Raw genomic sequence first — 56,863 nt, 5'->3', positions numbered from 1 at the left:
TTTGCGATCACGGATTTCCACGCCAGCGATCTGCTCGCTGAAGTAGCCGTTGGCAATGGCGTGGGCTGCACGCTTCTGGTCTTCCAGGGCCAGGGCGTCCTGCATTTCGCGGGTGATGCCGTTGCGCGCGGCAACGTTTTCCGCGGTGATGCCCATGTGGATGCCGTGGAACGGGTCATGCAGGATGCCGAGCATGTAGTCGATCGCTTGCACGTTACCCATGCGCGAACCCCAACGGGCGGTAGGCATCAGGTACGGGCCGCGGCTCATGGATTCGGCGCCGGCACCGATGGCGATGTCGGCATCGCCGAGCATCAGCGTCTGTGCAGCATTGATGATGGCTTGCAGGCCCGAACCGCACAGGCGGTTGACGTTGTAGGCCGGGGTTTCTTTCGGGATGCCGGCATTGATCGCGGCAACGCGGGAGATGTAGGCGTCGCGGGTGTCGGTCGGGATCACGTTGCCCATCACCAGATGGCCAACCTGGGCCGGATCGACGCCGGCCCGTTGCAGGGCGGCTTTCACGGCGGTGGTCGCGAGGTCGGCCGGCGGCACGTCCTTGAGTGAACCACCGAAGGTACCAATGGCGGTGCGGGCGGCGCTGACGACGTAGATTTCGGGGGTGTTCATGGCTGGGTTCCTTTCGGTGAATGCTTTTCGGTACTGCGATTGAGCAGGGCGTTCAAGGCGGTTTTCGCCTCGTCGGTGTTAAGTCGCTGGATGAACAGCAGGTTTTCTTCGCGCAAAGTGGCTTCAAGTTCTGCCAGGCTGGCCTGTTTCATCAACTGCCGGGATTGGCGCAAGGCCTCCTGCGGCAATGCGAGAAAGCGCTGGGCGATCTTTGTCGCCGCCGCCAGGCATTGGGCGCCGTCAGCGAAGGCTTCGTTGGCCAGGCCCCAGGCGACGGCCTCGCTCCCATCCAGGCTGTCGCCCAGCAGGAGCAAGCGCGCGGCGCGGGCGTGGCCGAGGCGGCGTGGCAACAACAGGCTGGCGCCGAACTCGGGGCACAGGCCCAGATTGACAAACGGCATGCGCAGCTTGGCATTGCGCGTGACCAATACCTGATCGCAATGCAGCAGCAAGGTGGTGCCAATGCCGATGGCCGCCCCGCATACCGCCGCAATCAACGGCTTTTGCAGGCGGGTCACCACCTTCATCAGGCGGAATGCCGGGCTGTCCAGATGCGTCGGTGGGTGCTGGAGAAAGTCCACCAGATCATTGCCGCTGGTGAAGCAGGTCGGGCCGCCGGTCAGGATGATGACGCCAGTCTGCTCGTCTTCGTCGGCGGCCAGCAAGAGGTCGGCCAGTTGCGTGTACAGGCTGTTGTTCAGTGCGTTGAGCTTGTCGGGACGGTCAAGTGTCAGCGTCAGTACGCCTTCACGTTGTTCGCGTTTGATCAAGTCAGTCATCACTTGTACCTGGGGTGGTCGGTTCAGGGTGCCACTTTAAGCGCCGGACACCCCCTGATCCATGGCAAAACGGGTCAACTGCGCTGCTGTTTTTTGCCATGCCTGCGAGCGAAAAGCGGTACACACCCATTCGGGGTATGGTGCGGCCCGGTAAATCGTCCAATAGTAAGGGCATCCGCGCATCCAGAGCCGAACTCGCTTGATACGGTGCATTTGCTATGGGCAAGACACTGCTTAAGGTGATTTCCAGTCTGTGAGGGTGTGCATCCTCGAAGTGGCGGCCGACGATGACCTCAAGCAGCGGGTGCAGTCGGCCTTCGAGCAATTGGGCTGTGATGTGCTCATCGAGCGCGAGCGGGAAGTAGCGCAGATGGTCTTGCGCGGACACTCGGTGAAGTCCATGGCCAGCCAGATGAACATCTCCCCGGAAACCGTGCGCATGCACCGCAAGAACCTGTACCGGAAACTGGAGGTGGGTTCGCAGTCGAAGTTGTTTGCGTTGTCTATCGAGTGGTTGCGCAGGCACTGACCTCTGTAGGAGCGAGCATGCTCGCGAAAAACCGGAGATCGCCACGGGGTGTCAGGCAGCCAGTGCCATCGTTCATGACCATCGTCGGAACGCCGCCCGGAGCATGCTCGCTCCTACAGGTCTTGTGTACAGCAGGGCACACGCGGACTTTTAGGAGCTGGCTTGTCGGCGATGGCGGTGGGTCAGTCGGCATCATCTTTGCCGGTTGATCGCCATCGCCAGCAAGCCGGCTCCTAAGGGACGTAGTCAGTCTTCGCGTTTTACGACCAGGGTCAGAATGTCGTAGCTCGCCACCAGCTCACCCAGCTGGTTGGTCACTTCCACATCCCACGCCACCACCCCTTGCGGGATGCCTTGCGGGCTCTTCTTGCCCTGGTCGATCTTGCGCTTGCAGGTCAGGCGCGCCTGGATGGTGTCGCCGATGCCCACCGGGTTGATGAAGCGCAGGGTATCGAGGCCGTAGTTGGCCAGCACCGGGCCGACGCCAGGGGATACGAACAGACCGGCCGCTGCCGACAGCACGAAGTAGCCGTGGGCGATGCGCTTGCCGAACTGCGATTCCTTGGCGGCGATGTCGTCGAAGTGCATGTAGAAGTGATCACCCGACAGGCAGCCGAAGTTCACCAGATCGGCCTCGGTGACGGTGCGACGGTGAGTCAGCAGCGACTCGCCGATCTGCAGGTCCTGGAAGTAGCGACGGAACGGGTGCACCTCGGTCTCGATAACCTTGGCACCACGCACGTACTCGCCGGTAACCGCCGCCAGCATAGTCGGCGAACCTTGCACTGCCGCGCGTTGCAGGTAGTGTTTCACGGCACGCAGACCGCCGAGTTCTTCACCGCCGCCGGCACGACCCGGACCGCCGTGCTTGAGTTGCGGCAGCGGCGAGCCGTGGCCAGTGGATTCGCCAGCGGATTCACGGTCCAGCACCAACAAACGACCATGCAACGCAGCCGCCACCGGAATGGCTTTGGCGGCGATTTGCGGATCTTTGGTGATCAAACTGGCCACCAGGCTGCCTTTGCCGCGTGCCGCCAGAGCCAGCGCTTCATCGAGGTCGTCGTAAGCCATCAACGTGCTGACCGGACCGAACGCTTCAATATCGTGGGCGCCGCCTTCGGCATGCGGGTCGCGGGCCTGCAACAGGGTAGGGGCGAAGAACGCGCCGTTGTCGACGTTGACACCACGCGGCTCGAAACCGTCGCGAGCGCCAAACAGCATGTCGCTGCTCTGTAACAGGCTTTCCAGGCGCTCGGCCACGTCTTTTTGCTGGTCGTGGGAAGCCAGTGCACCCATGCGTACGCCTTCCACTGACGGATCGCCAACCACCACTTTGGCCAGGCGATCACGCAGGCGCGTGGCCACGGCATCGATGTGTTTGGCCGGCACGATGGCGCGGCGGATGGCGGTGCATTTCTGCCCGGCCTTGGTGGTCATCTCCCGGGCGACTTCCTTGATGAACAGCTCGAACTCTTCATCATCCGGAGTGACGTCCGGGGCGAGGATCGCGCAGTTCAGCGAGTCGGCTTCGGCATTGAACGGCACCGAGTTGCGAATCAGGTTCGGGTTGACCCGCAACTTGGCCGCAGTGTCGGCGGAACCGGTGAAGGTCACCACGTCCTGGCCTTGCAGGCGGTCGAGCAAATCACCTGTGCCGCCGATGATCAATTGCAGGCTACCCGGTGGGAGCAGGCCGGATTCGTCCATCATGCGTACCACGGCTTCGGTCAGATAGCTGGTGGCGCTGGCTGGTTTGACAATGCATGGCATGCCGGCGAGGAAGCTCGGGGCGAACTTTTCCAGCATGCCCCAGATCGGGAAATTGAACGCATTGATGTGCACCGCCAGGCCACCGCGAGGCACCAGGATGTGGGTGCCGGCGAACGTACCCATTTTGCTCAGCTGCATGGCCGGGCCTTCGTGGACGACGTTGCCCGACGGCAGTTCACGGGAGCCGAGGCTGGCGTAGGTGAACAGCGTGCTGTTGCCGCCTTCGATGTCGATCCAGCTGTCGGCACGGGTGGCGCCACTGTGGTGGGAAATCGCGTAGAGCTGTTCCTTGCGCTCGCTCAGGTACAGGGCCAGAGCCTTGAGACGTTGAGCGCGTTGCTGGAAATCCAGAGCCATCAAGCCACTGATGCCCTGGCGACGGCCGTGCTCGATGGCTTCGGCGAAGTCCGGACGCTCCTCATGAGTACGGGCGATTTCATGGCCGTCGATGGCGCTACGCAGTACTTGAGCGCCTTGTTGGCCGATCCAGCGACCGGCGATGAAACTTTGCAGGGTGGGGGCATGCAGTGCAGGTGAAGAGGACATCACGATTGCTCCTGGTAGTGAAAGATGTGGGCGCGGCCGCAACCGCGCCTTTGCAGGATTACCAAAGCGCCAGGGTGTAACCGACGATCAATCGGTTCTCATCAATGGCGGTATTCAAATCTTTGCGTGCGGGTCTCATTATTTTTTTCCCTGCCCACTGAGCGCTCTTCATTTAGTGTTTGCTGGCACCGGAGGCACCAATGCCGGTCATCGAGCGGATGAACTGCGCCAGATAACGGCCACGCTCAAGGGCTGCACGGGGGGAGGTGTCGGTAACGGAAAACAGCCAGGCACTGAAGAACGCCAGACTCATGGAAAACAGCGCAGGGTTGGAGTACGGGAAGATCGCCTTGTCGTGATGCATCACGTTGACCCACACCGCAGGGCTCAGGACCAGCAGGACAATTGCCGAGACCAGTCCCATCAGGCTGCCGGTGACCGCGCCGCGGGTGGTCAGGCCTTTCCAGTACATCGAAAGGAACAGCACCGGGAAATTCACCGAGGCGGCGATGGCCAGCACCAGGCCGGACAGGAAGGCAATGTTCTGCGACTCGAACAGCAGGCCGAGGATGATCGCCAGCACGCCGATGCACAGGGTGGCGATCCGCGACACGCGCATTTCCTGTTGCTCGCTGGCCTTACCCTTGCGCATCACGCAGGCATACAAGTCATGGGATACCGCCGAGGCGCCGGACAGCGCGAGCCCGGCGACCACCGCCAGAATGGTGGCGAAGGCGACTGCGGAAATGAACCCCAGGAACAGATTGCCGCCCACCGCGTGGGCCAGGTGCACGGCGACCATGTTGCCGCCGCCGATGATTGCGCCGCTGGCGTCACGGAACGCCGGATCGGTACCGACCATGACGATTGCGCCGAAGCCGACGATGATCAGCAGCAAGTAGAAGTAGCCAATGAAACCGGTGGCGTAGAACACGCTTTTACGCGCTTCCTTGGCATCGCTGACGGTGAAGAAACGCATCAGGATGTGCGGCAGGCCGGCAGTGCCGAACATCATGCCCAGCCCCAGGGAGATCGCGTCGATCGGGTTGGAGAGCAAGCCGCCAGGCGCCATGATCGCGTTGCCCTTGGCATGCACGGCGGTGGCGCCGGCAAACATCGCCTCGGTGCTGAAACCGAAATGCTTGAGCACCATGAACGCCATGAAAGTGGTGCCGAACAACAGCATCACCGCCTTGATGATCTGCACCCAGGTGGTGGCGAGCATGCCGCCGAAGGTCACGTAGAACACCATCAACACGCCGACCAACATGACTGCGTAGAGGTAGTCGATGCCGAACAGCAACTCGATCAGCTTGCCGGCGCCGACCATCTGCGCCACCAGGTACATCAGGGCCACGGTCAAGGTGCCGAACGCCGAAGTCAGGCGCACCGGCGTTTGCTCAAGGCGATAGGAGACGACATCGGCGAAGGTGTATTTGCCCAGGTTGCGCAGGCGTTCGGCAATCAAGAACAGAATGATCGGCCAGCCGGCCAATACGCCCAGCGCGTAGAGCAAGCCGTCATAGCCATTGAGGAACATCATCGCGGAGATGCCGAGGAACGAGGCTGCCGAAATCATGTCGCCGGCAATCGCCAGGCCGTTCTGAAAGCCGGTCATGCCACCGCCGGCGGTGTAGAAGTCGGCGGTGGACCGGGTGCGAAGTGCCGCCCAGCGCGTCACGCCGAGGGTGAACAGCACGAACACCAGGAACATGCCGATGGCATTCCAGTTCAGTGGGCGAGTGGCGCCGTCGCCGGCCATCGCAATATCAGTGACAGTCGCCAGCGGCAGCAGGAACAACGCGAGAAGGCGGCTCATCGGGCGCACTCCTGCTTGAGTTTTTCATTGAGCGGGTCGATCACGTTGTTGGCGCGATAGACATAGAAACCGGTCAAGGCAAAGGCCAGCACCACGATCACGACGCCCACCAGCATGCCCACGGTGGTCACGCCACCGCTCAGGGATTGGCCCAGGGTAGAAGGGGAGAAAGCCACCAGCAGCACGAAGCCGTAATAGATCACCAGCATGGCCAGGCTCAAGGACCAGTACAGCTTTTGTTTGCGCCGCACCAACTGGATGAAATCCGGGTGCTGGCGGATGAGTTCTATGTCTTGGGGTGTCATGACGCGCTCTCCTTTGTTGTTTTTGTTTTGGGTGAAACAGTTTCGGGTTGGAACTGGATCAATGTGGGAGCGGGCTTGCTCGCGAAGAGGCCGTCACATTCAACATGGATGGCGCCTGATATTCCGTCTTCGCGAGCAAGCCCGCTCCCACAGGGTTTGTGTTATCCGACAAAACAGGGCATCAGAGTTGGTCGAAATCCAGCACGACCTTGTCGCTGATCGGGAACGCCTGGCACGACAGCACGTAACCGGCGGCCACTTCGTAGTCTTCCAGGGCGTGGTTGCTGTCCATTTCCACTTCGCCTTCGATGACCTTGCACTTGCAGGTCGAGCACACGCCGGCCTTGCACGAATAGGGCAGTTCCGCGCCTTGCTCGTTACCGGCGTCGAGGATGCTCTGGCTGTTGCGTGGCAGGTCGAAGGCCAGGGCACGGCCGTCGCTGATCACGGTGATCTGGCTGACTGCCGCATCCACCTGTCGCGCGGCTTCACGGGCGGCACGTTTGTGCTCGCTGCCGGCGGCAGCGAACAGTTCGAAATGAATGCGCTCGGGCTGCATGCCCTTGGCCTTGAGGCTGTCGCGCACGGTTTCGGTCATTTCCTGTGGGCCGCAGATGAAGGCGGCGTCGAGCGTTTTGACGTCGAGCCAGCGGCTGAACAGTTGCTCGCATTTCTCGGCGTTGATCCGGCCGTTGTACAGGTCGACATCCTGCTGTTCGCGGCTGAACACGAAGATCAGGTTCAGGCGTTGCAGGTAGCGGTTTTTCAGGTCTTCGAGCTGTTCGCGAAACAGCGCACCGGAGCTGGAACGGTTGCCGTACAGCAGGGTGACGCGGCTGTGGGGCTCGGTTTGCAACGTGGTCTTGATGATCGACAGAATCGGCGTGATGCCGCTGCCTGCCGCGACCGCAAGGTAATTGCCGTGGCGCGCCGGGTCGAGTTCGACGCAAAAATGCCCGGCCGGCGGCATCACTTCCAGGCTATGCCCGGCTTGCAGTTGCTCGTTGGCAAAGGCAGAGAAACGCCCGCCCGCCACACGCTTGATGGCAACGCGCAGTTCACCGTCGTTGACGCCGGTGCAGATCGAATAGGAGCGGCGCACTTCTTCGCCGTCCAACTGGGTGCGCATCACCAGGTGCTGGCCCTGGGTGAAGTGGAAACTGTCCTGCAAGTGCTGCGGAATCTCGAAGGCGATGGATACCGCGTCACGGGTCTCGGCACGCACGTCCTTGATGGTCAGGCTGTGAAATTTACTCATTGTTGTTCTCCAGCTGGGACGGCCGATTGCCGCTCAGATGCACTTGAAATAGTCGAACGGTTCCCGGCACTCGATGCAGCGATACAGCGCCTTGCACGCGGTGGAACCAAACTCGCTGAGCACTTCGGTGTGGGCGCTGCCGCATTGCGGGCAGACGACCACCGGGCTCTCGCCGAGCAGGCTGCGCTTGCTGGTACTGCCTTCGGGTGGCGCGATGCCGTAAGCGCGCAGGCGTTCGCGGCCGATGTCGCTGATCCAGTCGGTGGTCCAGGCCGGGGTCAATTTGCGCTCGAGTTGCGGCGCCTTGAATCCGGCGAGTTCCAGGGCTTGGCGGATGTCGCTCTCGATCACCTCGGTGGCCGGGCAGCCGGAGTAGGTCGGCGTGACCACCACGTGAAGGTGACCGGCCTGCCAGTCGAGATCGCGAACGATGCCCAGGTCAACGACGCTGACCACTGGCACTTCCGGGTCCATGACCTCGGACAGGATCGCCCACGCGGCAGCCAGGTCGGTTGGTTGAGCCGGCCGGGCGCCGAGGTCGCTGGCGATCAGATCACCAGGTTGCATCGGGGTACGCTCGGGGCAGGAACTGCATTTCCGCCAGCAGGATGCCCAGGTGTTCGGTGTGCAGGCCCTTGCGTGCATTCAGGTAGAAATAGCTTGGCGCAGCGGGAACGGGCAGGGTGGCGCTGGTGAAAATCCCGTTGACCTTGGCTTGCCACTGGTCGGCGACGCTGGAGATGTCCGGCGTGATACCGGCGTCGCATAGGCGTTGTTCGCTGTCGTCGGCGGCGATCAGCTCGACGGTGAAGCGCCAGACTTCGGGGATCGCCGCGAGCATGCGCTGGTGGCTTTCCTCGGTGCCGTCACCCAGACGCTCGATCCATTCGCCGGAACGACGCAGGTGATAGGTCACTTCCTTAACGGCTTTGGCGGCGATCCCGGCAATGCGTTCGTCGCTGGACTGGCTCAGGCCCTGCAGCACCGGCAGATGCCAGGCGTCATAGAGAAACTGCTTGAGCATGGTCACCGCGAAGTCGCCGTTGGGTTGCTCCACCAGCAGCAGGTTGCGATAGGCGCGCTCGTCACGGCGAAACGCCAGGTGATCGGCGTCGCGGCCGTCATCCAGCAGTTCGGCGGCGTAGTCCAGCCAGTTGCGTGCCTGGCCCACCAGGTCGAGGCCGACGTTCATCAGCGCCAGCTCTTCTTCCAGGGCCGGTGCCTTGCCGCACCATTGGCACAGGCGCTGGCCCTGGATCAGGGCGCTGTCGCCGAGGCGCAGCAGGTATTCGATCAGATCGGTCTTGTTGTTCATGGTCGACCTCACATGTGCCCGACTTCGGCCGGCAGCTCGTAGAAGCTGGCGTGGCGGTAAACCTTGTCGTCCGATGGGTCGAACAGCGGGTCTTTTTCATCGGGGGAGGAGGCGGTGATCAGGGCCGAAGGCACCACCCACAGGCTCACGCCTTCGCTGCGACGGGTGTAGAGCTCGCGCGCATTCTCGATGGCCATGGTGGTGTCGGCGGCATGTACGCTGCCGACGTGCTTGTGGTTGAGGCCGTGCTTGCTGCGCACGAAGACTTCGAAGAGGGTCCATTCGGACATGGCGGTGTCTCCAGATCAGGTGGCCGAATCAGGCGGCGTTCTTGTTTTGTTTTTTGCGGGCGTGGGCGACGGCGGCTTCACGAACCCAGGCACCGTCTTCAATCGCCTTGCGGCGGGTGTCGACGCGCTCCTGATTGCACGGGCCGTTGCCCTTGAGCACTTCGTAGAATTCGCTCCACTGGATTTCGCCGAAGTCGTAGTGGCCACGTTCGGCGTTCCACTTCAAGTCCGGGTCGGGGCAGGTGCAGCCCAAAAGCTCAAGCTGCGGGATGGTCTGGTCGATGAAGCGCTGGCGCAGTTCGTCGTTGCTCTGGCGCTTGATTTTCCAGGCCATCGATTGCGCACTGTTCGGCGAGTGTTCGTCGCTTGGGCCAAACATCATCAGCGACGGCCACCACAGGCGATTGATCGCGTCCTGGACCATGTCTTTTTGCGCCTGAGTACCGTGGCGCATCATGGTCAGCAGGATTTCGTAGCCCTGGCGCTGGTGGAAGCTCTCTTCCTTGCAGATGCGGATCATCGCCCGCGAGTACGGGCCGTAGGAGGTGCGCTGCAGCACCACCTGGTTGACGATCGCCGCCCCATCGACCAGCCAGCCTACTGCGCCCATGTCGGCCCAGTTCAGCGTCGGGTAATTGAAAATGCTCGAGTACTTGGCCTTGCCGCTGTGCAGCTTGTCGATCTCTTCATCGCGGTCAGCGCCGAGGGTTTCCATGGCGCTGTACAGGTAGAGACCGTGGCCGGCTTCGTCCTGGATCTTGGCCATCAGTTGCAGTTTGCGCTTGAGGCTTGGCGCGCGGGTGACCCAGTTGCCTTCCGGCAGCATGCCGACGATTTCCGAGTGAGCGTGCTGCGAGATCTGCCGGATGAGGGTCTGGCGATAGGCATCGGGCATCCAGTTTTTTGCTTCGATCTTGATTTCTGAATCGATTTTTTCCTGGAAGGCGCGTTCCTGTTCGGACATCTCCGACAGGTCCTTGATGCGCTTTACGCCGGTTTCTACAAGCTGTGCGTACATTCGGGTGTCTCCCGCCGTGAATCTGTTGAAGGCATGGAGAACTTTATAAGCGATACAGAAATTAATATCAAACAGTAAATATCGTGTCGTATGTGTTTTTGTATCGCTTTGGGATGGACGGTCTTTGCCAAGATCCAAAAAGCCACCCTCACCCCAGCCCTCTCCCGGAGGGAGAGGGAGCCGACGGAGGGGTTCTTTCGAGGTGCATCGACCTGAAAAAACGGGTTGGACTCAGGTTTGGAGAGGGAGGGGAGCCGAAGGTGGGTTCTTTCGAGGTGCATCGACCTAAAAAACGGGTTGGACTCAGGTTTGGAGAGGGGGGAGCCGACGGTGGGTTCTTTCGAGGTGCATCGGCCTGAAAAACGGGTTGGACTCAGGTTTGGAAAGGGAGGGGAGCCGACGGTGGGTTCTTTCGAGGTGCATCGACCTGAAAAAACGGGTTGGACTCAGGTTTGGAGAGGGGGGAGCCGACGGTGGGTTCTTTCGAGGTGCATCGACCGGAAAATTTCGAGTCGAACTCAGGTTTTGAAATCTACAAAGATCTGCTCCCTTTCCCCCTCGCCCCCTTGGGGGAGAGGGCTGGGGTGAGGGGGTTGGATCTCAGCCGCTACGCATAACTTGAACTTTCCACCCGCGCAAAAAAAGCCCCGCAAAAGCAGGGCCATAAGGGGTGCAGCAGTCATTCTTTAAACCATCACGCCTTGGGACGCTTATCCACCACGTGGCAAGCCTTGCCCTCCGACCGCTTGATCGCGTGGAACGGCTGCAAAACGATCCGCGAACTGATCCCGATATACGTCTTGATGTGCTTGCTCAACTCGCCACAAACCGCCTTCTGCTGTTCATCGCTCATGTGCTGATGTTCAGCCCGAAGCTCGACATGCACGTCGACGCTGTCCAGGTTGCCATTGCGATACAGATGAATTTCGTAGCACTCGGAAAGTTGTTTGACTTTCAGTACCTGCTCCTCGATCTGGGTCGGGAATACGTTGACCCCACGAATGATCAGCATGTCATCGCTGCGCCCGGTGATCTTGTCGATGCGCCGCATCGGTCGTGCGGTGCCCGGCAGCAGGCGCGTCAGGTCCCGGGTGCGGTAGCGGATCATCGGCAGGGCTTCTTTGCTCAGGGAGGTGAACACCAGCTCACCCATCTGACCGTCCGGCAGCACTTCGCCAGTGACCGGGTCGATGATTTCCGGGTAGAAATGGTCTTCCCAGATAGTCGGGCCATCCTTGGTTTCGGCACATTCCATGGCCACGCCCGGGCCCATGATTTCCGAAAGACCGTAGATGTCCAGGGCCGTGATGCCCATGCGCGCTTCAATGGCGCTGCGCAGTTCGGCGGTCCATGGCTCGGCGCCGAAGATGCCCAGGCGCAGGGCGAGTTTGTGCGGGTCGATGCCCTGGCGCTCGATTTCATCGGCGATGTTGAGCATGTAGGACGGCGTGACCATGATGATGTCCGGCTGGAAATCCTTGATCAGTTGCACTTGTTTCTCGGTCTGGCCGCCGGACATCGGAATCACCGTGCAGCCCAGGCGTTCGGCACCGTAATGCGCGCCGAGCCCGCCGGTGAACAGGCCGTAGCCATAGGAGATGTGTACCTTGTCGCCACGCCGGCCACCGGCTGCGCGGATCGAGCGTGCGACCACGTTGGCCCAGGTGTCTATGTCGTTCTGGGTGTAGCCGACCACGGTCGGTTTGCCGGTGGTGCCACTGGATGCGTGCAGGCGCACGATGTCGTGCATCGGCACGGCAAACATGCCGTAGGGGTAGTTGTCGCGCAGGTCGGACTTGGTGGTGAAGGGGAACTTCGCCAGGTCATCCAGGGACTTGATGTCGTCCGGGTGCACGCCCAGGGCATCGAAGCGCTGACGGTACAGCGGCACGTTGTTGTAGGCGTGGTTCAGGCTCCAGCGCAGGCGCTCCAGCTGATGCTGGCGCAACTCGTCGATGCTGGCGGTTTCCAGCGGGTCCAGCACAGGATCAAGCGTGGATCGGGCTATTGGCATGTTCATAACTTCACTCGAATTATTTTTGTGTTCCAGCCCTTTGCACAGGGGCTTTGAGTGCATGCCCCAAGGATACCTCTCGGCTCCCCGGGAATCGCGGTTCTTTAGTCGGACAAGCGCTCGATGATCAGCGCGATGCCTTGGCCGACGCCGATGCACATGGTGCACAGGGCGTAGCGACCGTTGCGTTCCTCAAGCTCATGCAGGGCGGTGGTGACCAGGCGCGCGCCACTCATGCCTAGCGGATGACCGAGGGCAATGGCGCCGCCGTTGGGGTTGACCCGTGGATCGGTGTCGCTCAGGCCCAGTTCGCGCAATACCGCCAGGCCTTGTGCGGCAAAGGCTTCGTTGAGCTCGATGACGTCCATGTCCGCCAGGCTCAGGTTGGCCACTTCCAGCACCTTGCGCGTTGCCGGTACCGGGCCGATGCCCATGATTCGCGGTTCGACGCCCGCGGTGGCCATCGCCACCACCCGACCGCGTGCGGTCAGGCCGTGACGTTTGGCGACTTCGGGGCTGGCCAGCAACAGGGCGCAGGCACCGTCATTGACTCCGGAGGCGTTGCCGGCGGTGATGCTGCCGCCTTCGCGGAACGGTGTGCCGAGTTTGGCAAGCTGTTCCAGGGTGGTATCGCCGCGCGGGTGCTCATCGTGCTCGACCACTTTGGCCGGGCCTTTGCGCTGGGGAATTTCTACTGCAACGATCTCCTTGGCCAAGCGCCCGTTGGCCTGGGCCGCAGCGGCGCGTTGCTGGCTGCGCAGGGCGAAAGCGTCCTGATCGGCCCGGGAGATGTTGAACTGTGCGGCGACGTTTTCCGCGGTTTCCGGCATGGAGTCGATGCCGTAGGCCTTTTTCATCAGTGGATTGACGAAGCGCCAGCCGATGGTGGTATCGAAGATCTCGGCCTGGCGGGAAAATGCCTGCTCGGCCTTGCCCATCACCAGCGGTGCGCGGGACATCGATTCGACGCCGCCGACCAGCATCAGGCCGACTTCGCCACTGCGAATAGCCCGGGCTGCGCTGCCGACCGCATCCAGCCCGGAACCGCACAGGCGATTGAGGGTGGTGCCGGGCACGCTGACCGGCAAGCCGGCCAGCAGTGCCGACATGCGTGCGACGTTGCGGTTGTCTTCACCGGCCTGGTTGGCGCAGCCGTAGATCACGTCGTCGACCGTGTTCCAGTCGACTTGCGGGTGGCGGCGCAGCAGTTCGCGCAGGGGCACCGCGCCGAGGTCGTCGGCGCGCACGCCGCTCAGCACTCCGGCATAGCGGCCGATCGGGGTGCGTACCGCGTCGATGATCAGGGCGTCATTCATCAGGGGTCTCCTGCGCCAGCACGGGGCCGCGCACTTTGTAGGATTTGCCGTGGAACAGGGCGATCAACTGACCCTGCTGGTTTTCAATGCGTACGTCATAGTTGCCGGTGCGCCCGGAACGGCTTTGCTCGATGCAGTCGGCGTTCAACGTATCGCCCAGTCGTGCCGGGGCGATGTAGTCGATGCTGCAGCCGATGGCCACGGTGGCTTCGTTGTAGCTGTTGCAAGCGAACGCGAACGCCGAGTCGGCGAGGGCGAACAGGTAGCCGCCGTGGCAGGTGCCATGGCCCTGGAGCATGTCGGCGCGTACGGTCATGCCCACCCGGGCGCAACCGGGACCTGCGGACAGCAGGCGCATGCCCATGGCCTGGCTGGCGGTGTCGCGCTGGAACAAGGCCTGGGCGCAGGTGCTGGCCAGGTTCATCGCTTCATGGTTAGTCATGGAATGTTCTCCCTTCAGCGACCCGGCGACGCAACAGCAGCGAAGGGCGATAGCGTTCTTCGCCGTAAACGGCTTGCAGGTTTTCCAGTACGCTGAGGATGTGCCGCAGCCCGATCGCATCCGCCCAGGCCAGCGGGCCTTGCGGGTAATTGACCCCGGCGCGCATGGCCAGATCGATGTCGGCGGCCGAAGCCACGCCTTGCAGCAGGGCATCGGCGGCTTCGTTGGCGAGCATGGCCACGGTACGCAGCACCGCGAGGGCGGGGCTGTCGCTGAGTTGGCTGACTTTGAAGCCGGCCTGGTGCAGTAGCGCGATTCCTTGTTCCAGAGCTTGTGGGTCAATGCCCTCCGCGCAACTGATGGCGATGCGTTTGGCCTGGCCGTAATCCAGTGCCAGGTCCAGCAGAATCAGATTGCGCAGCCCGTCTTCCCTGGCGCGCTGGCAAGCCATGCGTCCATCGCTCAAAGCCAGTACGGCGTCGCCGACGCGCAGCAGGCCCCGGCCATCGCGCTGGATAACTTCGATGCCCTGCTCGCGAAGGCGCGCAAGCAGACCCCGGGCAATGCCCAGATCACCTTCGACGATGCACACATCCACGGTCGCGGTGCTGGCGACCTGCGCAGGTAACGCGCGCTCGACACCTTCGGCGTAAGAATAGAAACCCTGCCCGCTCTTGCGACCCAGGCGCCCGCCGTCCACCAGTTCTTTCTGGATCAGCGAAGGCAGGAAGCGCGTGTCGTTGTAGTAGGCGTTGAACACCGAGCAGGTCACCGCGTAGTTGACGTCGTGGCCGATCAGGTCGGTCAGCTCGAACGCACCCATGGCAAATCCGCCGGCGTCGCGCATCAGTGCATCCAGGGTAGGGCAATCGGCAGCGCCTTCCTGCAGCAGGCGCAGGCTTTCGGCATAAAACGGCCGGGCCACGCGGTTGACGATGAAGCCCGGAGTAGAGCGGGTATGCACCGGTTTTTTGCCCCAGGCCCTGGCGGTGTCGTACAGGCATTCGGCCAGGACTGGATCGCTGGCCAGCCCGGAAACGATTTCCACCAGCGCCATCACCGGCGCCGGGTTGAAGAAGTGCAGGCCGAGCAGGCGCTGCGGATGGCTCAGCTGTGCAGCAATGCTGGTGATCGACAGCGACGAGGTGTTGCTGGCCAGAATGCAGTGTTCGCCGCAGATGCCTTCGAGCTGGCGGAACAGCGCGCGCTTGACCTCAAGGTTCTCGACGATGGCTTCGATGATCAAATCGCAATCGGCCAGGGCTTCGATGGCTTCCACAGCCACCAGGCGACCAATGGTTGCGCTGCGCGACTCGGCGGACAGCTTGCCGCTGTCGACCCGCTTGCCCAATTGCCGGTTGATGCCTTCGATGGCTTGTGCCGCGGCGCCGGGACGGTTGTCCAGCAGCAGCACCGGGTGCCCGGCCTGTGCCGCGACCTGAGCGATGCCGGCACCCATGGCCCCGGCGCCGATCACGGCGATACGTGCGGTAGTGTTCAGTGCGCTCATGGCTCAGCGCCCCTTGAAGCTTGGGCTGCGTTTTTCCATGAAGGCGCCGACGCCTTCGCGATAATCCTCACTGCGCCCGGCCAGGCGTTGCAGATCGCGTTCCAGCTCCAGCTGTTCGTCGAAGCTGTTGCTCATGCTGGCGTTCAGGCTGCGTTTGATCAGTGCCAGGCCGTAGGTCGGCTGAGTGGCCAGGTGGCGCGCCAGCTTCAAGGCTTCGTCGCGCAGTTCGGCGTCTTCCACGCAGCGGTAGATCAGGCCCCATTGCTCGGCCTGCTCGGCGGTCAGGCGGTTACCCAACAGCGCCAGCGCCTTGGCCCGCGCCATGCCGACCAGGCGTGGCAGGGTCCAGGTGCCACCGGAATCAGGAATCAGGCCGATTTTGCAGAAGGCCTGAATGAAACTGGCCGAGCGCGCCGCCAGCACCAGGTCGCAGGCCAATGGGATGTTGGCCCCAGCCCCGGCCGCCACGCCATTGACCGCGCAGATCACCGGCAGCGGCAGGTCGCGCAACTGGCGGATCATCGGGTTGTAGAACTTCTCGATCGACTCACCCAGATCCGGCACGGCGCTGCCCGGTGCGACGTTGCGATCGCTCAGGTCTTGCCCGGCGCAGAAGCCTCGGCCTTCACCGGTCAGCAACAAGACGCGCACGTCCGGATTCTGCCGCACCTGTTTCAGCGCCTCCTTCACTTCACCATGCATTTGCGTGTTGAAACTGTTGAGCTGGTCCGGGCGGTTGAGGCTGAGCAGGGCGACGCCGGCCTCGATGGAAAACAGGATGTGTTCGAAGTTCATGGTCTGGGCGCTCTCTTGGCGGTCATTCGAATTCGGTGGCTGATAACCGGTTTATTCGCCGGTGAAGTTCGGCCGGCGTTTTTCCTGGAACGCGCGGATGCCTTCGTCGCGGTCGCGGGTGCCCGCCAGCAAGGTGAAGGCGTGGCGCTCGAAACGCAGGCCGCTGGCGAGGTCGGTGTCCATGGCCTTGAGCAGCGCTTCCTTGGCCAGGCGCACTGCCAGCGGAGCCTTGGCGGCAATGCTGCGGGCGACCTGCACGGCACGTTCGACGGTCAATTCCGGTTGCGTCACTTCACTGACCAGGCCGGCGCGCTGGGCCTGGTGGGCGTCGATTGCGTCGCCGGTCAGGACCATTTGCATCGCCATGGACTTGCCGACAGCGCGTAGCAGGCGCTGGGTGCCCCCGGCGCCGGGCATGATCCCGAGGTTGATTTCCGGCTGGCCGAAGCGGGCGTCTTCACCGGCAATGATGATGTCGGCGTGCATGGCCAGTTCGCAGCCACCGCCGAGGGCGAAACCGTTGACGGCGGCGATCAGTGGTTTGCTGAAGCGGGTGATGCTTTGCCACGAGGCCTGGCGCGGGTCGTTGAGGACACCGACCAGATTGCATTCGGCCATTTCCTTGAGGTCGGCACCGGCGGCGAACGCCTTGCGGCTGCCGGTGACGACCACGGCGCGGGTCGCGGGGTCAGCTTGCGCGGCGTTCAGTTCGTCGGCCAGCTCACCCAGCAACTCGGTGGTCAGGGCATTCAGGGCTTGCGGACGCTGCAGGGTAATCAGGCGAACGCCGGGCTCGATCAGCTCGACAGCAAGGGTTTGAGGCATGGCGGATGCCCTCGTGGTGCAGGCTCGGCGTGGCGCCGGCTCGTTATTGGATCGGCCGCAGGGGCCGGTTATGCCCAAGTATAGCTACAACGTGATACGCAAAAGCAATATCAAAATAGGTTTAACGTGTCTTAATGGTGGTTGGTTTGATGGGAGGTGATTGTGTTTAAATCCATTTAATTTCGATCTAATCCCCGTTTTTATTGGGTTTTATGAGGATCTACCAGGCGTAATGCAGGTCGTCGGAAAGGGCTTTTCCAAGTGATACGGTTTTTTGTCTTTGTGATGTTAAAAGTGATGTGATACAAAACAAATCATTATCCGCATCGCTTTGCGAAGGAAGCTCCCATGACTTGCTACAGCCTTGATGGCCTGACCCCGGTGGTTGACCCGAGCGCTTACGTGCATCCGTCGGCTGTATTGATCGGTGATGTGATCGTCGGTCCGCATTGTTATGTCGGCCCCCTGGCGAGCCTGCGTGGGGACTTCGGACGAATCGTGCTGGAGGAGGGCGCCAACCTGCAGGACACCTGCGTGATGCACGGCTTTCCCGATAGCGACACCGTGGTCGAACGCAATGGTCATATAGGGCATGGCGCAGTGCTGCACGGCTGCCGGATCGGTGCCGACGCACTGGTCGGCATGAATGCCGTGGTGATGGACAACGCACGGATCGGCCCGCGGTCATTCGTCTCGGCGGCGGCGTTCGTCAAAGCGGGATTCGAATGCCCGGAGCAGTCGCTGGTGATGGGCGCGCCGGCCATCGTCAAGCGCAGCCTCAGCGATCAGGAAGTGGCGTGGAAACTGGCGGGTACCCGGGAGTATCAGCAACTGGCCCAGCGTTGCCTGGAACAGATGCAGGTTTGCGAGCCGCTGACCGAGCCGGAGCCCGATCGCCCACGCATCAGCGATAGCGCCCTGCGGCCCAAAGGTAATCGCGTGTGAATACAGTCCCAGTGGGAGCGGGCTTGCTCGCGAAAGCGCAGTGTCAGACGACAGATTTATAAACTGACTCACCGCCTTCGCGAGCAAGCCCGCTCCCACAAGAGGATTTTCGGTATATTCCTTTTCTTTTTCCGCTCGGTACGCCTATGTCGTCCCTGATACCCTTGAACAATCTGATCACCCGCTTCCAGGAACAGACGCCGATCCGCGCCAGTTCGCTGATTATCACCCTGTACGGGGACGCCATCGAGCCCCACGGCGGTACGGTATGGCTGGGCAGCCTGATCCAGTTGCTCGAACCTATCGGCATCAATGAACGGCTGATCCGCACCTCGATTTTCCGCCTGACCAAGGAAGGCTGGCTGACCGCCGAAAAAGTCGGCCGACGCAGTTACTACAGCCTGACCGGCACCGGCCGCCGACGTTTCGACAAGGCGTTCAAGCGGGTCTACAACACCTCCATGCCAGCCTGGGACGGCTCCTGGTGCCTGGTGATGCTGTCGCAGTTGACCCAGGAAAAGCGCAAGCAAGTGCGCGAAGAACTCGAATGGCAAGGTTTCGGTGCGATATCGCCGGGGGTGCTCGCCTGCCCGCGCATTGAGCGCACCGACGTCAATGCGACCCTGCTCGACCTGGGTGTCCAGGAAGACACCATCGTCTTCGAAACCACAGCCCAGGACGTGCTGGCTTCCAAGGCCCTGCGCCTGCAAGTGCGTGAAAGCTGGAACATCGAGGAACTGGCGACCCATTACAGCGAGTTCATCCAGTTGTTCCGGCCGCTGTGGCAAGCGCTGCGCGAGCAGGAGAACCTGCAGCCGGCCGATTGTTTCCTGGCGCGGATCCTGCTGATTCACGAGTACCGCAAGCTGCTGCTGCGTGACCCGCAATTGCCGGACGAGTTGTTACCCGGCGATTGGGAAGGTCGTGCCGCCCGCCAGTTGTGCCGCAATATTTACCGTTTGATTTATGCCAAGGCCGAGGAATGGCTCAACAGCGCCCTGGAAACGGCCGACGGCCCGTTACCGGAGGTCGGTGAAAGCTTCTATCGGCGGTTTGGCGGACTCAAATAGCACGTCATTGTTCAGGGAGTGGTGCGGTTCAGGAGACGCGGAGCATCCCGATGTCGTGTGGATTGACGTAGACAATAAAAACAAGCCTGCGTGAGGCCAGACATGATTTCAACTAATGCACAGCGCCATGACGGGTTCGATCAGTGGATCCATCAGATCAACCAGATCTGTGGCGCCTTCGACGCACAACCCCTGGGCTGCGAATTCGCCGGGCGTATCCGCGAACACCAGAGCGACGCCCTGAAACTCAGTTTCGTCGACGTGTGCCAGGCCCAGCTGTTCCGCACGCCCCGGGAAGTCGCGGTGGGCGAGGGCGGCAAGTACTTCGCGGTGTTCCAGCTAGATGGCACCGCGGGAATGGCCCAGGGCGACAGCAGGGTGTTGCTGGCGCCCGGCGACATCACGCTGATCGATGCGTCGCGGCCAAGCGACTTCACCTACAGCGAAAACTCCAGGCAGTTGTCGCTGATCCTGCCGTATCAAGTGGTCGAGCAAACCCTGCGTTTCAACCAGGTCAAGTGCGGTCATCGCATCGCCGCGAGTTCGCCCATCGCCATGTTGTCGCACCGGTTGATTCTCGATGCCACCCGCCAGCAGAACCTGACCCGACAAGAAAGCGAAGCGACCCTGGAGGCGATTGTCAGCCTGCTGCGGCCGGCGATCTGCCAGGCCGACGATGGCGAGGATGCCCATGAGCGTATCTTGCGCAAGACCCTGAGCTGCATTGACGAAAACATTCGATCCGAGGAACTGTGCCCGGAGTGGCTGGCGCGGGAAGTCGGCATGTCCACCCGTGGCCTGTACCGGATGTTCGCCAAGAAGGGCCTGGTGGTGGCGCGCTATATCAAGAACCGCCGCCTGGACCTGTGCGCCGAATCCCTGCGCTGCTCGGGCAAGGAACAGAAGTTGTCGGTGCTGGGTTATTCGTGGGGGTTTTCCGATTCGAGCTACTTTTCCACGGCATTCAAGTCGCGCTTCGGCATTGCGCCGGGGGAGTATCGCAAGCGGTATGCTTGAATCGTTTGAACACCGAATACCCCAATGATGGTCTCACCTGAACCCCGAACTCCCTGTAGGAGCGAGCATGCTCGCGATGGACTCAAGAGCACCGCGGGGAATCAGGCTCCCCGCGTTATCGTTAACGTCCATCGCGAGCATGCTCGCTCCTACAGTGGGATGGTGTTTGCCATTGGTTATTTCGGTGAATTGAGGTTCAACGTCGGCGTTTCATCGAAGAAGTTCCACGGTTTGAGCAGCACATGCACCCACTCGGTCGGCATGATGGGCCACTCTTCGGCGCGGGCAATGTGGGTGGTGCCGGTGGTCAGCCAGACCACGTCGTCGGTGTTCTCGATGGACTGGTTATCCCGGGTGAACTGCCCCAGGCCCGAGTCTTTATCCGAGCGGTTCGGGTACTTGCCCTCCGGGTACTTTTCTTCAGGGTTGTATTGCGTCACCCACAGTTGCTTGTCCATGAAACTCAGGCGGTGGTACAGCCATTCGTCGTTGCCGAAGTTGGCGCCCTTGGCCACCGGGTGCGTACCGCCGGCATACGGGATCAACTGGTAGGAAACCGGGTTGCCGACCTTGTTTTCCTTGCTGTAGTTGGTCAGCAGGCGCACGGTCGACGGGTCGAATTTCTGCGCCGCCTGTTGCTCGCTGCTGACCACGCGGGTTTCGGTCTGCATGGTACTGGTGCGCGGCCCGCCACGATCGTTCGGGGCAATCACCGGGTTCACTTCCACCAGTGAGTTGCTTTCACCATCCACGTCCATGTCCAGGCGGAAGTTGTAGATGTGCTGGTGCGTGGTGCCGACGATATTGTGGTCGAGCAGGGTGCCGTAACGGGTGTCTTCCTGGGCGGTGGCTTCGTGCATGGTTTTGGACTTCACGCCCTTGACCGCCTCGATGCCGGTGGCGCCGGCGTCGATGCCGATGGTGCCGTTCTGCTGGAAGACCCAGTCGAAGATGTAGTCGTAGTTGCCGACCGTGCTGATCCAGCGCACCACCAGTTCCCGACGCTCGGTGCTGAGGTTGGGCTGGCCCATTTCCTGGTGTTTGTATTCGGGGCCGGCATAGCGCTCGAACACCGCGATGGCGCGGGGAATTGCTGTCGGTGCGCCGGTGTAGTCGGCGATGGTGGCGTCCAGCAGCACGGCGTTTTCCGGGGCGTCCTTACCCCGGGCGATCGGCGAGGTCAGGGTGCCCATGCCGTAGTCGCCCGAGTCGAGGTAGGCCTTGAAGTACCAGCCGACATCCGGGTCGCCATAAGGCACGATCATGCCGCCCAGCGAGCCTTCGTACATGATCTTGCGTTTCTTGCCCTTGTCATCAAAGGTGACGGTGGACAGGATCGGACCGACCCGCGAGTCGAGCCGAACGTGCAAGTCCCAGTTCTGCCAGTGAATGCTGTTGCCGCTGATGGTGTAGTTCTTGCCCTCGGGCTCGATGATCTGCAGCGGCTTGACCTGCACAGCCTGGCGCCCGCGCCCGTCGTAGGGGGTCGGTTTCATCGGCACCGGGATGATCGCCTCGTCTTCGATCTTGATCAGTTTTTTCTGTTCCAGGTCGACCGTGGCTACCAGGCCTTCGATCGGATGCGCCCAATAGTTGCCGTCGTCGGTGTTGAGGTAACTGACGATTTTCAGCAGGCGCTTGTCCTGGGCCAAGCCATCCTTACCGTCGAAATAGCCAACCGTCAGCGGGGTGGCCACGACCTTTTTCACGTCGTTGATGCCGCGCTTGGCCAGGGCCTGGGCGTATTCCGGGCTGTTCTCCACGGCGGCCTGCACGGTGGCGAAGTCATCCAGCAGCACCATGCCGTGGGCGCCTTCGACCGGTTGCCATGAAGTCAGGGCCTTGCTGTCGAGATCGACCAGCGCTTCGATCACATGCTTGCCGTCCAGCACCACGATATTGGCCTGGCGCGACTGGGCGACGTTTTGCCCGGTAAAGACGAAGTTCCACACCTGATCCTTGGGCGGCGCCTTGACCGAGATTTCGGTGAAGCGAAAACCGGGCTGGTAGTGCTCCGATTTCTTGATGATGGCCACTGCGGCGTTGATCTCGTCCGCGCTCAAAGGGTTGAGCGGGTTCGGGCGGGTCTCGACGACAAAGGTCTTGTCCAGGCCGGACTGGAACACCTGGTTGATGAAGTCCTTGGACATGAACGCCGTATGCTCCTTGAACACCACCGGCACCGTCAGCTCCATGGGCTTGCCGTTGAGCATCGCCACCTTGCTGTTTGGCTTGACCTGCAGGTAGACCCCGTCCTTGGCAATGGTGAACAGATTGGCGTAGTCATCCCATTTGACCGTGGCGCCAAACGCTTCAAGGCCCGCTTGCAGCGGCACCATCTCGGCGTGGCCGCCGTGGGCCTGGGCAGTGTTCGTCCAGAATGGCAGGGCGAGGGTGATGGCCAGAGCGAGTCGGGTGAGCGGTTTTTGTTTTAAGGACGCTTTGGAGCTGAACATGGGTGAGTTCCTGGGAAAGCCGGTGACAGGCACGCCTGCACTTTGCTACAGCCCATTGAAGGCTGCATTGGGATTCCTGCCAGAATCCTTTGGCTGTGTGCCGTTATCGAGCTTTCCTGACGGAAGGCAGATTGGCAAGCGCACGGAGCACCTTGTGATCGTACTCACGCAGAACGTGGGAACGATCACAAGCGCAATTCAGACCTTCAACCCCCGACCGCCAATCGCCACCGCCACCAGCAACACCGCCATCAAGGCAAAGGCAAAGCTCAGGCTGCTGGCGTGGGCGATGAAGCCGATCAGCGCGGGCCCCGCGAGAATCCCCGCATAGCCCAGCGTGGTAATGGCCGGCACGGCGATGCTTTGCGGCATGACGGTCTGCTTGCCCACCGCGGTGTACAGCACCGGTACGATGTTCGAGCAACCGGCGCCCAGTAACGTATAACCCACCAGCGCCGCCTCCCAGCTGGGTGCGAAGGTCGCCAGAAACAGCCCGGCGGCCGCAGTCAGCCCACCGAACACAATCACTCGCGTCGGGCCCAGGCGACGCACGATTGCGTCACCGGTCAAACGCCCCACGGTCATGGTCAAGGCAAACGCCGCATAACCCAGCCCCGCGTAAGCAGTGTCGATGCCGCGCTCTTGGGTCAGAAATACCGCGCTCCAGTCCAGCGCCGCGCCTTCAGCCAGGAACACGATAAAACACATGCCGCCGATGAACAGGACGATGCCGTGGGGAACGGCAAACGCCGGCCCCGAGCTTTCGCTGCCATAGGGCAACATATGCGGCACGGCCCTGGCCAGTGCGATCAACAGCAGCACGACCACCACCAGCATCGCGCCCAGCGGAGAAACGCCCAGGCCGAGCAGACCGCTGACCCCCGCCGCGCCGACAATCCCGCCGAGGCTGAACAGGCCATGGAAGCCCGACATCATGTTTTTGCCGCTGGCGCGCTCGACGATCACCGCTTGCAGGTTCACTGTCGAATCCACTGTGCCGAGACCGGCGCCGAACATGAACAGAGCCGCGATCAACGCGGGAATCGACGATACCGTCGCCAGCAGTGGCAGGGCCGCGCAGATCAGCAAGGTGCCGCCGCTGGCCACCCGCCGACAACCAAAGCGTGACGCCAGCATCCCCGCCACGGGCATCGCCATAATCGAACCTACGCCCAGGCTCAACAGCAACAAGCCCAGGGTGCCTTCATCCAGCCCGGCCCGGGCTTTGGCATACGGCACCAGCGGCGCCCAGGCAGCGATACCGACCCCGGCGATGAAGAAGGCGATGCGAGTGGACATTTGCTCCATGCGCCCGGGCACGAATGTGCGTTGGGAATTCAGGCTGGTCATTTCAATCCTTGGTAAAAAGCACGTTCCCAAAGGACAGGAAAATACCTATGGGGTTCGATCAGAGTCCGGACGCTTTGGCGGTCAATCAGGGTGACATCCTTGCACAGCCCCGGACAGTTTCGCGATATGTTGAGGCAATCCAATACAGCTGGGGGAGGGTGTCATGGCGCAGCGGTACGATGCACGGGGCAATATCTACATAGTGGTGGCACCCGAGGAGTTGCGGGAGCAGGGTATAGCGGTGCCCGAGCAGGCCAGCCGCGCGGCGCAAAGCCGTGAGGCCTGGGCGCAGGCGGCCATAGAAGCCTGTTGCGGCAGGGCTCCCGGCACACAACCGGTCGGCAGCAAGGAGCATCGCAGCGATGGTTTGCTGGTGGGCCCGTTTCAATCGTCATCGCCCTTTGATCTGTTGATCGTCAACACCGATGGCACCCTGGCCGAGCGCAGCGGCAACGGGCTGACGATTTTTTCCCAGGCCCTCAGTGATCAAGGGCTGTTGCCGCAGAGCGAAGCCAGTCTGCTCAGGGTTCACCACGATAAGGCTGATACGCCTTCGCCGGGGCAGACTTCAGTGAGAGCTGCGCAGGTCGAGGGTGTACAAGGTTTCTGGCTCGATCTGGGCCAGCCGGGATTCGGGCCGTCGGCGGTCAGTGCCCACGGGGTTGAAGCGGTCATGTTCAATGACCGCGAACTCAGCCACGTTAAACAATTGTCGGCACTCAATAGTGCATGGTCGCGCAGTCAGTTCGCGCGGGTCGGCAATCCGCATTGCGTGACGCTGGTGGACTGCGCCGATGCCTTGCCGAGCAATGAGCAAATGCGCGAGCCAGCGCTGGGCGAAGAGCTGACGCGCATTGCCTATGCCATGCCGACCGGCGCGGGCAAACCCTGCCCGGCGGGGATCAACCTGCAATGGGCGATGCTGGAGTCTGAAGGGCACATTACCGCGCGTGTGTTCGAACGCGGCGAGGGACCGACGGCGTCCTCGGGCACCAGCGCCAGCGCGGTGGCGTGTGCGGCGTGGCGGGTCGGTTGGGTCAGTGCCGGTGAGGTCAAAGTGACGATGCCGGGCGGTACGGCGCCGATCTTGCTGGAGCAAGAGTTGGGGGAATTGAGTCGGGTCAGCCTGTTTGGCACGGCGCGCAAGAGCGATTGACAGTTGGATCGCAATCGCGAGCAGGCTCGCCAACAGGTTTTATGAACGACATAAAGCCACTGTGGGAGCGGGCTTGGTCTTTGGTGAATGCGAGGCCTGTGGCCGCCACAGATCCCTTGTAGGAGCGAGCATGCTCGCGAAAAATCCGGGAACGCCGGGGAGTGTCAGGCTTCCCGCGTCAGCGTTGGCGCCCATCGCGAGCATGCTCGCTCCTACAGGTTGCCCGTGATGAGGTCGGATCAGCCAACACTCAACTCAGCTCAGCCCACTGAACTCCACCACCGGCATCGTGCGCTTCATCAGCACCTTGCCATCGCGGATCGAATACAACGGCAACCCCTGACTGCGAATCACCTCATAATCACTGTCCGCCGACAGAATCAACAGATTCGCCGGCCGCCCCCGTTCCAGCCCATAACGCTCGCCCAGGGCCATGGCCCTGGCGCTGTTGTCAGTGACCAGGTCCAGCGCACTTTGCAGGTTGCGAAAACCGAGCATGTGGCAAATGTGCAGGCCAGCTTCGAGCACCCGCAGGATGTTGCCATTGCCCAGCGGATACCATGGGTCGACGATCGAGTCCTGGCCGAAGCACACGTTCATGCCGGCTTCGAGCAACTCGTTGACCCGGGTCACGCCCCGGCGTTTCGGGAAGTTATCGAAGCGTCCCTGCAGGTGGATGCTCTCGGTGGGGCAGGAGACAAAACTGATCCCCGAATGCCCGAGCAGGCGAAACAGCTTGGCGCAGTAGGCATTGTCGTAGGAGCCCATGGCGGTGGTGTGGCTGGCCGTGACCCGAGAACCCATGTCGCGGCTGCGGGCTTCCTCGGCCAGCACTTCGAGGAACCGTGAGTGCGGGTCGTCGGTTTCGTCACAGTGCACATCCACCAGGCAACCGCTGCGTTCGGCCAGGTCCATGAGGAACTTCACCGAACTGACGCCCTGATCGCGGGTGTACTCGAAATGCGGAATGCCGCCGATCACGTCCGCGCCCATGCGAATGGCTTCTTCCATGAGCTCGCGACCATTACGGTAAGACTCGATGCCTTCCTGGGGGAACGCGACGATTTGCATGTCGACCAGATGCCGGCTTTCCTCACGCACTTCGAGCATGGCCTTGAGTGCGGTCAGCTGCGGGTCGGTGACGTCAACGTGGGTGCGCACATGCTGGATGCCGTGGGCGGCCAGGCTCTGGATGGTTTTTTCCGCCCGGGTCTTGGTGTCTTCCAGGGTGATGGTCGCCTTGCGCTCGCCCCAGCACTCGATGCCTTCGAACAGCGTGCCGCTCATGTTCCAGCGCGGCTCGCCCGCGGTCAGGGTCGCATCGAGGTGGATGTGCGGCTCGACAAAGGGCGGCACCACCAGATTGCCGCCGGCATCCAGATCGTCCGGGCCCAGGGTCGGGGCTTCAGTCTGGCGGGCGATGCTGCTGATCAGGCCGTCTTTCAGGTGCAACTCATGCAGACCTTCCTGGTTGCGCAGACGGGCGTTGATGATGTGCATGAGCAGAGTCCTTATAGAGATTCCTGGAGAGGATATCCCTACGTTAGCTCGCTGGTGACAATCCCCGCCAGTGGCATTGATCACCGTAGCGCACTGTGGGAGCCAATATGGGAGTTGGACTACTCGCCGCGATAGATGCAGCCGCTGGTGCAGGTCTCGTGGATGCGGATTGCACTGAGTTCCGGCAGCAAAGGCTTGAGTTCAGCCCAGATGAATTTTGCCAGCACTTCGCTGGTCGGATTCTCAAGGCCAGGAATGTCATTGAGGTAGTTGTGGTCCAGGCGCTCATAGAGCGGCTTGAAGATCGCCTTGATCTCGGAAAAGTCGCGAATCCAGCCGGTGTGCGGATCGATGTCGCCGCTCAGGTGGATCGCCACTTTGAACGAGTGACCGTGCAGGCGCCCGCACTTGTGGCCGTCCGGTACGTGGGGCAGGCGGTGGGCGGATTCGAAGGTAAACTCTTTGAAGATTTCCACGGTTGGTTTCAGCTCTGTTCAGGTGGCGATCGCCGCAGCGATGTGGGCAGGCGGCGAGTTTAGCAGTTTGTCCTGACTAAAGGGTCAGCAAGCGCTCGGCAAGTCGACCGTTGGCGGCCAGCTCGAGGAACTCGTCACCCAGGCGCCGGCTTTCATCGATGGTCGCGCGCCAGTATTTCTGGCGGGCCGGGGCGTCGCCCATGAAACGCTTGAAATCTCTTCGATCCGGCAGTTTGCCGTAGGGCAGGCGGGCCAGGTATTGCTTCGACGGTGCCAGCAACAGCACGTTCTGCAAGCGCTTCGGGCAGGCGCGGCGCCACGGCAAAGTTTTGTCGAACCAGCCGGGAATCACCCGGTCGGTGAAGTGCGGATAGAGCACGATGTCGTCGCCGCTGTAAGGCAGGTCGAGGTGGTAGTCCAGCAGGCCGCCATCGCGGAAGGTTCCGGCGCCGGCCCCCGGCAGGTCACGCACACCTTCCATGACCATCGGGATCGAGCCCGAGGCCAGCAAGGCCTGGCGCAGGTTGCCGGCGTTCAGGGCAACGAAGCGCGACGGAAAGTCGTTCAGTGCGTTGACCGGTGGCGCCAGGCGCGGGTCGTGGATGATCAGGCGCTCGAAGTGCCGCGCCAGCCGTGCGCGGCCGCGCAGGTTGTCGGCGATCACCGAGGACAGTCCCAGACCCAATCGGCCGCGATGATCTTCCGCCAGCAGGCCGTGGCTCTTGACCACCATGATGTTGAGCCGGTAATCGCTGTTGCTCAGGATCGAGCCGTCGCGACCGTCGAGCAGGTCATCGAGCATGCGCTGCGAGCTCTGGCTGATCTGCGCCATGGTCACGCCTTTGGCGAAGTTCTGCTCGGTGTACAACTGGCCAAGACGGCGGATGCCCTCGGCGGCATCCGGCAGGCAGGCGCTGGCGAAACGCCAGGAACCCACCGATGCGCCGATCAGCGAGCGCTCCCGTGGTGCCGCCGGCAGCCACTCGCCAAACAGCGCCAGGTCCAGACCCTGAATCCCCAGTGCCTTGGGCCCGCCCGCAGCGCCTGGCAGGATGCCGACATCGGCGGCATCCAGGCCATTGGCGCGAATGTGCGCCATGGCCCGGGGGCCGGCCTTGAGGGTGAGGGCAGGGAACTTGATGTGGATGGCGGTCATACCGGTCTCTATGTCTGGCAAGCGGACGGATTATAAAGGGTTGTAACCGATCCCTGTAGGAGCGAGCCTGCTCGCGATGAACCCGAGAGCACCGCGGGGTGTCAGGCTTCCCGCGTCATCGTTGACGATCATCGCGAGCCTGCTCGCTCCTACAGGGGAGGGCGGCGTTGTCAGTGATGGCAATTCAGTTTCAATTAAGTTCATCCCGCTAAGGTGCCTTCATACGCAACATGCAAAAAGTTTTGGAGACACCCATGAAAACCCTGACTGCCCTGTTCACCGCCTGCCTCATCGGACTGGGTGCCAGCATTGCCCACGCCCGCGACCTGGGGCCTGACGAAGCGCTGAAACTGCGCGACGCTGGTACCATTGTGTCTTTCGAGCAGCTCAATGCCACTGCTCTGGCCCGACATCCCGGTTCTACCGTCAGCGAGACCGGCCTGGAAGAGAAGTACGGCAAGTATCTTTATCAGGTGGAGCTGCGTGATCGGCAAGGCGTCGACTGGGATCTGGAATTAGACGCGGTCAGTGGGCAGGTACTCAAGGATCATCAGGATCGGTAATGAAGGTGTTTTTACTCAAACGATGCACCGCCGGCCGGGTGGCGCTGCTGCTTCTGGCGTTTTGCTCTGTGGTGATGGCCCGCGACCTGGATCAGGATGAAGCCCTGCGCCTGCGTCAGCAGGGTGTGATCCTGCCCCTGGAGCAATTGCTGCAGCAGGCAATGGGTCGTTACCCCGGGGCGAAGTTGCTGGAAGCCGAGCTCGAAGAAAAACACGACGTCTACATTTATGAAGTCGAGCTGCTGACCCCCGAAGGGGAGGTCCGCGAGCTGGACATTGACGCCACGACCGGCCGTTTACTCAACGACAAGGAAGATTGACCGATGCGCCTGCTTCTGGTGGAAGACCACGTGCCGCTGGCTGATGAACTGATGGCCGGCCTCAATCGCCAGGGCTACGCCGTCGACTGGCTGGCAGACGGTCGCGATGCGGTGCATCAGGGCAGCACCGAACCCTATGACCTGATCATTCTCGACCTCGGCTTGCCGGGATTGCCGGGGCTGGACGTATTGGCCCAATGGCGCTCGGGTGGACTGGCCACGCCGGTGCTGATCCTCACCGCCCGGGATTCGTGGGCTGAACGCATCGAAGGCCTGAAGGCTGGCGCCGACGATTACCTGAGCAAACCCTTTCATCCCGAAGAGCTGCATTTGCGCGTTCAGGCCTTGCTGCGCCGCTCCCATGGTCAGGTCAACCAGCCGACCCTGCAGGCTGCCGGACTGCATCTGGATGAAGGTCGCCAGTGCGTGATCCGTGACGGTGCCGAGATTCAGCTGACCGCCGCGGAATTTCGTCTGCTGCGCTATTTCATGCTGCACCCCGAGCAGATCCTCTCCAAGAGCCACCTGGCCGAGCACCTCTACGACGGTGAAACCGAGCGCGATTCCAATGTGCTGGAGGTCCACGTCAACCACCTGCGACGCAAATTGGGGCGCAGCGTGATCGAAACCCGCCGTGGCCAGGGTTATCTGTTCGGTGGACAAGGCCGGTGAGGTCGATTCAACGCCGCTTGAGCCTGGGCCTGATCAGCGTGATGGTGGTGGTCGGCCTGGTCATGGCGCAAACCAGCCTGTGGCTGTTCGAAATAGGCTTGCAGCGTTACCTCGAAGATGGATTGCGCAACGACAGTGAGAGCCTGCTGCTGGCAATGGTGCGCGGGCCGCAGGGTTTGCAACTGGATGAGCGCCACCTGTCGCCGGCCTATCAGCGGCCGTTTTCCGGGCATTACTTCCGCATCGATTTTGCCGACAACCACTGGCGTTCCCGCTCGTTATGGGACCAGGAGCTGCCGCCACTGGCCCAACCCGGATTAAACAGCAACCTGCAGCTAGGTCCGGATGGCCAGCAGTTGTTGGTGTTGCGTACGGACTATCGGCGCCAAGGCCAATCGATCTCCATCAGCGTCGCCCAGGATTACACCCCGGTGCGCGAGAGTTTTCGGCGCATCCGCCAGATCGGTCTGGGCCTTGGCCTGGCCGGGTTGCTGGTGATTTTGCTGCTGCAACGGATCACCGTACGCCGCGCCTTGCGCCCGCTGGAAACTGCCCGTGAGCAGATCGCCCAGCTGCAGCAGGGGCAACGTTCGCAACTCGACGACCGGGTGCCGGTGGAACTGGAGCCGCTGGTGGCGCAGATCAACCATCTGCTGGCCCACACCGAAGACAGTCTCAAGCGTTCGCGCAATGCGTTGGGCAACCTCGGCCATGCCCTGAAAACACCATTGGCGGTCTTGCTGAGCCTGGCATCCAGTGAGCAGCTCGACGCGCATCCGCAACTTCGAAAGACCCTCAAGGCACAGCTGGAACAGGTCCAGACGCGGCTCAATCGCGAACTCAATCGCGCGCGCCTGTCCGGCGACGCGCTGCCTGGTGCGCTGTTTGATTGCGATGGGGAACTGCCAGGTTTGCTGGCGACCCTGAACATGATCCACGGCGAACACCTTGAGCTGAGTTACCGCGCACCGACCGGCCTGCAATTGCCGTGGGATCGTGAAGATCTGCTGGAGTTGCTGGGTAACCTGCTGGACAACGCTTGCAAATGGGCGGACGCCGAGGTTCGCCTGAGTGTGGTCGAGACTGTGCAAGGCTTTGAACTCAGCGTGGAAGACGATGGCCCGGGGATTCCCGAAGACCGCCGCGATCAGGTGTTCAGCCGGGGGACGCGGCTGGATGAGCAGACTGACGGGCATGGCTTGGGGTTGGGAATCGTGCGTGACATCGTCGACGCCTGGGGCGGGACACTGTCGTTGCTCGAGAGCGAGTGGGGCGGCTTGAAGGTGCTCATCGAGTTGCCCGCCCGCAATCTGTAGGAACGAGCCTGCTCGCGATGGTCGTCAACGCTGACGCGGGGAGTCTGGTTCCCCGCGGTGTTCTTGAGTCCATCGCGAGCATGCTCGCTCCTACAGGGGATCTGTGGCAGCCACAGGGCTCGCATTCACTGTAGGAGCGAGCCTGCTCGCGATGGTCGTCAACGCTGACGCGGGAAGCCTGACACCCCCCGGCGTTCTCGGGTTTTTCGCGAGCATGCTCGCTCCTACAGGGGGGCTGTGGCAGCCACAGGCTGAGACCAACGGGCCTATGTATTATTAATCTCCCGATCCTTGGTTTCCGGCAGGAAGAACGTGCCAAGTATCGCCGTCATCACCGCGATGACGATCGGGTACCACAGCCCGTAGTAGATATCCCCCGTGGCCGCCACCATGGCGAACGCTACCGTTGGCAGGAAACCACCGAACCAGCCATTGCCGATGTGGTAGGGCAGGGACATCGAGGTGTAGCGGATGCGCGTCGGGAACAGCTCCACCAGCCAGGCGGCAATCGGGCCGTAAACCATGGTCACGTAGATCACCAGGATGGTCAGCAACAGCAACACCATCGGGTAGTTGGTCTTGGCCGGGTCAGCTTTTTCCGGGTAGCCGGCTTCCTTGAGCGCACCACCAAGGGTCGCGGTGAAGGCGTCGTTGCGGGTCTTGAAGTCGGCGGCGGGCAGGCTGCTGCCTTCGAAACTCTGGATCACTTTATCGCCGATGCGCACCTGGGCAATGGTGCCCGGTTCGGCCTTCTCGTTCTTGTAGGGGATAGCCCGCTTGGCCAGCAGGGTCTTGGCCAGGTCGCAGGAACTGGTGAATCTGGCCTTGCCCACCGGGTCGAACTGGAACGAACACTGGTCGGGGTCGGCAATGACCGTGACCGGGTTCTTCTCCTGGGCAACAAATACGTCGGGGTTACCGTACTGGGTCAAGGCATGGAAGATCGGGAAGTAGGTCAGTGCCGCGAGGATGCAGCCGGCCATGATGATGCCCTTGCGGCCTATACGGTCGGACAGGCTGCCGAAAATCACGAAGAACGGCGTGCCGATCAGCAGTGAGCCGGCAATCAGCAGGTTGGCGGTCTGCGGGTCGATCTTCAAAGTCTGCAGCAGGAAGAACAGCGCATAGAACTGCCCGGTGTACCAGACCACGGCCTGTCCGGCGGTACCGCCGAGCAGGGACATGATGACGATCTTGAGGTTGTCCCAGCGGGCGAAGGACTCGGTCAGCGGCGCCTTGGAAGCCTTGCCTTCAGCCTTCATCTTCAGGAACACCGGCGACTCGCTGAGTTGCAGGCGGATATAAACCGAGATGATCAGCAGCAGGATCGACAGCAGGAACGGAATACGCCAGCCCCAGGCTTCGAAGGCTTCAGTGCCAAGCAAGGTGCGACAGGCGAGGATCACCAGCAGTGACATAAACAGGCCGAGGGTCGCCGTGGTCTGTATCCATGAAGTGAAGAAGCCGCGCCTGCCTTTGGGGGCGTGCTCCGCGACGTAGGTCGCCGCACCGCCGTACTCGCCACCCAGGGCCAGGCCTTGCAACAGGCGCAGGGTAATCAGGATGACCGGTGCTGCAACGCCTATGGTCGCATAACCTGGCAACAGGCCGACCACGGCTGTGGAAATACCCATGATCACGATGGTGATGAGGAAGGTGTGCTTGCGCCCGATCATGTCGCCCAAGCGGCCGAACACAATGGCGCCGAAGGGGCGTACGGCAAAGCCTGCGGCAAAAGCGAGCAGGGCGAAGATGAAGGCGGTGGTTTCGTTGACGCCGGCAAAGAAGTGCTTGGCAATGATCGCAGCGAGTGAGCCATACAGGTAGAAGTCGTACCATTCGAAAACGGTACCCAGTGACGAGGCAAAAATGACTTTGCGCTCCTCCTTGGTGATCCCGTGCCCGGACGCGTTGCCCGAGGTTGCATTGTCGATTGCCGCCATGAGTGTTCTCCGTTTTTCTTGTTGTAGGCCGGAGTACCTTCACTGAATATCTTCGCACCCTGGCCCTGGCCCTGGGGCTGATGTCGTCGGATTACGGGGCTTGCATTCCAGGTTGACGCCAGAAAACGCTGCAAGATTCCATGAAGCATAATCGGCTTGTGGCATATATCCACTTGCCATCATTTTGTTGAGCCGTGCGCAGAAAAAAATGTGGGAGCGGGCTTGCTCGCGAAAGCGCAGTGTCAGGTAGTAGATTTCTCACTGACACTGCGCTTTCGCGAGCAAGCCCGCTCCCACAGGGGCATTCTGCCGGGTTCAAACGCGGAACTGATCCATCAGGCTCTGCTGCTGGTTAGCCAGGCTGTTGAGTGACTGGCTGACCCGCGCGGACTCATTGGCCTGGCCCGACAGTGATTCGGTCACATCGCGGATGGTCGCCACGTTGCTGTTGATTTCCTCGGCCACCGCGCTCTGCTCCTCGGCGGCGCTGGCGATCTGCATGTTCATGTCATTGATCACGGTGACTGCATCGCCGATCTGGCGCAGCGCGGTCACCGCCTGGCTGACCTGCTCGACGCTGCCCTGGGCCTGACGATGGCTGTTGTTCATCGAGCCGACCACATCCTGAGTGCCGCTTTGCAGTTGCTCGATTACCAGGCGGGTTTCTTCCACGGACTCCTGGGTGCGTCGTGCCAGATTGCGTACTTCATCGGCCACTACGGCAAAACCGCGCCCGGCTTCACCGGCTCGAGCGGCTTCAATCGCCGCGTTGAGGGCCAGCAGATTGGTCTGTTCGGCGATAGCGCGGATCACTTCCAGCACCGAACCGATCTTCTCACTGTTGGCCGCCAACCCCTCAACCTGGGCCATCGCCGTGCTCAAGTCGGCGGCCAGGGTGTCGATGCTGGCGGTGGTGCGGTCAATCACGGTCAGGCCCTGGCGGGTCGCCTGATCGGCATCCCGTGCGGCATGGGCCGCTTGCGCCGCGCTGCGGGCGACGTCCTGGGCGGTAGCGCTCATTTCGTGGGACGCGGTGGCCACCTGATCGACCTGGCGGTACTGCTGCTCCATGCCGGCGCTGGTCTGGGTAGCGATGGCGGCCGACTGGTCAGCGGTGCTGCGCGCGTCCTGCACCGAGCGCTTGACCTCGGCAATGACCGGCTGCAGCTTGTCGAGGAAACGGTTGAACCAGCCGGCCAGTTGGCCCAGTTCATCCTGCTTGTCGTAGGCCAGACGACGGGTCAGGTCACCTTCGCCGCTGGCGATGTCTTCGAGCATGTGCGCCACGCCGAGGATCGGCCGGGTGACGCTGCGGGCCATTAGCCACACCAGCAGCAAACCGATCAAGGCCGCCAGGGCGCCAAGGCCGAGTTCGACCAGGGTGCCGGCGGTGTTGCTTTCATCCAGTTGCTGTTTCAGGGCTTCGGCGCGGCTGACCAGGACTTTCTCCGGCACGTCGAGCAACACGCCCCATGACTTGCCACCGGGAATCGGCTGGAACGGCGCCAGCACTTTCAACTGCTGCTGACTGTGCAGGCTGGTGGTCTTGCTGCTGGAAGCGAGCAGGCTCAGCAACTGTGCGCCACTGACCTTGTCCACGGCCTCCAGGCGCTGGCTGAGCTTGCTGGTGTCCGGGCTGTAGCCGGCGAGCAAACCGGCGGGGCTGATGATGCTGACGCTGGTCTGGCCGTCATAGAGTTTTTTGCTTGCGCTCTGGCTGAGGCTTTGCAGGCTGTCGAGGTTGATGTCCACCGACAGCGAGGCGATGACCTTGCCATTGACCATCAGCGGAAAAACGATGCTGGTCATCAGCACGTTCTGGCCGTCGATCTGATAGAAGTAGGGTTCAATCACGCAGGGCTTGAGCGTGGTGCGCGGGCAGGTGAACCAGGCATTGGCCGGCTCGCCGCTGGGGCCGGTTCTGGTGTCGGCCAGTTCATTTTCCGGCAACGCCATGGAGGTCACCTTGCCCGGCGTCGGTTGCGACCAGTACAGCGCAAAACGGCCTTTGTCGTTGCTGCCCAGCTCCGCCTGGCCGCTGAACAGTTCATCCTTGCCGTCCAGCGCGTTGGCTTCGAATACCAGGGACAGGCCCAGCAATTCAGGGTTGGCCTGCAGGGCCGCCTTGACTTGGCGGGTCAGGTCTTCGCGCAGGTCGAAGGCGTCGAGAAAGCGCTTCTCGGCCTGCTCGCGCAGAAACAGCACTTGGCGCGAAAAACCGTGACCATATTGATAGGCGTCCATGAACTGTTGGCGAATCCCCAGCGCCTGGTTTTCACTCTGGGATTCGATCCGGGCTTGAGCCGCTTCAGTCAGCATCTCCATGCTCGAGGCTTTAACCAGCTCGGAGCTGTGCTCCATGCGATAGAGTGAAAGACCGACCAGAAGGGTCACGATACCCGCCAGGCACAGGCCGGCGAGCAGGGTGATTTTCCATTGAATGGAAAGGTGTCTGAGTGACATGGCGGCGTCCTTTATTCGATAAATATCTAAGACTTTGCCCTTTAACGGCCTCAAAACAGCTTTCTTGAGCTACAAGCTGCAAGCTGCCAGTGAAAAACACACACGCTTGCACCTTCGCACTTGCAGCTTGTCGCTGCTTCATTCAAAGTGCGCGCCCTCTAATAAAACCCATTACTTTTTCCGCTGGCGGCTCATGCAGACTGCCGGACGGACTCTTTCCGTTTGTCTCGAGGTAGTGAAATGAATGCAGTGATTGCCGCGGTCGGCATCATGCTGATCCTCAGCCTGTCCCGCGTGCACGTGGTGATCGCGCTGATCGTGGGCGCATTGGTGGGCGGGCTGACCGGCGGCCTGGGCATCGACGCGACGCTCAAGGCGTTCAACAGCGGCCTGGGTGGCGGTGCGACCGTGGCATTGTCCTATGCGCTGCTCGGCGCCTTCGCCGTGGCCATCGCCAAGTCCGGCCTGGCCCATGCCCTGGCGGACAAGGCCCTGGCGATGGTTGAGCGGCAGCACGCCAGCGGTGGCCGACAGATCAAGTGGCTATTGATCGGGCTGTTAGGTGCGGTGGCCATCGCCTCGCAGAACATTCTGCCGATTCATATCGCCTTTATTCCGTTGCTGGTCCCGCCGCTGTTGTACGTGTTGACCAAGCTGCAACTGGATCGTCGCCTGATCGCCTGTGTGATGACCTTCGGTCTGATCACGCCGTACATGTTCCTGCCAGTGGGCTTCGGCAACATCTTCCTCAATGAGATTCTGCTGGCCAATGTCGCCCGCAGCGGTGTGGACATCAGCGGGATCAACGTGACCCATGCCATGGGAATCCCGGCGTTAGGCATGGTGGCAGGCTTGCTGATCGCGTTTGTCAGCTACCGCAAGAAGCGCGTCTACGACCTGGAAAAGATCGAGCAGGTCGAGCAGGTGGCGGTGCAATACAACCCGCTGAGCCTGATGGTGGCTGGGGTGGCGATTGCCGCCGCGTTCGTCATTCAGTTGCTGCTGGACTCGATGATCATCGGTGCGCTGACCGGCTTCCTGATTTTCTCGGTATCGGGCATCGTCAAATGGCGCGACACCGATGATCTGTTCACCGAAGGCATGAAGATGATGGCGATGATCGGCTTCATCATGATTGCCGCCTCGGGGTTTGCCGAAGTAATGAAGGCTACTGGCGAGGTGCAGACCCTGGTCGAATCGTCCGCCTCGTGGATCGATCACAGCAAAGGCGTCGGCGCCTTGCTGATGTTGCTGGTGGGGCTGCTGGTGACCATGGGCATCGGCTCGTCATTCTCCACCGTGCCGATTCTGGCAGCGATCTTCGTGCCGCTGTGCGTGCAATTGGGCTTCAGCCCGCTGGCGATCGTCTGCATCGTCGGCACTGCCGGTGCGCTGGGTGACGCCGGTTCGCCCGCCTCGGATTCGACCCTCGGCCCGACTTCCGGCCTGAACATCGATGGACAGCACCATCACATCTGGGACACCGTGGTCCCGACCTTCCTGCACTACAACCTGCCGTTGCTGGTGTTTGGCTGGGTGGCGGCGATGGTGCTGTAACGGGTATTGCATGGCCCTACACTGTAGGAGCGAGCATGCTCCTACAGTTTTGCCGCCGGTCAGGGTTTCACCTTGCGTCCGGCCATATGCTGCAAATACCCCACCAGCATCTGCAGATCCTGATCCGGCAGGACCTGCACGGTAAATCCGGGCATTTTCGCCTGCGGCCACTGGCGCAGACTCTGTGGATCACGGATATAGCGCTTGAGGAAGTCCGCCCCGAAGTATTCGGTCGGGCTGAACGGAATATTCAGGTCCGGCCCGAACTGCGCGTCCCCGGCACCGTTCAATCGATGGCACGCCAGGCAGTTCTTCTGAAACAACGCGAACCCCTTGTTCACCGGATCGTCGGCCTTCAATGCCGGATCAGGCAGCAGGGCAGGGAAGCGCTCGGCTACGGGCGCCATGCGCTTGATGCTGGCGACCTGATATGGCCACTGTTCCGGGCTGATATTGCCGGCCTGTGGGTCGGTCCAGACCAGATAGAAGGGCCCGGCACCAGGTTTGCCCGCTGACAGGGGTGGCCAGGGTTGGGCCGGGTCTTCAACCGCCAGCCAGGCCCGCGCACCCTGGGAGTTGAGCAATGGCGCCGCGGCCATTTCCGCAGCAAAACCGTCCAGTGCCACGGCCTGCAGATGGTCCTCGGGCGTGACGCCTTGCAAGAGCGCCGAAAGGGGCACGGCGCGATAGCTCATGTCCCGCTTGTAGGAGACGTCGTTGCGGATGTTGATGGTTTGAACCTGGGGATGCTTGAGCAACTGCTCGGTCTGCCAGGTGCGACTGTTCGCGCCCAGCTCCAGATTCAGCTGTGCGGCATACAGGGGCGTGCCGATCAGCAGGGCCCCAAGCAGTATGAGCATTTTCAATGGATCGCCGTCCGTGTCGTGAAAGTGCGAAAAAGATTGGCACAGTCACGCAAGCCCCGATAGCGGGCCAGTCACATTTTCAACGTGGCAATACAAATAACCGTGACGCCGTTTTTTCCAGCGACTAGCCGAGCACCTTGGTCAGGTTCGGCAAGATCAATAACAGCGTGGTGGCGAAAAGGATGAGTCCGGCTTGACGTACTTTTGGTTGTTTGAACATGGCTTGACCGCCTTTTTTGTTATTAGTTGATGCCTGCCCCAATTGCTCCACACGGCAGTGCGTTGCACATCCTGTAACGACGAGCGCCTCGGCAAAACCCGACGACAACTTCGTACAACTTCACCTTAGAGCCCGCGTCACGCTTGGTTTAGATCCTTTTCGTATGTTTTAAGTACTAATAGCTTTAAAAAAAGCATGAGGCATATTGCCAGCAACATGCGCGCCCGTTAGCTAGACAGCTTGGCCTCCTGAAACGGTTCATCCGCGGACCAATGACCGTCCGTCTGAGCGTGCACGTCAACGTCAGTGAGCGTTGCGGTCATTGAATCGATGCGGGCTCGGAATAAGGTGGAAGCCTGTTCTTCATCACCATCAGGTTCGAGGACGTCATGACCCAGGCTTTGATTTTCGACGCATTACGCACGCCCCGTGGCAAAGGTAAGGCCGATGGCGCGCTGCACAGCGTCAAACCGGTGAATCTGGTGGCAGGTTTGCTCACCGCACTGCAACAGCGCACTGCCCTGGACACCAGCCAGGTCGATGATGTGGTGCTCGGTTGCGTGACGCCGATCGGCGATCAAGGCAGCGACATCGCCAAGACTGCGGCTCAGGTGGCTGATTGGGACGTCAGCGTCGCCGGGGTGCAGATCAACCGGTTCTGCGCCTCGGGGCTGGAGGCGGTGAACCTCGGCGCCATGAAAGTGCGTTCCGGTTTTGAGGACCTGGTGGTGGTCGGTGGCGTCGAGTCGATGTCGCGGGTGCCGATGGGCAGCGATGGCGGTGCGTGGGCACTGGACCCGGCAACCAACCTGCACAGTCACTTCACCCCTCAGGGTGTAGGCGCCGACCTGATCGCCACCCTTGAAGGCTTCAGCCGTCAGGACGTCGATGCCTATGCGCTGCATTCCCAGCAGAAAGCGGCGCGGGCCCGGGCGGATGGCTCGTTCAACAAGTCGCTGGTGCCGGTGCAGGACCAGAACGGCATCATCCTGCTCGATCACGATGAATTCATTCGCGCCGATTCGACCCTGGAAGGCCTGGGCAAGCTCAAGCCGAGTTTCGAGATGATGGGGCAGATGGGTTTCGACGCGACCGCGCTGAGGGTCTACAGCCATGTAGAACGGATCAATCATGTCCACACTCCCGGCAACAGTTCCGGGATCGTCGATGGCGCGGCCTTGATGCTGATCGGCTCCGAGGCCAAGGGCCGGGCGCTGGGCTTGCAGCCACGGGCGCGAATCGTCGCCACGGCGGTCACCAGTACAGACCCGACCATCATGCTCACCGGCCCCGCGCCGGCTACCCGCAAGGCGCTGGTCAAGGCCGGGCTGCGGGTCGAAGACATTGACCTGTTCGAGGTCAATGAGGCGTTCGCGTCCGTGGTGTTGAAGTTTATCAAGGACATGGCCGTCGACCCGGACAAGGTCAACGTCAATGGCGGCTCCATCGCCATGGGCCACCCGCTGGGCGCCACCGGCTGCGCGATCCTCGGCACACTGCTCGATGAACTGGAAACCCGGCGCCTGCGTTACGGCCTCGCGACTCTGTGTGTCGGCGGCGGCATGGGCATTGCCACCATCATCGAACGCCTCTGAGCCCGCCATTCAAGGAAAAGTGACATGACCCAAGCCATTCGTTACGAAAAGGACCAGGATCGCATTGTTGTCCTGACCATCGACATGCCGGGCCAGAGCGCCAACACCATGAATGCCGTGTACCGCGAGGCCATGGCTGACTGCGTCGCGCAGCTGGTGGCCGACAAGGACGCCATCGCCGGCGTGATCATCACCTCGGCGAAGAAAACCTTTTTTGCCGGCGGCGACCTCAATGAACTGATCAAGGTCGGCAAGCCCGAGGCCAAGGCCTTCTACGACATGGTCCTGACCCTCAAGGGGCAGTTGCGCACCCTGGAGACCCTCGGCAAACCGGTGGTCGCGGCGATCAACGGCGCGGCCCTGGGTGGAGGCTGGGAAATCTGCCTGGCCTGTCATCACCGGGTGGTCGTGGATCATCCGTCGGTGCAGCTTGGCCTGCCGGAAGTGACTCTCGGCCTGCTGCCGGGTGGCGGCGGAGTGGTGCGCATGGTGCGCATGCTCGGCCAGGAGAAGGCCCTGCCTTATCTGCTCGAAGGCAAGAAGGTGCGGCCGCAGCAGGCGTTGCAGGCTGGGTTGATCGATGAGCTCGCCACAGACCTGGATGACTTGCTGGCCCGGGCGCGGGCGTGGATTCTCGCCAATCCGGCGGCGGTGCAGCGCTGGGATGTGAAGGGCTACCAGATTCCCGGTGGTACGCCATCGAACCCGAAAGTCGCGCAAATGCTTGCCATTGCGCCATCGATCCTGCGCAGCAAGACTCAGGGCACGATGCCTGCCCCGGAGAAAATCCTCTGTGCCGCGGTCGAGGGTGCCCAGGTGGATTTTGACACGGCGCATCTGATCGAAACCCGTTACTTCACCGAACTGACCACCGGGCAAATATCGAAAAACCTGATCGGCACCTTCTGGTTTCAGCTCAACGAAATCAATGCCGGAGGCTCGCGACCCCAGGGATTTGCACCCTATGTCACGCGCAAAGTGGGCGTGCTGGGTGCCGGGATGATGGGCGCCGGTATCGCCTTTGTCAGCGCCTCGGCAGGGGTCGAGGTGGTGCTCAAGGACATCAGTCTCGCCGCCGCCGAGAAGGGCAAGGCGCATTCGGCGGCGTTGCTGGACAAGAAAGTCGCGCGCGGCCAGATGAGCGCCGAGCAGCGCGAGGCGGTGCTGGCACGCATCCAGGCGAGCGAAAGCGATGCCGACCTGGCTGGTTGCGATCTGATCATCGAAGCTGTGTTCGAGGACCGTGAGCTCAAGGCCAAGGTCTCCCTGGCCGCGCAGCAAGTGGTCGGTGCCGACGCCGTGATCGCTTCGAACACCTCGACCTTGCCGATCAGCGGCCTGGCCACCGCCGTACCCGACCAGAGCAAGTTCATCGGCCTGCATTTCTTCAGTCCGGTGGAAAAAATGCCATTGGTGGAGATCATCAAGGGCGCCAACACCAGCGATGAAACTCTGGCTCGCGGCTTTGATTTTGTCCTGCAAATCAAGAAAACCCCGATTGTGGTCAACGACAGCCGTGGTTTCTTCACCTCGCGAGTGTTCGGCACCTTTACCAACGAAGGCATCGCCATGCTCGGCGAAGGCATCAGCGCGGCGATGATCGAGACTGAAGCGCGCAAGGCCGGCATGCCCGTGGGGCCACTGGCGATCTCTGATGAAGTGTCCCTGAGCCTGATGGACCACATTCGCCAGCAAACCGCCAAAGACCTGCAGGCGCAAGGCACGCCGCTGCAAGAGCATCCGGCGTTCGCCGTGATTGACTTGCTGCTCAATGAGTACAAGCGTGTAGGCAAGGCTGCCGGAGGGGGTTTCTACGAGTACCCGGCCGGTGGCCAGAAGCATCTGTGGCCGGAGCTGAAAACCCGCTTCGAGAAAGCCGACGGGCAGATTTCACCCAAGGATGTGCGTGATCGCCTGTTATTTGTACAAGCCATCGAAACTGTGCGTTGCCTGGAGGAGGGCGTGCTGACCTCAACGGCGGATGCCAACGTCGGCTCGATCTTCGGCATCGGCTTCGCCGCCTGGACCGGTGGCGCACTGCAATTCATCAATCAGTATGGCGTGCAGGATTTTGTCGCACGCGCCCAGTATCTGGCCGGGCAGTACGGGGATCGATTCGCACCGCCTGCGCTGTTGCTGGAGAAGGCGGCCAAGGGCACGGTGTTCTAAGGGGAGGGGACACATTGCGGGGCTTGCCTTGTCACCCTGTTTCAAGGCAGGCTCTGGGGTGTGCATTATTCCCATCACGTGTCAGGTATTTTTTATGTCGTTACGCATCTGCATTCTGGAAACCGACATCCTGCGTCCGGAGTTGGTTGACCAATATCAGGGCTACGGGCAGATGTTCAAACACCTGTTTTCGCAGCAACCGATTGCCGCCGAATTCACCGTCTACAACGTGCTGCAAGGTGAATATCCAAGTGATGATCTGACCTTCGACGCCTATCTGGTGACAGGCAGCAAGGCCGACTCCTTCGGCACCGACCCGTGGATCGAAACCCTGCGAGCTTATCTGCTGACCCGCTACGAGCGCGGCGACAAACTGCTGGGTGTGTGTTTCGGCCATCAGTTGCTGGCGCTGCTGCTCGGTGGCAAGAGCGAACGGGCGACCCAGGGCTGGGGCGTCGGCACACACAACTACAAACTGGCAGCCAAGGCGCCATGGATGAGTCCGGTGCGCGAAGAACTGACTCTGTTGATCAGTCACCAGGATCAGGTCACCTCACTGCCGGAAAATGCCACAGTGATCGCATCCAGCGATTTCTGCCCTTTTGCCGCGTACCACATCAACGATCAGGTGTTGTGCTTCCAGGGCCATCCTGAGTTCATTCACGACTATTCCCGGGCATTGCTGGAGATACGCCAGCAAGTACTGGGCGAGCCGGTCTACTCCAAAGGCATTGCCAGCCTTGAGCAGGAGCACCATGGCACTACGGTGGCCGAGTGGATGATGCGGTTTGTGGCGCATAAACCACAGTCAGAAGCTGTTTAAAGGCAAACGCCGCTCCCACATGGGAATACGGTCAACTGTAGGAGCGAGCAAGCTCGCGATGGACTCAAGAACACCACGGGGAACCAGACTCCCCACGTTATCGTTAACGACCATCGCGAGCCTGCTCGCTCCTACAGGGGTATGCGGTCAACTGTAGGAGCGAGCAGGCTCCGGGCGGCGTTCCGACGATGGACTCAAGAACACCGCGGGGAACCAGACTCCCCACGTTATCGTTAACGACCATCGCGAGCCTGCTCGCTCCTACAGGGGGGGATTGCGGCCAGGCACAATGCCTGGCAACGCCATCGAAGGGCTCGCCTGGTTCTAAAGCCAGCCGGACTTCTTGAAACTCGCCCACAACCCCACGCACCCCACCGCAATAAACCCCAGCACCCCGAAGTACCCGTAGTGCCAGGTCAGCTCCGGCATGTTCTGGAAGTTCATCCCGTAAATCCCCGCGACTGCCGTCGGAAACGCCAGAATGGCTGCCCACGCCGCGAACTTGCGTTGCACCACACTCTGACGCGACGCCTCCAGCAGCACCCCGATCTCGATCGTCTGGCTGGCAATATCCGCCAGGGTCGTCAGATCTTCCATCTGCCGGGTCACGTGAATCTGCACATCGCGAAAGTACGGACGCATGTTCTTGTCGATGAACGGGAAGTTGAGTTTTTGCAGTTCCTCACCGATTTCTACCATCGGCGCGGCGTATCGGCGCAGGCGCAGTACATCTCGACGCAGGCCGTGGAGTTTCTGGATATCGCGCTCATTCAACGCACTGCACAGGACGTTGCGCTCCAGTTCGTCGATTTCGGCATGAATCGCTTCGCCCATGGGCTGGTAGTTTTCGATCACGAAGTCGAGCAGGGCGTAGAGTACGAAATCTTCCCCGTGCTCCAGCAGCAGCGGGCGCGCCTCACAGCGCTGCCGGACATAGGCGTAGGATGCTGAGTGACCGTTGCGAGCGGTAATGATGTAGCCGTTGCCGGCAAAGATATGCGTCTCGATGAACTGGAGTTTGCCTTCGTTGCGGATTGGCGAGTACGTAACAATGAACAGCGCATCGCCGAAGGTTTCCAGCTTGGGCCGGCTGTGTTTCTCCAGGGCATCTTCAATGGCCAGTTCGTGCAGGTTGAACTGGCGTTGCAGGTTGGCCAGCTCCTGGGCGTCTGGCTCTTCGAGACCGATCCAGACAAAGTGATCAGGCTTTGCAGCCCAGGCCGCGCCTTCGTCGAGGGTGATATTGGTGACTTTTTTACCAGCGCTATAAACCGCAGCAGCAACAACTCTACCCATGATGGTGGTTCACTTCTTGGTGGCAGCTATGTAAGCAAAGATGACAGTGGCAGGCGGTAGTCAGCTTAGCCGGGTCTGGTGTTTAAGAGTCAGTAAAATCTGTGGAGTTCGCGGGTGGTGGGGGGAATGTTGATTGTGTATATAACCGTTTCTGCGCAAACGGCTACTGGGAGTGAGCCTGCTCGCGATGGCGGTAGGTCAGGCGACATTGATGGTGGAAGTGCCGGCCTTATCGCTGGCAGGCCAGCTCCCACAGCTTTTGTGTGGCCGCTCGATCCCTGTGGGAGCGAGCTTGCTTGCGATGGCGGTGGGCTAAGCCCTTTGGTTACTTTGGGCCCGCTCTATGGGCGGAACCGCCAGTAGCCGTTATCGCAGAAATGGATTTGTACTTTGAACCAGCGGATTTCTTCAGGCGGCCTGCAACTGCCGATCCATCGATTCAATACACTCACGCATCTGCTCACGACACTGGTCAATCAGCAACGGCATGTCATCCAGGCTCAACCCGGCCGTAGGAATCGCCGGCAACGAGCGAATCAGAATTTTCCCGCTATTCCAGCGGTTCAAGCGCATGTGCTTGACGTAACTGCTCACACAAACCGGCACGATCGGCACCCCGGCGGCGATTGCCATCTGAAATGCGCCTTTCTTGAACGGCAACAACTCTTCACCCAGATTGCGCGTACCTTCCGGAAAGACCCAGATCGAGGTGTCCTTGTTCTGCAGGGTATGGGTGGTGGTCAGCATCGATTGGCGCGCCTTCTGCGCATTGCCACGGTCGATCAGCACATTGCCGGCCAGCCAGAACAATTGTCCGAAAAGAGGCACCCATTTCAGGCTCTTTTTGCCGATGCACACGGTGCGGCGCGGCACCACGTTGCCGAACACGAAAAGATCGTAGTTGGACTGATGATTGGCGATGATCACGCAGCTGTCGGGTTTGTCTATCAGGGGCCCGACCTCGGCCTTCACCCGCAGGCGCAAAATGCACATGGCCGGCCACGCGTACAGGCGCGCGCACAGTCGGCTGTTGTCCGGGTTGAACGGCCGGCACAGGCCGAGAATCACCCCGAGCACACCAGCCACGATAAAGTGCAGCCCCATCAACGACATACGCAAAACAAACAGCATTTACAGGCCCCACCGGGACAAAAGGTGGCGCAGTGTACGGATGTGCACTGTTTTCGGCAATTGCCGTTATAGAGCTGGGAGATGGCCGATGTTTGTACGCATGTTTCCGACTTGTTGGTCAGCTGCGAAGTAGAGCGGTTCCAGGCTTATAAGTAGCACCTGCAAGAAAAAAGCCCGACACGACGGTCGTAATGCTGTTCACTTAAGCTGGGGCACACACATGTGGCGAGGGGGCTTGCCCCCGTTCGGCTGCGAAGCAGTCGTAAAACCATTGCACACGGTGTATTTGGTACGCCTCGGTGGCAGGTTTTGGGGCCACTTCGCGGCCCAACGCGGCGGTCCGACAAGCCCCCTCGCCAGAAGGTGTATTGCCCCGCTTAAGTGAACAGCATTACGACACGACGGTCGGGCTTTCACTGTGTCAGCTTTACGGCTTAAACCAGGTGTTCCTGATCCAGACGGATAGCGTTATCCAGGGTTTCCAGCAAGGCTTTGCGCACTTTGAGCTTGGTATTCTTGTGCGCCGTCATGTTGATTTTTTTCAGCTGACGAGCCGCTGCCAGCGCGGCACCCTGCAACTCCTCGGCCGTGACCACGACGTCAAGGAAGCCGGCATCCACTGCGCTCTTGGGAGTGAACATTTCACCGTTGATCACCGAGCGGTGGAACGCCGCCTTGCTCAGTCGATCGCGGGCCAGCTCGATCCCTGCGTGGTGCATGGTCATGCCGATCTGCACTTCATTCAATCCGATGCTGAACGCGCCTTCGACACCAATGCGATAGTCGGCTGACAACAACAAAAAGGCGCCCTTGGCCACTGCATGCCCAGGGCATGCCACGATCACCGGGAATGGATGCGACAACAGACGACGGGCCAGCGTCGAGCCAGCGGTCACCAGGCTCACGGCTTCTTTAGGGCCGGCGGTCATCACCTTCAGGTCGTAGCCGCCGGACAGAATTCCCGGCTGCCCGGTAATGATCACTACCGCACGATCAGTCACCGCCTGATCCAGCGCAGTATTGAACGCGGCAATCACGTCCGGCGAGATGGCATTGACCTTGCCGTTGCTCAGGGTCAGGGTCGCGATACCGTCTTCGAGATGGTAGGAAATCAACTCACTCATGACGCCATTCCTTTCAATAAAGATGGGCAGACGTTACCCACCGCTGCAGGCCAGGTAAAGCGCCGTGACTGACCCGCCAGTCACCCTTTCCCCGCCTATCTGAGGTAGCCCGCCGCGCCGGCCGTGCTTTGCTCTCTATATAGAGGAGGGCGTGAAGACGGAGATTGACCGGTTTGCCATGTCCCTGATTGCCCGCAAATGGCGAATTGCGTTAAGCGCATGAAAATTCTCAAAAAAATGTTTGCCATCGGAAAAGCTTTCGACTACATTAGCGCGCCTCGACAGACAGAACTTGTTTGAAGAGATACGGTGAAGTGTCCGAGTGGCTTAAGGAGCACGCCTGGAAAGTGTGTATACAGGAAACTGTATCGAGAGTTCGAATCTCTCCTTCACCGCCACATTTTGTAAACACAAACCCCTGATTTTCCTAGAGAAAGTCGGGGGTTTGTGGTTTTTGGCGTCTGAAAAAGGGCGATATGGGAATATTCATGGGAATGCGTTGGGCGTTTTGGTCCATGCTCCCCCGCTGGGAAGGACTCTGGTAGCCAGCGCACTGTTGAGTCCGAACTGAAGATCTCAGTGACTGAGTAGTTACCCACCTCGTCAGCGTCCTAGTATTTGGTTTTTATTTTTTAAGGGATTAAGAGAATGACGGCAGAAAAATATGATGCGCAAATCAAAAAAATTAGACGTGAGCTGAGTGTTTATAAGTCAGGCTCTGTTCTTCAGCATGTAATTGATCACCTTCACTGGTCGCAGACGCTAGAACGCCCCGCAAGTGGTATGCCATGGATTTGCCTGTTTTTACTGAAGCTCGCCATGCAAGAGTGCAACGGTGGAAACAGAAATATGGTAAAGGCAGAGTTTAGTAAACTTGCTAATAGATTGTTTCGTATGCAACATTTGGCGTGTCCTATAGGGCTGGGTGATATCCATTTGATGATGCGACCGATGGTCTTACAGCAGACTTGGTATCAAGGGCAGATTTTTCCTGATATCAAAGCGATGACGCGGCAGATGATTTGGTATTCTGATGAAGCAACGCCGTTCGCTGAAAAATTTTTAGAGTTGCATGGGTTGTCTCTCAAAGAATTTTATCTGATTAGTTTGTATTTGGATGTATGTGTTGCAGATGGCGCTAAAGGTATCATTGGGATTAATTTGTATGAACTAATATTTAATCTGTCTCCTACTATTTCGCTAAAAAGTATAATTCGATATTTTTTATTAGTTGCCATACGAAGCCAGGACCTTCCCGAATTTTTTCAGGATCATAAAGTTAATGGGGGACTGCATCAGCAAAGTGAGTATTTTCAAACCACCCCTCTCAGAAAAAAGCCTGTGTTATTGGATGGTGATAATCTTTTTATCTATAATTCAAAGTTATTCTCTAGGGCGGTTGGAACGCTGGTTCCGGATCTGTTTAAGAAAGTCAAAGGGTGGGGATACAAAGATTATTTTGGTCCCGCTATGGAGCATTACTTAGGCAGCTTACTCCGGGCCTCAACGCTTACCTATCATACGGAAGAGCAGCTTAATCAGTGTTGCCGAGATAATAGTGTGGTTAGGGGGAAAATGGCTGACTTCTTAGCTTCGGGCGACGTAAATATTATTTTTGAATCTAAAGCCATTGAGCCTGGTGATATAGTTTCATCCGTCTTTGATCCAGAAGTGCTAAAGAGGAGTTTGGCTGACAGCTTTATAAAAGGAATAGAGCAGTGTCAGGAAAGTGTTTACAGATTGAGGATGACTAAAGAGTATGCGGCTGCCAAATTCGCTTGCATTGTAGTTACTCATGAGGATTTTTGGTTTGCTTCGGCGGAAGATATAATTAGAGCTATTGACCCGGGACTTGAAGCGAAAGTGTTTGAAAAGTACGCTCATATTCCTGTTCCGTTTGATAATATATTGTTTGTAACCGTGGATGCAGTCGAAAATATTCTGCAGGCTGTATCTTCCGGTGATGTTCGACTAGATAGTTTTGTAATGGACTGTGCTCAAATGCTGAAGACGCCTGAAGGAAAGCGCTTTACGATGGATCATATAGTTCAAGATAAACTTGCTGGAAAAATTAGCGGCGTTCCAATACTTAACCAAAAGGCAGATGAGTGGCTGGAGTTTTTTCAAACGGAATTGGATGCTAATAAAGCTGTCTGGCAAGGATTGTCCGCGGAGTTGATTCGGAAACGGATGTTTGTTATGGAGATGTTGCACCGTCAGTTTAACCGTTAGTGCAATATCCAAATAGACTTTATTGTTATTTTTTTTACCGCGTTAATTGACTTGATTTCTCATTAATAAGTACGAATAGGTGTGGACCTTAAGTTCATCGGGTCCACTTTTCCTATACGATCTCGCCCATCGTCGTTTCAGTAACAGGTTGTAGGTTTAATGCGATTTGAAGCATGCCGACAACGTCCGGGCCATCCTCGTTGATCCACATGCCATAGTGCTGCCGGATCATGTTCGCGCTGGTGTGGCCCATCTGCTCGGCGATCCAGTCGACCGAGGCCACGCCCGTGGTCAGCAGCTGGCTGGCGTAGGTGTGGCGGCACTGGCCAGGACCGCGATAGCGAACGCCGGCCGCTTTCAAATGCGCCTTGAAGAACCTATCCCTCACGACAAAGTCGCTGACGTGTGGCAGGCCGCTCTTGGTGTTCAGGAAAACGAAGTGCAGCTTGTGCTTGCGGACTGTCTTGTTGTCACGCTCGACGATATCGACTGTGTCCACGGTCTTGAGCTGATTGATTGCGTCCAACTTGCGCAGCGCATCCCACGCGGGCTCCAACAGGCGCACCTTGCGCGTCGAGCGCCGGGTTTTCGTCACTCGATAGGCTCCACGCACTTTTGACCGACGAAAAGTCACCGTCCCTTGTTTCAGATCGACGTCCTCCCAAGCCAGCGCGATGGTTTCCGACACACGGGGGCCTGCCCAAATTATGAACTGCACCATCAGCAACTCTTGTGTGCGGTTGGTTGGCTCCCGGCTCTGCAGAGCGCGTTGCTCAATGAAAGCGCCACGCTGTTCCGCCGCAAGTATTACCAGAACGGCAGTCATGCGGGTTTCATCATGTACATGACCGACGCTGCCCAGAACGAGGACTTCGTCAACGATTTACGAACGGCGATGAAGAACAGCAAAGGCCCGGGCAACTTCCGCAACCTGTTTATGTACGCACCTGGTGGCAAGAAAGACGGCCTGCAATTGATCCCTATCAGCGAGGTCGCGGCCAAGGACGACTTCGGTGCGATCAAGAACATCAGCCGTGATGATCAGCTCGCCATGCTGCGGATTCCGCCTCAACTGATGGGTGTGGTTCCGCAAAACGCTGGGGGGTTTGGATCGATCCGCGATGCGGCTCAGGTTTGGGCTGTCAACGAGCTGGAACCGGAGCAAGCCACGCTGCTGCAGATCAATGACTGGCTGGGAGAGGAGGTGGTTAGCTTCCTGCCCTATGAGGTACCGGGGCAAGGGTGAATCATCGGTATCTGATCCAAGTCTGCTATGCGCTTAAAGCCGCATATCTGACGGTCCTGATCTACAAGGCTACAACCAAGTAACACCTCAAGGCCGGCCTGCCAACAAGTGGGGCCGGCCTTGTTGCATCTGCTTTTTTAGATTTCAACGCCGGTGTGCTCAGAAATCTTCTTCCTGATGAATCCTTTGGCTAGGTCTTTGAGGAGTTCCAGGCTGAAACCGCCAGCTGCATTGGCTCCTTGGCGTGTCTTTTTCCAAATATCATCATCTCGAACCGCGTCAACAAAGTCGTGGCCTTCCCATGTCAGGCGACGGAACATGAAGCCGTTCATGACCCCGCTACCGCCCGTGTCAATCAATCCCGCCTCTACTGCCAAGTCTAAGTGGTAGGCCACCTGGTCTTGTGTGTAGCCATCAATCAAAAGCTCCTCATACTCGTACACGTAGATCGAGTGAGCCTCGTCGTGTAGAGCTTCAAGCTTCAGTAGGAGCAGTCGGAGTAGGTCCATGTCGCGGCGCATGCGTATTTCTCCTAGGGGGGAGGACCAGATTGCCGGTTGGGCAGATGTCATGCAACCACCTTCTGCACCTGGCGCGCGCAGTCGTCCCCCCGCCACGCCTGCGGGCTAAATGTGTCGTTTTTTCTGCAACCCTGCGGACCACTCTCGGCTGCTCAGGCTGGGCGCTTGCTTGGCGTTTTGAGGAGGGCAAAAGCCTGCGGAACCCTGCACCGAGAGGGTGTTCCGTTGAAGGGGCTGGAGGCTTTTCTGTTGAGGGGGAGGGGGGAGGTCTGAGAAAGAGTAATTTCAGTAACAGTGTTGAGCTTTCAGTCTGGAGGCCACGTATTCCGTGGGCTTGAGGATTACAAAAAGGAGTAACAGTGGAGTAACTGAAAAGGTAATTAATTTGTAAGGTATTGATTTATAAGGCTTTCACTGCGACGAAGGATTACGTTTATATAGAGTAATCAGATTACTTCAATATTACTTAAAGATTACCTTTTCCGATTCAAGAAAAATCTATGTATTTCAAAGGTTTGCGGCTGAAAATCGTGCGAGGTTACTGATGTTACTCTTTTTTTTGCCCCCCTCTAGATTTTGGAAATCAGGCCCCTATACAGGTGATGCGCACGCGTATTGAGGTTTACATTGCTGCCCGTGGGAATGGCATGGGAATGCGTTCGTTCGGAAGGCATCGCTGGAACCCTTGTATTCCGGGCCTTTGGTTGCGCGATCGAGGGTGCGGGTACTTTCGAATCTCCCCTTCACCGCCACATTTAGTAAACACAAACCCCTGATTTTCCTAGAGAGAGTCGGGGGTTTGTGGTTTTTGGCGTCTGAAGAACGATGATTCGAGGGCATGCTGGCTCTCTCCTGAAAGTGCTGTCGAATGACTCCAGTCAGTAAGAGTGAGATGGCGCTGTAATGTCATCTGTATACCCACCGCACAGCAAGCGGACCCCTTACGCAACTCTCGGATGTTGCCTACAAGCTGCAACGGGAGTCACCGGATATTCTTGTAATCGTCCGAATCAGAATTTGAACCTCAGGTAACTAAACGCCCCTTCCAATGCTGGGACTGGCGTTTTTTTTCAGCGAGTGTTCTAGGGGCACTTCGCGCAGCAGCGATCACATTCGCCGTTGCTAAACCCTGCGCGGTATCATGATATAATACCATGAACAATAAGCAGCTCAGCACCCTGATAGCCGTGTTCTCAAGGCCCGTCCCGGCCACCCTGGAATGGGCTCGTATCGAGTCCTTATTCGGTGCAGCAGGGGCCAGGACCATTGAAGGTAATGGTTCGCGAGTACGTTTTGAACTCAATGGCGTGGTCGCCACCTTTCATCGGCCCCACCCTGACAAAGAAGCCAAGCCCTATCAGGTACGTGATGCTCGGGCTTTCCTTGAACAAGCAGGAGTTACTCCGTGAACGTGATGAATTACAACGGCTACGCCGCCCGAATTGAGTACAGCGATGAAGATGGCCTGTTTGTCGGACATATCGCGGGCATCAAGGATGTCGTTGGATTTCACGGCGAGTCAGTCCAAGAGCTTCGAGCTGCATTTGAAGAGGCGGTCACTGATTATCTGGAAACGTGCGCCAAGCTCGGACGTTCACCGCAAAAACCCTATTCAGGCAATATCAGCCTGCGCTTGGCGCCTGCGCTCCACGCAACAGTCGCGGTTAAAGCGCAGTTAGCTCACAAGAGCATCAATCAATGGGTGGCGGACGTTCTTGATCGAGAGGCGCATGCCTGAGGCGAAGGTCAGTAAAGGCGATAAACCAGTTTTATGTAAAAATGCTGGAACCGAATCGCAACTCGCGCAACCACGCCCGCCTTATCTTGCTCTGACCCCAACCGCCACTTTCGGGGATACAGCAGAAGCTTTCAGCGTTTTTCATCCCCAACCCTGAGACGATTCATGCCTTTTCACAGCGGGCTCACGGACTGCATGCGTTAATGCAATCGCCTGGCACAGGCAACAAAACAGCCAGGTGGCCAGCGACTGCAGACGGTTGGGGATGATGTCCGATTACGAAATTTTGAGTGATGCCGAGCGTGAAGCAATCAATGCCGTCATGCACGAAACAGATTTGCTCCATCAAACGGTCCTGATCGTCGAGGATGATCAGTTTACCCGCGAGATGCTGGCTGAAATTCTGCAGCTCAATGGTATTTCATGTCTGGCCGCCGCAAGTGTCGCCGAGGCTTTGAGTTGGCTTGCCACTGACAAGTCCATCGGGCTGGTTATCACTGACCTGCGGATGCATCCGCAAAGTGGCTTGACGCTGATACGCAATATTCGCGAATCAGACCGGGCGCAGATGCCCATTGTGATCATGTCCGGTGATGCGGGTGTTCGGGATGCCATCGATGCCATGCATTTGGATGTCGTCGATTTTTTACTCAAGCCGTTCGACCCGGAGCAATTGGTGCAACTGCTGCATGAGGAGCTTGGCATCCAGGCGTTATAGCGTTGAAGGGCGGGTTTCGCTGCTTTTATCTGCCACAACGTCGCGATTGCGGTTACACAGGACAATCAATTCGGTCCCGTTTTCGATCAGATAATGTGATTCGTCGAGTACCCGTAGGCGATAGCTGAGGCTGGAGCCTGGCTGAAAAATGAAGAGTCCGAGTCTGGGATATTCAAAAGGCAACTGTGTATCTGTCTGGCCTTTGCCTGCTTCCTTGACCTGAACCAGCAAGCGGTCACCCTCACGCTTTGCCGTGAATGTGCTGTAGCGCTGCATGACGTCTGTTATGCGCCCCTGGTCGGTGTCAACGCGTTCAATGGCCATGCGTAGATAGCTGAGTTTGTCTTTATTCAGATCCACACTTAAACGCGCTAGCACCAATTCCGACTGTTTTGCCCCACGCTGTGCGTACACGCTTTCTGCGGTACACATCAGATCGAGTCCGGCCGTGTGTTGACCCCAGCGCGCCCCCGCCCAGGCGCAGGCCGCACTGACCACAACAAAAGCCGCGCACCAGGCCCAACGCTTGTTCAGGCTAATCACGCAGATTTACTCCGATGCATTGGCTGTTGGCAGTTTTCATTTCACCTGCACACAGCAGGAAGTGGCGACCCAGATAATCGGGCAGCAGGTACAGATGCCTGCTGTCGTTGGCCATTCCCATCCAGTTGGCTACCTGTTTGCCCGTGTGCAGCACTCTCTGCAACCGTTCCGGCGGGATGGTGACGCCGCTGGGCAAGTGCACCCGGGTGTTGTCCATGGCTTGCGGCGCGGCAAAGTCGAATGGCTGGGCACGCAATGGTTGCGCATACCAGGATGCAGTCAGCTGAAATACCAGGGCCCCCCAAAGCGTGACGGCGCCCAGAATCAAGGCTATGCCGACTCTGCTTCTTCGGGGTGCCGATGGCGCTGCGGCAGGGGCATGAGTCGGGAAGGCCGCGGGTGCCATTGTTTCGGTCAAGGGCTCGTCGCAGGGCAAGGGATTGTCGCTGTCGTTCGCTGGTGGTGCCGCAGCCAGTTCGACAATCTGAACGCCCTCGGCAAGTTTGTAGCCGATACGAGGATGGGTCTGGATCAGGTCAAGGCCTGGCTGGAACCTGTCGATGGCCACCCGCAGTTGCCGCACGGCCTGCGCCAGGCTGTTATCAGTCACCTCGAGTCCATATTGCCCCCAGGCACCGGCGATAAGTTCGCGTTTGCGTACTACAGAACCATTGGACCTGAGTAACTGGGCCAGGCAACGACTGGAAATCGCGTTGAGCCGATAAGGCTCAACGGAAGCGTCGTCGGCAAGAAAAAGTAGAAAGTTGTCTTCGTCGAAGACCAGTCGGCTGTCGATCAACATCCTGCTCATGCGAGCTCCGAATTGAACATGGCGAGAGCTCTTCGCGGCGGACAGTGAGTTATTTCGGGCGTGGATTTTTGGGAACTGTACACAGTGCTTGGGATATTTGTGGTCATTATTGTTCCCGTATTCTAACTGGTGAGTATAACACGAGCGAAATTTTTCAAGAGGCTGTCGCCTTTGCGAAGCTTATGAACGTGCGCAGGCGCGTCTCGGCCCAGCGCTGAGAAGCATGCGCAAAGTACTGGCTGCAAATGTTCGGGAAGCAGGCGGGGTATGGCTCTGCAGGGTGCGGATCAGAATTTTTCAGCGCTTTTCAGCGTTGCGCCGGATGCGGCTCAGTCCAATTCAGAGCAGCTTGGTACGGGGCGTGAGTTACTGACGGCAATGACAAATTCGACTTTGCGTCGCTTGTCTCTTGTTCGTGCATTTGCGGCACCAGCGTTTGCACTGGCTGTTTGAGCCGGGCATTCGTGAGCCCCCGTAAGGAAGTTCTGTTGAGTCTCCCACCCCACAAACCCACCGTGCTGGTCGTCGACGATGTGCCGGCCAACCTGCGCCTGATAAGTGAGTTGCTGCAGGAGCATTACCAGGTGCGTGTCGCTACCAGCGGTGCGCAGGCATTGCGCATTGTCGATCGAACCATACCCGATCTGATTTTGCTGGATGTGATGATGCCAGAAATGGATGGTCATGAAGTCTGTCGTCGACTCAAGGCAGATCCCAAAACGTGTGACGTGCCGGTGTTGTTTCTCAGCGCCAGGAGCCAGGACGAGGATGAATGCCTGGGGTTTGCACTGGGTGCGAGCGACTATCTGAACAAGCCGATCAGTCCGCCGATACTGCTGGCGCGGGTGCAGACGCAGATTCGCCTGAAGGTCGCGACCGATCAGTTGCGCCTGCAAAATACTTTTCTCGATCAGCAAGTGATGGCGCGTACCCGCGAGCTGCAAGCCACCCATGACGTGACCATCCTGGCGCTCGCGTCATTGGCCGAGACCCGTGACAACGAGACGGGCAACCACCTGCGGCGAACACAGCATTATGTGCGGGCGCTGGCCGAGGAACTGCGCCATCACCCGCGCTTCAGTGCGGATCTGGACGAGCAGAGCATTGAGTTGATGTTCAAATCGGCTCCCCTGCACGACATTGGCAAGGTCGGTATTTCTGACCATATCTTGCTCAAGCCGGGGCGCTTCGAGCCGGCCGAATTCGAAATCATGAAGACTCACGCGCAGTTGGGTTATCAGGCGCTGGTCCATGCCGAAGAGTTGTTGGGCGCGCAGGTTCCCTTCCTGCGCATCGCCAAGGAAATCGCCCTGTGCCACCACGAAAAATGGGATGGCAGCGGCTATCCCCGTGGCCTGGTCGGCGACGCTATTCCCGTGAGTGCCCGCCTGATGGCGCTCGCCGACGTCTACGACGCGGTTATCAGCCGGCGCGTGTACAAATCGGAAATGAGCCACCAGACCGCGGCGGCAATCATTTATGACGGGGCCGGTCGGCATTTTGATCCGGACGTGGTTGCGGCGTTCAAGGTCCTGGAAGAACAGTTCGAACAGATTGCCCGGTGCTTTGCCGACACCGATAGCGAAGAGCCAAAGTAGGGGCCGGAGCGACTCCAGGCTTTCCCCTAAAATCATGATTGGTATGTACTGGCGTCAGGAACACAAAAAAAATGAAATCAACCAAAAGTTCGAAAGTCATCCAGTACGTACTTGTTGCAATCGCGATTACGTTCGCAGGTCTGCTCTATACCTTCATCAGCATCAAACAAGCGGCATACGATGCCCATGCAGCCAGCGAGAAGCGTTACCGGTCTTATTTACTGGCCGAAGAACTGCGCCGCAGCTCCGATGAATTGACCCGCCTGGCACGTACTTATGTGGTGACGGTGAACCCGGAGTTTGAACGCCAATACCTGAAGATCATTGATATCCGCAAAGGCGATGCGCCACGTCCCAAGGACTATCACCGCATCTACTGGGACTTTGTCGCGGCGGGCGATTGGCAGCCACGCCCCGATGAGGCGCCGGTGGCCTTGCTGACGCTGCTCAGGCGCGAAGGGTTCACCGATGAGGAGTTCGCCAAGCTCACGGACGCCCAGGCCCATTCCGATAATCTGGTGCGCCTTGAGGTTCAGGCGATGAACGCGGTCAAGGGCCGGTTTGCCAATGTCCGGGGCAGTTACACGGTGGAAGGCGAGCCTGACCTGCCGCTGGCCCGGGAACTTCTGTATAGCCCCCAGTACCATGCCTTCAAGGCACAGATCATGAAGCCGGTGGATGAGTTCTTCGGGTTGATGGACGCTCGGACTTCGCGGGAAGTGGCTCAATCCAACAGTGCCCTTGATTTTGCGCAGAACCTGTTTGTGGCAATTTTGCTGCTACTGATTGCCGAGTTTTGCCTCCTGATCTATTTCGGGCGCAGACAGATCCTCGAATTGCTGGGGGGCGCTCCTGGCGAACTTAATCGGGTGTTGAACGAGCTGGCTACCGGCAATTTGGGCGTATCGATTGCGCAAGCGCCTGCCAACAGTGCGTTGGGTCGTGTGCGGATTATGGCCGACAAGTTGAGGGATCTGATCGATTCAACGAACAAAGCCAGTGAGCAGTTGCGGCACTTTTTCATCGAGATTCAGGAAAAAAACCGCCAGCTTGAAATCGCCGACCAACACAAAAGCGACTTCGTGGCCAATATGAGTCATGAAATCCGCAC

48 protein-coding genes, 1 tRNA gene and 5 pseudogenes (2 of these 54 only partly in view) are annotated in these 56,863 nt (G+C 59.7%); 22 read left to right on the top strand and 32 right to left on the bottom strand.

Going from position 1 to position 56,863, the window contains the following annotated elements; genetic code table 11:
- Both ASE98_RS02800 and ASE98_RS02795 read right to left on the bottom strand, forming a co-directional pair.
- A protein-coding gene (locus tag ASE98_RS02800; RefSeq protein WP_060539888.1) for an acetyl-CoA C-acyltransferase family protein crosses the window boundary here: on the bottom strand, window positions 1-630 show its 5' portion. It extends 552 nt beyond the left edge of the window; the window shows 630 of its 1,182 coding nt (coding positions 1-630); the start codon lies at window positions 628-630; its stop codon lies beyond the left edge, outside the window.
- Complete coding sequence (locus ASE98_RS02795; RefSeq protein ID WP_060539887.1) at window positions 627-1,409, bottom strand: enoyl-CoA hydratase-related protein; 783 nt, start codon at window positions 1,407-1,409, stop codon at window positions 627-629. Before ASE98_RS02795 ends, ASE98_RS02800 begins: the two co-directional genes overlap by 4 nt.
- A gap of 286 nt (window positions 1,410-1,695) precedes the next feature.
- On the opposite strand from ASE98_RS02795, the pseudogene ASE98_RS02790 reads away from it, so the two are divergent.
- A pseudogene (locus tag ASE98_RS02790) lies at window positions 1,696-1,938 on the top strand (helix-turn-helix domain-containing protein); the annotation flags it as partial.
- 246 nt (window positions 1,939-2,184) lie between these two features.
- On the opposite strand, the gene paaZ reads toward ASE98_RS02790, so the two are convergent.
- From paaZ to paaF, 14 genes are all read right to left on the bottom strand, one after another.
- On the bottom strand, window positions 2,185-4,254 hold the full coding sequence (paaZ, locus tag ASE98_RS02785; protein WP_060539885.1) for a phenylacetic acid degradation bifunctional protein PaaZ: 2,070 nt from the start codon (window positions 4,252-4,254) through the stop codon (window positions 2,185-2,187).
- Between the two features lie 172 nt (window positions 4,255-4,426).
- Window positions 4,427-6,073 (bottom strand): cation acetate symporter, encoded by a 1,647-nt coding sequence (locus tag ASE98_RS02780; protein ID WP_060539884.1) that lies wholly within the window; start codon window positions 6,071-6,073, stop codon window positions 4,427-4,429.
- Complete coding sequence (locus ASE98_RS02775) at window positions 6,070-6,378, bottom strand: DUF485 domain-containing protein (protein WP_060539883.1); 309 nt, start codon at window positions 6,376-6,378, stop codon at window positions 6,070-6,072. Before ASE98_RS02775 ends, ASE98_RS02780 begins: the two co-directional genes overlap by 4 nt.
- 181 nt (window positions 6,379-6,559) lie before the next feature.
- Entirely contained in the window at window positions 6,560-7,636 is a 1,077-nt protein-coding gene (gene paaE / locus ASE98_RS02770) for a 1,2-phenylacetyl-CoA epoxidase subunit PaaE (RefSeq protein WP_060539882.1), read from the bottom strand.
- Window positions 7,637-7,669: 33 nt separating this feature from the next.
- On the bottom strand, window positions 7,670-8,203 hold the full coding sequence (paaD, locus tag ASE98_RS02765; RefSeq protein WP_060539881.1) for a 1,2-phenylacetyl-CoA epoxidase subunit PaaD: 534 nt from the start codon (window positions 8,201-8,203) through the stop codon (window positions 7,670-7,672).
- On the bottom strand, window positions 8,190-8,951 hold the full coding sequence (gene paaC, locus ASE98_RS02760; RefSeq protein ID WP_060539880.1) for a 1,2-phenylacetyl-CoA epoxidase subunit PaaC: 762 nt from the start codon (window positions 8,949-8,951) through the stop codon (window positions 8,190-8,192). Before paaC ends, paaD begins: the two co-directional genes overlap by 14 nt.
- A gap of 8 nt (window positions 8,952-8,959) precedes the next feature.
- Complete coding sequence (gene paaB, locus ASE98_RS02755; RefSeq protein WP_007943393.1) at window positions 8,960-9,241, bottom strand: 1,2-phenylacetyl-CoA epoxidase subunit PaaB; 282 nt, start codon at window positions 9,239-9,241, stop codon at window positions 8,960-8,962.
- Window positions 9,242-9,269: 28 nt separating this feature from the next.
- Window positions 9,270-10,259, bottom strand: coding sequence for a 1,2-phenylacetyl-CoA epoxidase subunit PaaA (gene paaA, locus ASE98_RS02750; protein WP_060539879.1), 990 nt, complete (start codon window positions 10,257-10,259; stop codon window positions 9,270-9,272).
- Window positions 10,260-10,953: 694 nt separating this feature from the next.
- The gene (gene paaK, locus ASE98_RS02745; protein WP_060539878.1) at window positions 10,954-12,279 is read right to left on the bottom strand and encodes a phenylacetate--CoA ligase PaaK; all 1,326 of its coding nucleotides are present in this window, start codon (window positions 12,277-12,279) and stop codon (window positions 10,954-10,956) included.
- 98 nt (window positions 12,280-12,377) lie between these two features.
- Entirely contained in the window at window positions 12,378-13,589 is a 1,212-nt protein-coding gene (gene pcaF, locus ASE98_RS02740) for a 3-oxoadipyl-CoA thiolase (RefSeq protein WP_060539877.1), read from the bottom strand.
- Window positions 13,582-14,031: a hydroxyphenylacetyl-CoA thioesterase PaaI gene (paaI, locus tag ASE98_RS02735; RefSeq protein ID WP_060539876.1), complete on the bottom strand. Its 450-nt coding sequence runs from the start codon at window positions 14,029-14,031 to the stop codon at window positions 13,582-13,584. The genes pcaF and paaI overlap by 8 nt, the downstream gene beginning before the upstream one ends.
- Window positions 14,024-15,541, bottom strand: a complete 1,518-nt coding sequence (gene paaH, locus ASE98_RS02730) for a 3-hydroxyacyl-CoA dehydrogenase PaaH (protein ID WP_060539875.1) — start codon at window positions 15,539-15,541, stop codon at window positions 14,024-14,026. Before paaH ends, paaI begins: the two co-directional genes overlap by 8 nt.
- 3 nt (window positions 15,542-15,544) lie before the next feature.
- Complete coding sequence (paaG, locus tag ASE98_RS02725) at window positions 15,545-16,336, bottom strand: 2-(1,2-epoxy-1,2-dihydrophenyl)acetyl-CoA isomerase PaaG (protein ID WP_060539874.1); 792 nt, start codon at window positions 16,334-16,336, stop codon at window positions 15,545-15,547.
- A gap of 51 nt (window positions 16,337-16,387) precedes the next feature.
- Window positions 16,388-17,161 (bottom strand): 2,3-dehydroadipyl-CoA hydratase PaaF, encoded by a 774-nt coding sequence (gene paaF / locus ASE98_RS02720; RefSeq protein WP_060539873.1) that lies wholly within the window; start codon window positions 17,159-17,161, stop codon window positions 16,388-16,390.
- Between the two features lie 348 nt (window positions 17,162-17,509).
- Between paaF and paaY the strand changes: the two genes are divergently transcribed.
- The 3 genes from paaY to feaR all read left to right on the top strand — a co-directional run bounded on the left by paaY (window position 17,510) and on the right by feaR (window position 20,193).
- Window positions 17,510-18,106: a phenylacetic acid degradation protein PaaY gene (paaY, locus tag ASE98_RS02715; RefSeq protein ID WP_060539872.1), complete on the top strand. Its 597-nt coding sequence runs from the start codon at window positions 17,510-17,512 to the stop codon at window positions 18,104-18,106.
- Window positions 18,107-18,252: 146 nt separating this feature from the next.
- Window positions 18,253-19,176, top strand: coding sequence for a phenylacetic acid degradation operon negative regulatory protein PaaX (paaX, locus tag ASE98_RS02710; RefSeq protein WP_060539871.1), 924 nt, complete (start codon window positions 18,253-18,255; stop codon window positions 19,174-19,176).
- A 102-nt stretch (window positions 19,177-19,278) separates the two neighbouring features.
- Window positions 19,279-20,193 carry a transcriptional regulator FeaR gene (feaR, locus tag ASE98_RS02705; protein WP_060539870.1) on the top strand — a complete coding sequence of 305 codons (915 nt, stop codon included), beginning with the start codon at window positions 19,279-19,281 and terminating at the stop codon, window positions 20,191-20,193.
- 176 nt (window positions 20,194-20,369) lie between these two features.
- On the opposite strand, the gene tynA is transcribed toward feaR, so the two are convergent.
- Together tynA and ASE98_RS02695 are read right to left on the bottom strand one after the other, a co-directional pair.
- A complete protein-coding gene (tynA, locus tag ASE98_RS02700; protein WP_060539869.1) occupies window positions 20,370-22,649 on the bottom strand; it encodes a primary-amine oxidase in 2,280 nt (759 codons plus the stop codon).
- Window positions 22,650-22,847: 198 nt separating this feature from the next.
- A complete protein-coding gene (locus tag ASE98_RS02695; protein ID WP_060539868.1) occupies window positions 22,848-23,999 on the bottom strand; it encodes an MFS transporter in 1,152 nt (383 codons plus the stop codon).
- 163 nt (window positions 24,000-24,162) lie between these two features.
- Here ASE98_RS02695 and ASE98_RS02690 point away from each other — a divergent pair, with 163 nt between their 5' ends.
- Window positions 24,163-25,155, top strand: coding sequence for a diaminopimelate epimerase (locus ASE98_RS02690; RefSeq protein ID WP_060539867.1), 993 nt, complete (start codon window positions 24,163-24,165; stop codon window positions 25,153-25,155).
- 255 nt (window positions 25,156-25,410) lie between these two features.
- Here ASE98_RS02690 and codA read toward each other — a convergent pair whose 3' ends face one another.
- The 3 genes from codA to ASE98_RS02675 form a co-directional block, all read right to left on the bottom strand.
- Entirely contained in the window at window positions 25,411-26,655 is a 1,245-nt protein-coding gene (gene codA / locus ASE98_RS02685; RefSeq protein WP_060539866.1) for a cytosine deaminase, read from the bottom strand.
- 119 nt (window positions 26,656-26,774) lie between these two features.
- On the bottom strand, window positions 26,775-27,131 hold the full coding sequence (gene queD / locus ASE98_RS02680) for a 6-carboxytetrahydropterin synthase QueD (protein ID WP_047527439.1): 357 nt from the start codon (window positions 27,129-27,131) through the stop codon (window positions 26,775-26,777).
- 76 nt (window positions 27,132-27,207) lie between these two features.
- Window positions 27,208-28,287, bottom strand: coding sequence for a hypothetical protein (locus tag ASE98_RS02675; protein WP_060539865.1), 1,080 nt, complete (start codon window positions 28,285-28,287; stop codon window positions 27,208-27,210).
- 254 nt (window positions 28,288-28,541) lie between these two features.
- Here ASE98_RS02675 and ASE98_RS02670 point away from each other — a divergent pair, with 254 nt between their 5' ends.
- From ASE98_RS02670 to ASE98_RS02655, 4 genes are read left to right on the top strand one after another with little or no spacing between them, the layout of a single operon-like run.
- Window positions 28,542-28,850 carry a PepSY domain-containing protein gene (locus ASE98_RS02670; RefSeq protein ID WP_060539864.1) on the top strand — a complete coding sequence of 103 codons (309 nt, stop codon included), beginning with the start codon at window positions 28,542-28,544 and terminating at the stop codon, window positions 28,848-28,850.
- On the top strand, window positions 28,850-29,170 hold the full coding sequence (locus ASE98_RS02665; protein ID WP_060539863.1) for a PepSY domain-containing protein: 321 nt from the start codon (window positions 28,850-28,852) through the stop codon (window positions 29,168-29,170). The genes ASE98_RS02670 and ASE98_RS02665 overlap by 1 nt, the downstream gene beginning before the upstream one ends.
- Window positions 29,171-29,173: 3 nt before the next feature.
- Complete coding sequence (locus ASE98_RS02660; protein ID WP_060539862.1) at window positions 29,174-29,842, top strand: response regulator transcription factor; 669 nt, start codon at window positions 29,174-29,176, stop codon at window positions 29,840-29,842.
- Window positions 29,839-31,158, top strand: a complete 1,320-nt coding sequence (locus ASE98_RS02655; RefSeq protein ID WP_060539861.1) for a sensor histidine kinase — start codon at window positions 29,839-29,841, stop codon at window positions 31,156-31,158. The genes ASE98_RS02660 and ASE98_RS02655 overlap by 4 nt, the downstream gene beginning before the upstream one ends.
- A gap of 266 nt (window positions 31,159-31,424) precedes the next feature.
- Here ASE98_RS02655 and ASE98_RS02650 read toward each other — a convergent pair whose 3' ends face one another.
- From ASE98_RS02650 to ASE98_RS27630, 3 genes and pseudogenes are all read right to left on the bottom strand, one after another.
- Window positions 31,425-33,101, bottom strand: a complete 1,677-nt coding sequence (locus tag ASE98_RS02650) for an MFS transporter (protein WP_060539860.1) — start codon at window positions 33,099-33,101, stop codon at window positions 31,425-31,427.
- A gap of 315 nt (window positions 33,102-33,416) precedes the next feature.
- Window positions 33,417-34,007 (bottom strand): annotated as a pseudogene (locus ASE98_RS27635) (methyl-accepting chemotaxis protein); the annotation flags it as partial.
- A 267-nt stretch (window positions 34,008-34,274) separates the two neighbouring features.
- Window positions 34,275-35,345 (bottom strand): annotated as a pseudogene (locus ASE98_RS27630) (HAMP domain-containing protein); the annotation flags it as partial.
- 459 nt (window positions 35,346-35,804) lie between these two features.
- Here ASE98_RS27630 and ASE98_RS02640 point away from each other — a divergent pair.
- Complete coding sequence (locus ASE98_RS02640; protein WP_060539858.1) at window positions 35,805-37,121, top strand: Na+/H+ antiporter family protein; 1,317 nt, start codon at window positions 35,805-35,807, stop codon at window positions 37,119-37,121.
- Window positions 37,122-37,180: 59 nt separating this feature from the next.
- Here ASE98_RS02640 and ASE98_RS02635 read toward each other — a convergent pair whose 3' ends face one another.
- On the bottom strand, window positions 37,181-37,981 hold the full coding sequence (locus ASE98_RS02635; RefSeq protein ID WP_060539857.1) for a c-type cytochrome: 801 nt from the start codon (window positions 37,979-37,981) through the stop codon (window positions 37,181-37,183).
- Between the two features lie 615 nt (window positions 37,982-38,596).
- On the opposite strand from ASE98_RS02635, the gene ASE98_RS02630 reads away from it, so the two are divergent.
- The 3 genes from ASE98_RS02630 (at window position 38,597) to ASE98_RS02620 (ending at window position 42,794) form a co-directional block, all read left to right on the top strand.
- Entirely contained in the window at window positions 38,597-39,802 is a 1,206-nt protein-coding gene (locus tag ASE98_RS02630) for an acetyl-CoA C-acetyltransferase (protein WP_060539856.1), read from the top strand.
- Window positions 39,803-39,826: 24 nt separating this feature from the next.
- On the top strand, window positions 39,827-41,971 hold the full coding sequence (locus tag ASE98_RS02625) for a 3-hydroxyacyl-CoA dehydrogenase NAD-binding domain-containing protein (protein WP_060539855.1): 2,145 nt from the start codon (window positions 39,827-39,829) through the stop codon (window positions 41,969-41,971).
- Between the two features lie 94 nt (window positions 41,972-42,065).
- The gene (locus tag ASE98_RS02620; RefSeq protein ID WP_060539854.1) at window positions 42,066-42,794 is read left to right on the top strand and encodes an amidotransferase; all 729 of its coding nucleotides are present in this window, start codon (window positions 42,066-42,068) and stop codon (window positions 42,792-42,794) included.
- Window positions 42,795-43,118: 324 nt separating this feature from the next.
- Here ASE98_RS02620 and ASE98_RS02615 read toward each other — a convergent pair whose 3' ends face one another.
- The 3 genes from ASE98_RS02615 to ASE98_RS02605 all read right to left on the bottom strand — a co-directional run bounded on the left by ASE98_RS02615 (window position 43,119) and on the right by ASE98_RS02605 (window position 46,345).
- Entirely contained in the window at window positions 43,119-44,090 is a 972-nt protein-coding gene (locus tag ASE98_RS02615) for a magnesium and cobalt transport protein CorA (protein ID WP_060539853.1), read from the bottom strand.
- A gap of 408 nt (window positions 44,091-44,498) precedes the next feature.
- Window positions 44,499-45,221, bottom strand: coding sequence for a lysophospholipid acyltransferase family protein (locus ASE98_RS02610; RefSeq protein WP_060539852.1), 723 nt, complete (start codon window positions 45,219-45,221; stop codon window positions 44,499-44,501).
- Between the two features lie 434 nt (window positions 45,222-45,655).
- A complete protein-coding gene (locus tag ASE98_RS02605; protein WP_060539851.1) occupies window positions 45,656-46,345 on the bottom strand; it encodes a crotonase/enoyl-CoA hydratase family protein in 690 nt (229 codons plus the stop codon).
- Window positions 46,346-46,653: 308 nt separating this feature from the next.
- Between ASE98_RS02605 and ASE98_RS02600 the strand changes: the two genes are divergently transcribed.
- Both ASE98_RS02600 and gapS1 read left to right on the top strand, forming a co-directional pair.
- Window positions 46,654-46,743: transfer RNA gene (locus tag ASE98_RS02600), tRNA-Ser, on the top strand.
- 250 nt (window positions 46,744-46,993) lie between these two features.
- The gene (gapS1, locus tag ASE98_RS02595) at window positions 46,994-48,577 is read left to right on the top strand and encodes a GapS1 family protein (RefSeq protein WP_060539850.1); all 1,584 of its coding nucleotides are present in this window, start codon (window positions 46,994-46,996) and stop codon (window positions 48,575-48,577) included.
- A gap of 112 nt (window positions 48,578-48,689) precedes the next feature.
- Here gapS1 and ASE98_RS02590 read toward each other — a convergent pair.
- Window positions 48,690-49,325 (bottom strand): annotated as a pseudogene (locus tag ASE98_RS02590) (site-specific integrase); the annotation flags it as partial.
- On the opposite strand from ASE98_RS02590, the pseudogene ASE98_RS02585 reads away from it, so the two are divergent.
- Window positions 49,323-49,823: pseudogene (locus ASE98_RS02585) on the top strand (phage portal protein); the annotation flags it as partial. The pseudogenes ASE98_RS02590 and ASE98_RS02585 sit on opposite strands and share 3 nt — an antisense overlap.
- Window positions 49,824-49,960: 137 nt before the next feature.
- Here the strand turns inward: ASE98_RS02585 and ASE98_RS02580 are convergent.
- The gene (locus ASE98_RS02580) at window positions 49,961-50,344 is read right to left on the bottom strand and encodes a DUF2513 domain-containing protein (RefSeq protein WP_060539849.1); all 384 of its coding nucleotides are present in this window, start codon (window positions 50,342-50,344) and stop codon (window positions 49,961-49,963) included.
- A gap of 1,154 nt (window positions 50,345-51,498) precedes the next feature.
- On the opposite strand from ASE98_RS02580, the gene ASE98_RS02575 reads away from it, so the two are divergent.
- The 3 genes from ASE98_RS02575 (at window position 51,499) to ASE98_RS02565 (ending at window position 52,800) form a co-directional block, all read left to right on the top strand.
- Window positions 51,499-51,753 carry a type II toxin-antitoxin system HicA family toxin gene (locus tag ASE98_RS02575; RefSeq protein WP_060539848.1) on the top strand — a complete coding sequence of 85 codons (255 nt, stop codon included), beginning with the start codon at window positions 51,499-51,501 and terminating at the stop codon, window positions 51,751-51,753.
- The gene (locus ASE98_RS02570; RefSeq protein WP_060539847.1) at window positions 51,750-52,082 is read left to right on the top strand and encodes a type II toxin-antitoxin system HicB family antitoxin; all 333 of its coding nucleotides are present in this window, start codon (window positions 51,750-51,752) and stop codon (window positions 52,080-52,082) included. The genes ASE98_RS02575 and ASE98_RS02570 overlap by 4 nt, the downstream gene beginning before the upstream one ends.
- 268 nt (window positions 52,083-52,350) lie before the next feature.
- Window positions 52,351-52,800 carry a response regulator gene (locus tag ASE98_RS02565; protein ID WP_060539916.1) on the top strand — a complete coding sequence of 150 codons (450 nt, stop codon included), beginning with the start codon at window positions 52,351-52,353 and terminating at the stop codon, window positions 52,798-52,800.
- Here ASE98_RS02565 and ASE98_RS02560 read toward each other — a convergent pair.
- Together ASE98_RS02560 and ASE98_RS02555 are read right to left on the bottom strand one after the other, a co-directional pair.
- A complete protein-coding gene (locus ASE98_RS02560; protein WP_060539846.1) occupies window positions 52,795-53,343 on the bottom strand; it encodes a hypothetical protein in 549 nt (182 codons plus the stop codon). The genes ASE98_RS02565 and ASE98_RS02560 overlap by 6 nt on opposite strands.
- The gene (locus ASE98_RS02555; protein WP_082457456.1) at window positions 53,336-54,154 is read right to left on the bottom strand and encodes a winged helix-turn-helix domain-containing protein; all 819 of its coding nucleotides are present in this window, start codon (window positions 54,152-54,154) and stop codon (window positions 53,336-53,338) included. Before ASE98_RS02555 ends, ASE98_RS02560 begins: the two co-directional genes overlap by 8 nt.
- A 267-nt stretch (window positions 54,155-54,421) precedes the next feature.
- Between ASE98_RS02555 and ASE98_RS26410 the strand changes: the two genes are divergently transcribed.
- From ASE98_RS26410 to ASE98_RS02545, 3 genes are all read left to right on the top strand, one after another.
- Window positions 54,422-54,607 (top strand): hypothetical protein, encoded by a 186-nt coding sequence (locus tag ASE98_RS26410; RefSeq protein ID WP_156465465.1) that lies wholly within the window; start codon window positions 54,422-54,424, stop codon window positions 54,605-54,607.
- Between the two features lie 35 nt (window positions 54,608-54,642).
- Complete coding sequence (locus ASE98_RS02550; protein ID WP_236707767.1) at window positions 54,643-55,752, top strand: response regulator; 1,110 nt, start codon at window positions 54,643-54,645, stop codon at window positions 55,750-55,752.
- A gap of 71 nt (window positions 55,753-55,823) precedes the next feature.
- Window positions 55,824-56,863 carry the start of a hybrid sensor histidine kinase/response regulator gene (locus ASE98_RS02545; protein ID WP_060539843.1) on the top strand. 2,206 nt of this gene lie beyond the right edge of the window, so 1,040 of the gene's 3,246 nt are visible here — the first part of the coding sequence; its start codon is at window positions 55,824-55,826; the stop codon falls past the right edge of the window.

This window comes from Pseudomonas sp. Leaf48, assembly GCF_001421885.1.
GTDB lineage: Bacteria > Pseudomonadota > Gammaproteobacteria > Pseudomonadales > Pseudomonadaceae > Aquipseudomonas.
The sequence above is the reverse complement of the archived record's forward strand: the minus strand, read 5'-3'. Positions and strand labels throughout refer to the sequence as shown.

Excerpts from the sequence above, each read along its gene's own strand:
- ASE98_RS02605 (WP_060539851.1), bottom strand. The coding sequence starts at position 46,345 with ATGAGTGAGTTGATTTCCTACCATCTCGAAGACGGTATCGCGACCCTG.
- ASE98_RS02795 (WP_060539887.1), bottom strand. The coding sequence starts at position 1,409 with ATGACTGACTTGATCAAACGCGAACAACGTGAAGGCGTACTGACGCTG.
- ASE98_RS02660 (WP_060539862.1), top strand. The coding sequence starts at position 29,174 with ATGCGCCTGCTTCTGGTGGAAGACCACGTGCCGCTGGCTGATGAACTG.
- ASE98_RS02580 (WP_060539849.1), bottom strand. The coding sequence starts at position 50,344 with ATGCGCCGCGACATGGACCTACTCCGACTGCTCCTACTGAAGCTTGAA.
- ASE98_RS02565 (WP_060539916.1), top strand. The coding sequence starts at position 52,351 with ATGTCCGATTACGAAATTTTGAGTGATGCCGAGCGTGAAGCAATCAAT.
- ASE98_RS02690 (WP_060539867.1), top strand. The coding sequence starts at position 24,163 with ATGGCGCAGCGGTACGATGCACGGGGCAATATCTACATAGTGGTGGCA.
- ASE98_RS02675 (WP_060539865.1), bottom strand. The coding sequence starts at position 28,287 with ATGACCGCCATCCACATCAAGTTCCCTGCCCTCACCCTCAAGGCCGGC.
- paaB (WP_007943393.1), bottom strand. The coding sequence starts at position 9,241 with ATGTCCGAATGGACCCTCTTCGAAGTCTTCGTGCGCAGCAAGCACGGC.
- ASE98_RS02555 (WP_082457456.1), bottom strand. The coding sequence starts at position 54,154 with ATGAGCAGGATGTTGATCGACAGCCGACTGGTCTTCGACGAAGACAAC.
- ASE98_RS02615 (WP_060539853.1), bottom strand. The coding sequence starts at position 44,090 with ATGGGTAGAGTTGTTGCTGCTGCGGTTTATAGCGCTGGTAAAAAAGTC.
- paaD (WP_060539881.1), bottom strand. The coding sequence starts at position 8,203 with ATGCAACCTGGTGATCTGATCGCCAGCGACCTCGGCGCCCGGCCGGCT.
- pcaF (WP_060539877.1), bottom strand. The coding sequence starts at position 13,589 with ATGAATGACGCCCTGATCATCGACGCGGTACGCACCCCGATCGGCCGC.
- paaG (WP_060539874.1), bottom strand. The coding sequence starts at position 16,336 with ATGAACTTCGAACACATCCTGTTTTCCATCGAGGCCGGCGTCGCCCTG.
- ASE98_RS02635 (WP_060539857.1), bottom strand. The coding sequence starts at position 37,981 with ATGCTCATACTGCTTGGGGCCCTGCTGATCGGCACGCCCCTGTATGCC.
- ASE98_RS02640 (WP_060539858.1), top strand. The coding sequence starts at position 35,805 with ATGAATGCAGTGATTGCCGCGGTCGGCATCATGCTGATCCTCAGCCTG.
- ASE98_RS26410 (WP_156465465.1), top strand. The coding sequence starts at position 54,422 with ATGGCTCTGCAGGGTGCGGATCAGAATTTTTCAGCGCTTTTCAGCGTT.
- gapS1 (WP_060539850.1), top strand. The coding sequence starts at position 46,994 with ATGACGGCAGAAAAATATGATGCGCAAATCAAAAAAATTAGACGTGAG.
- paaZ (WP_060539885.1), bottom strand. The coding sequence starts at position 4,254 with ATGTCCTCTTCACCTGCACTGCATGCCCCCACCCTGCAAAGTTTCATC.
- ASE98_RS02610 (WP_060539852.1), bottom strand. The coding sequence starts at position 45,221 with ATGCTGTTTGTTTTGCGTATGTCGTTGATGGGGCTGCACTTTATCGTG.
- feaR (WP_060539870.1), top strand. The coding sequence starts at position 19,279 with ATGATTTCAACTAATGCACAGCGCCATGACGGGTTCGATCAGTGGATC.
- ASE98_RS02775 (WP_060539883.1), bottom strand. The coding sequence starts at position 6,378 with ATGACACCCCAAGACATAGAACTCATCCGCCAGCACCCGGATTTCATC.
- ASE98_RS02650 (WP_060539860.1), bottom strand. The coding sequence starts at position 33,101 with ATGGCGGCAATCGACAATGCAACCTCGGGCAACGCGTCCGGGCACGGG.
- paaK (WP_060539878.1), bottom strand. The coding sequence starts at position 12,279 with ATGAACATGCCAATAGCCCGATCCACGCTTGATCCTGTGCTGGACCCG.
- ASE98_RS02625 (WP_060539855.1), top strand. The coding sequence starts at position 39,827 with ATGACCCAAGCCATTCGTTACGAAAAGGACCAGGATCGCATTGTTGTC.
- paaI (WP_060539876.1), bottom strand. The coding sequence starts at position 14,031 with ATGACTAACCATGAAGCGATGAACCTGGCCAGCACCTGCGCCCAGGCC.
- ASE98_RS02665 (WP_060539863.1), top strand. The coding sequence starts at position 28,850 with ATGAAGGTGTTTTTACTCAAACGATGCACCGCCGGCCGGGTGGCGCTG.
- ASE98_RS02620 (WP_060539854.1), top strand. The coding sequence starts at position 42,066 with ATGTCGTTACGCATCTGCATTCTGGAAACCGACATCCTGCGTCCGGAG.
- paaA (WP_060539879.1), bottom strand. The coding sequence starts at position 10,259 with ATGTACGCACAGCTTGTAGAAACCGGCGTAAAGCGCATCAAGGACCTG.
- tynA (WP_060539869.1), bottom strand. The coding sequence starts at position 22,649 with ATGTTCAGCTCCAAAGCGTCCTTAAAACAAAAACCGCTCACCCGACTC.
- ASE98_RS02780 (WP_060539884.1), bottom strand. The coding sequence starts at position 6,073 with ATGAGCCGCCTTCTCGCGTTGTTCCTGCTGCCGCTGGCGACTGTCACT.
- paaE (WP_060539882.1), bottom strand. The coding sequence starts at position 7,636 with ATGAGTAAATTTCACAGCCTGACCATCAAGGACGTGCGTGCCGAGACC.
- ASE98_RS02575 (WP_060539848.1), top strand. The coding sequence starts at position 51,499 with ATGAACAATAAGCAGCTCAGCACCCTGATAGCCGTGTTCTCAAGGCCC.
- paaH (WP_060539875.1), bottom strand. The coding sequence starts at position 15,541 with ATGAGCGCACTGAACACTACCGCACGTATCGCCGTGATCGGCGCCGGG.
- paaC (WP_060539880.1), bottom strand. The coding sequence starts at position 8,951 with ATGAACAACAAGACCGATCTGATCGAATACCTGCTGCGCCTCGGCGAC.
- ASE98_RS02670 (WP_060539864.1), top strand. The coding sequence starts at position 28,542 with ATGAAAACCCTGACTGCCCTGTTCACCGCCTGCCTCATCGGACTGGGT.
- ASE98_RS02630 (WP_060539856.1), top strand. The coding sequence starts at position 38,597 with ATGACCCAGGCTTTGATTTTCGACGCATTACGCACGCCCCGTGGCAAA.
- ASE98_RS02695 (WP_060539868.1), bottom strand. The coding sequence starts at position 23,999 with ATGACCAGCCTGAATTCCCAACGCACATTCGTGCCCGGGCGCATGGAG.
- paaX (WP_060539871.1), top strand. The coding sequence starts at position 18,253 with ATGTCGTCCCTGATACCCTTGAACAATCTGATCACCCGCTTCCAGGAA.
- paaF (WP_060539873.1), bottom strand. The coding sequence starts at position 17,161 with ATGCCTCAAACCCTTGCTGTCGAGCTGATCGAGCCCGGCGTTCGCCTG.
- codA (WP_060539866.1), bottom strand. The coding sequence starts at position 26,655 with ATGCACATCATCAACGCCCGTCTGCGCAACCAGGAAGGTCTGCATGAG.
- paaY (WP_060539872.1), top strand. The coding sequence starts at position 17,510 with ATGACTTGCTACAGCCTTGATGGCCTGACCCCGGTGGTTGACCCGAGC.